This window comes from Candidatus Nitrotoga sp. BS, from assembly GCF_927797785.1.
Taxonomy (GTDB): domain Bacteria; phylum Pseudomonadota; class Gammaproteobacteria; order Burkholderiales; family Gallionellaceae; genus Nitrotoga.
This window is the reverse complement of record NZ_CAKMLL010000047.1, coordinates 1-49,124: the sequence shown is the minus strand read 5'-3', so window position 1 is coordinate 49,124 and position 49,124 is coordinate 1. Positions and strand designations below refer to the sequence as shown.

Here is a 49,124-nt window from a genome sequence, read left to right as displayed (position 1 = left end):
TATTCAAATCGCTTTGGCGGGTAAGGCTCTTGAGGGATGGGGTGAGTAGTTACAATATATTGATTGTTAATGTTATTTTGTAAAAATGGGGCGATATGACTGGCTTTTAATGAGGGTGTTATTAAAGGTGGGCTGACATTACAGGGTCGGGTCGCATTTACGTGCGATCTTAATTCAGAGAGTGAAATACATCGTAAAACTCGCTTTATTCATCGTGCTGTGTTTTTCAAGATTGCTGATAATCACTATGGTTAGTGGAGTAATAAATCATGGCAGAAGACAGCGATCTAGAAAAAACAGAACAACCCTCACAACGGCGATTGGATCAGGCTCGTGAAGAAGGTCAGGCAGCGCGTTCGCGCGAATTGACTACCTTCTCTGTGCTGTTTGCAGGGGGGGCTGGGTTATGGTTGATGGGTTCCGGGTTGTCTTCGCAACTAACCAAGCTGTTTCGTGATGGTCTTACACTTGATTCTACACTGGCTTTCAATACCGATCTGTTGTTGCCACGCTTGCACACGCTGTCGTTGGAAGTTCTAGTGGCATTTCTACCTTTTCTATTATTGCTGCTTGTTATTGCCGCGCTATCCCCGTTATTGCTTAACGGCTGGATATTCAGCTTGAAGCCACTACAACCCAACTTTTCAAAACTCAATCCGATCGCAGGAATAGGCCGCATGTTCTCGATAAATAGCCTAGTCGAACTTGGCAAGGCTATCGCCAAGTCACTGGTGGTAGGTGGGATAGGTGTGTGGGCTATCTGGCACCACAAGGACTCAGTGATGATGATGGCAGCGGAGCCGTTAATTGCTGCCTTTCCTCATCTGGGCTATCTGTTGTGGATGAGTTTCGTCGCTATTATGGGGGGCATGTTTCTGATTGCATCAGTGGATGTCCCCTTCCAATTGTGGGAACACAACAAAAAACTGAAGATGACCAAGGAAGAGGTTCGTAAAGAGGCCAGAGAATCTGAAGGTGATCCACAGGTCAAGGGACGTATTCGCAGCATGCAGCTCGAAATGGCGCGCCGCCGCATGATGTCGAACATTCCGACTGCCGACGTGGTGGTGACCAACCCGACACACTATGCCGTAGCATTGAGTTACAGCGAGAAAGGGTTGGGTGCGCCTGTCGTGGTGGCCAAAGGTTCCCACTTGCTTGCTGCACGCATCCGTGAAATTGCCATTGAAAATAATGTGCCTATTCTTGAGGCACCACCACTGGCGCGCGCTTTGCACAAGCATACCGAGTTGGGGCAGGCCATTCCTGAAGCTTTATACAACGCGGTAGCGGAAGTATTGGCCTATGTTTATCAATTACGTCGTTATCGTCAAGGTGGTGGCGTTATGCCGGATGCGCCTCATGACTTGCCGGTGCCACCACAACTTGATCCCGCATCTGATGGGGAAGGGGCTATATGATTAATTTGTTGACAATACAAAATTTTATTAAGCGTATTGGTTTGCGCGGCATGGCTGGGCCAGTGCTGATTGTGATGATTCTGGCGATGATGGTGTTGCCGTTGCCACCGCTTCTACTGGATATTTTGTTCACCTTCAATATTGCTCTGGCTGTTATGGTGTTGCTGGTAAGTATGCATACCACCAAGATTCTGGATTTTGCTGTATTCCCAACCGTCCTGTTGATTACCACACTGCTACGCCTTTCTTTAAATGTAGCTTCAACTCGTGTGGTGCTGCTGGAAGGGCATACTGGTCCGGGAGCGGCGGGTAAGGTGATTGAAGCGTTTGGCCATTTTCTGGTGGGTGGCAATTATGCTGTCGGCATAGTCGTGTTCATCATTCTGGTGGTGATTAACTTTGTCGTGATTACCAAAGGTGCAGGTCGTATCGCTGAGGTTGGAGCTCGCTTCACATTGGATGCAATGCCTGGCAAGCAGATGGCGATTGACGCGGACCTGAATGCCGGACTGATTGGTGAAGATGAGGCGCGGCGGCGGCGTGCCACTATTTCGCAGGAAGCGGATTTCTATGGCTCAATGGATGGGGCCAGCAAGTTCGTGCGTGGCGATGCGATAGCGGGCATTGTCATCATTTTTATCAATGTCATTGGCGGATTGATCATTGGTGTATTCCAACACAACCTGGACGTAGCGACTGCCGCCAACAACTATACCTTATTGGCCATCGGCGATGGTTTGGTGGGGCAAATTCCTGCGCTTGTTATTTCCACCGCAGCCGGCATGATGGTGAGCCGTGTCTCCACTGAAGAGAATATCAGCCAGCAAATCGTGGGGCAGTTATTTAGTCAACCGCAGGTACTGATTTTAACTGCTGGCATCATTGGCATGCTGGGGCTAATTCCTAACATGCCGCATTTTTCTTTCTTGCTGCTAGCGGGTACTTTGGGCGGCCTGGCTTATTTCATCATGAAGCGCGCCAAGACTATCGAGCAGAAGCCTGAAGCGGCAAGTATTGTTGCACCGCCATCGGAAACGAATGAGGCGAGTTGGGAAGATGTTTCGCAAGTGGACATACTGGGACTGGAAGTCGGGTATCGTCTTATCGCGCTGGTTGATAAAGCTCAGGATGGAGACCTTTTGCGTCGCATCAAAGGAATACGCAAAAAATTTACACATGACATTGGATTTTTGCCGCCAGCAGTACATATCCGCGACAATCTCGACCTGCGCCCAAATGCATATCGTATTACTCTGAAGGGAGTTGAAATTGGCACGGGTGATGCCTTTCCCAATATGCATCTGGCGATTAATCCAGGCAACGCCACTGGTGTGTTACCTGGTAATCAGACGCATGATCCGGCATTCGGCCTGCCTGCAACCTGGGTGGACACGGCGATGCGCGAGCAGGCACAGTCTATGGGTTATACGGTGGTTGATGCCAGTACGGTTATCGCCACTCATTTAAGTCATCTCGTCCAAACGCATTCCGCTGAACTGCTGGGTCGACAGGAATTACAGCAATTGTTCGATCATTTGAGCAAGCTGTCACCCAAGCTGACCGATGATCTTATTCCTAAGCTGCTGCCGCTTTCTACAGTTCAGAAGGTGATGCAGAATTTGCTCGACGAAGGAATGCATATCCGTGACATGCGCACCATATTGGAAACGTTGGCGGAGTCTGCCGCTCAGACACAGGACGCACACCAGCTGACCGCCTTAGTGCGAGTCGCGTTAGGCCCGGCCATTGTGCAACAGTTCTACCCCGCAGCACAGGAATTGCAGGTGATCGGCATGGATAAAGAGCTGGAATATATCTTGATGCAGGCCATGCAGACGGGAGGCAGCAATTTGGCTATCGAGCCAGGATTGGCCGATACTCTTTTGCGAGAGGCGCGAAATGCTGCAAAGCTACAAGAACAATTAGGGCTGCCCACGGTGTTATTGGTTCCCGGACAGTTACGCGATTTGCTGGCACATTTTCTGAAACGCGCATTGCCGCAACTCAAAGTTATTTCGCATGAGGAAGTGCCCGGCTTCAAGGCGGTAAGGGTAACTTCAATGGTAGGGGGAAGCGCATGAACGTGAAAAAATTTGTAGCAACAACGTCGCGTGAAGCATTGCGGTTGATACGCATTGAAATGGGTGCTGATGCAGTTATTCTATCCAATCGTAAGGTAGACGGTGGGGTCGAGATTATGGCATTGGCCAGCGCGGAATTTGCCCAGTTGACACATGAGTCCAGACAGCCAGTGCCCGCCCCAGTCCCAGTCCCAATCCGGGCAGCGATAGTGGCGCAGAAGCGTGCACCTGCCGCAGTTGTGGCGGAGCCTGCAAAATCTTCCATATCTACAATGCAGATGGAGCAGCAAGGTATCCTCAGCGAGCTTAAGTTCATGCGCAATATGATGCAGGAACAGATGGACTGCCAATCGTGGTCGGATAGGCAGCAGCGCGACCCTCAACGCACGCGCATATTGCGCGATTTGCTGAATGCAGGATTTAGCGCATCCCTATCGCGCCAGATGATAGGGAAAATGCCAGCTACGGCCAATATGGAATGGGTACGTCAGGTTCTGGGGAACAACTTGCGTATCGCCACGAAGCAAGAAGATATCATAGTGCGTGGTGGCGTGGTTGCACTGATAGGTCCCACTGGCGTTGGAAAAACCACCACTACAGCCAAGCTGGCGGCACGTGCAGTGGTTCGCTATGGTGCCGACAAGGTAGCATTACTCACCACCGACAGTTACCGAATTGGTGCGCACGAACAATTGCGTATCTATGGGAAAATACTCGGTGTAACAGTGCACCTAGTGCGAGATACAGAAGATTTACGTCAGACCTTGGCTGGCCTGAAGAATAAACATTTGGTGCTGATTGATACCATCGGTATGGGACAACATGATAGTCGCATGGCAGCGCAAGCCGAAATGTTCAATGCGACTGGAGTGAAGCGTCTGTTGTTGCTAAATGCTACCAGTAGCGGCGACACTCTAAATGATGTGGCGTGCATGTACAACGGTGCAGGGGTAATTGGTTGCATTCCCACAAAACTGGACGAAGCGGTAACCTTTGGTACGGTGCTGGATGTGGCAATGCGCCACAAATTGATATTGCACTACATTGCCAATGGACAACGCGTGCCGGAAGATTTACACGAAGTAAATATGGAATATCTGTTGCATCGCGCCTTCAAACAATCTGCTAAAGCAGCTCCATTTACGTTGCACGAACTGGAATTTCCTGCGCTGATGGCGGGAGTGGGTGCGGCACCTATAATGCGGGAAAAATATGCAACTTGAGCGCGTAACTGATCAAGCGGAGGGATTGCGTCGTCTGTTGGTTCGTGCTTCCACGCGCGTGATTACGGTGGCTGCTGCCCGCGCTGGCTTCGGGGCAACCAGTGTAGTGGTGAATTTGGCTGCGTCCTTGGCGCGCGCTGGCAAAGAGGTGCTCATACTAGACGAAAGTCAGTCGCTCGACAATGTAAGTAACATGCTTGCACTCAAGTCACGTCATGACTTGTTGCACGCTATACGGTGCGGAAAGTCGATGCGCGAAATTATGCTGCATGATGGCCCACAGAATATACGCATACTGCCTGTAGCACGTGCCATTCAAGCGCTACCAACATTGTGTGCGCAAGAGCGTGAGCACTTACTGGAAAGTTTGGCAGAAGTATCCTGCGATGTAGATGTTGTATTGGTGGATGCAACGACATATAGGGATACAGATATTACGGGTAGCTTGGCACCTAATCAGCCGCTAATGTTAGTAATGAACTCCACTCCCTCTGCTATCACTGAAAGTTACGCCTTGATCAAGCGCATGGCTATGCAGGATGGGCATCAGCACTTTGGGATTGTGGTTAATAAGGCGTGTAATGAGCAGGCGGCACGCCTTGTATTTGGTAACATGGCGCAAGTAGCACGCCAACATTTGCAGGTATGTGTGGAATATCTGGGTTATATTCCATTTGATGAAAAGCTTAAACGTGCGGCACAATTAGGGCGCCCAGTTCTTGATGTGTTCCCGGCTGCGCAGTCTACTCTGGCATTCGGTGATCTGGGCCGCAACCTGATGTTGCTGCCCACTGCTGTAAACAAGGAGTCAGGAGGTCTGGCCAATATTATGCAGCGATTGATTCGACAGGTAAGTACTCTGAATTAGAACGCGCGCAAGTTATTTAAATATATAATTCGTGTTTATATAAACAAATCAATGTATTGACATTTAATTTATTAAAAAATATTATCAGTAATCTTTAATCTAATTAATAGATGTTGCTAAATTTCATCATGCGACATGCTTTATTAACCCAGTCAATCCCGCAAAGACTGGGTCTTGAGAGCTTTAAAAATATTTTGAATTTTGGATTTACGATTCACCATAGCCAGCCTGTTTTGAGGTTATCGAAACGAGAATGATGGTTGCCATCAATGACACTTATTCATAATCAATGTAAATCTCAATAACACTTATTATGTACACAGCCAGTGGAAAATGTGACAAGGAGCAGTGCATCAAAGAATATGCGCCGCTAGTAAAGCGTATTGCACATCATTTGATGCTGCGATTGCCCAGCAGCGTAATGGTAGATGACCTCATACAGGCTGGCATGATGGGTCTTTTGGAGGCGGCTGGGCGCTATGATGATTTGCGTGGTGCGCAATTTGAAACGTATGCCTCGCAGCGTATCCGTGGTTCGATGCTAGACGAACTGCGCCAAGCCGATTGGATGCCGCGCAACTTGCGTCGCGATATGCGCCGCATTGAGACGGCAATTTGCAAACTACAGCAACGCCTGGGCAAACCGCCGAGTGAAACGGAGCTTGCTCAGGAGTTGGGCGTCCCGTTGACAGAATATCAACAAATGTTGTTCACGGCGCGTGGCGCGCAATTAGTATATTACGAAGATTTTCATGGCGAAGGTGAGGAGGATTTCTTCGAACGTTATGATTTTGATAGCGATGCTAATCCGCTCGATTTGTTGCAAGATGAACGTTTTCGCAGTGCGTTGATTAAGGCAATAGGGAATTTGCCAGAACGTGAGAGCAAATTGATGGGTATGCATTACGAGCAGGATATGAACTTGCGCGAAATCGGGGAGGTGATGGGCGTAAGCGAATCGCGAGTGTGCCAGTTGCACAGTCAGGCGGTAGCACGTTTACGCAGTTCGCTGAAAGGGCATTAATGGACAAGCTTAGCTTAGCGGGCCTATTGCTCGGCCTAGGCGGAGTTTTAGGCGGTCAGTTACTTGAAGGGGGTGAGCTATCTATCCTTTTTCAGGGAGCGGCTTTCCTTATTGTGTTCGGCGGCACTCTGGGCGCAGTGATGCTGCAAAGTCCACTAAATGTTTTTGTGGAAGGCATCAAAATGGGCCGCTGGGTGTTCGTTACACCAACGTTATCCCAGCAGAAATTAATCTATCAGATTGCCGCTTGGAGCAGGCAAGCGCGCAAGGATGGAGTGCTTGTTCTGGAACCACAAATTGCCAGGAGCAGCGATTTATTTGTAAAAAAAGGGCTTCAACTGCTGGTGGATGGCAACAGTGCGGAAAAAATTAGAGAAGTACTGGAGGTAGATAATAATACGTATGAACAATTGCGATTCCAATCTGCACGTGTATGGGAATCAGCAGCAGGGTATGCGCCAACTATCGGCATTCTAGGCGCTGTGCTTGGTTTAATTCATGTCATGCAGAGTCTTGGCGAACCGTCAAAGCTGGGAGCAGGGATTGCAGTTGCGTTTATTTCTACCATTTACGGTGTGGGGCTTGCGAATCTAGTATTTTTACCCATGGCCAATAAATTGAAAATGTTGATTCTGCAACAGGTAGTAATGCGTGAGATGTTGGTTGATGGACTGACAGCCATTGCTAGTGGCGAAAGTTCAAATTTCATCGAAAGCAAGTTGCAGGGATTCATTCCTTAGTCATGGCGCGTCGGGCAAGACATAGAGAGCATGAAAACCATGATCGCTGGCTAATTTCATACGCCGACTTCATCACTCTGCTATTTGCCTTCTTTGTGGTGATGTATGCAATGTCTTCGGTGAATGAAAGTAAATATCAAATATTCAGTGCCTCATTGACTTCCGCATTTGGTAAACAGATAGTCAAACCCGCTGCAATCGTTCCAGCAAGCGAGCAGGGCTTGTTGCTAAAATCCTTGGTGGACAGGAGGAATGCCAAGTTAGCCCAGCAACAGCAGGAAGCCATGCAGGACATCGCCAAAAAAATCAATCAAGTCATGAGCGCATTGGTTAAAAATGGCCAGGTAAGTGTGATGCAAACTAATCGTGGTGTAGCGGTGGAAATTAACGCTAGTGCGCTATTCAATCAAGGGAATGCAACATTACAAGGCGGTGCAATAAGCACTCTTGTCGATGTGGCGAAGGTACTAGAGCCAGTCGATTTGGCCATTGAGGTAGAAGGGCATACCGATGACATACCCATTGCCACTGAGCAGTTTCCATCCAATTGGGAGCTATCCTCGGCACGAGCCAGTAGCGTAGTGCGTTTATTTATCGAGCATGGGTTGATGCCAAAGAACCTTAAAGCGATAGGCTCTGCCGCCAACCATCCGGTGACATCCAATGATACTGCGGATGAGCGCGCGCAAAATCGCCGAATAACAGTGACAATATTATCACCTATCATAGAGCGAACAGAACAAGAACCTAAAGAGTCGGTCGTCAAATAGTACGGCTCGTCATTCCAACGAAGGCCGGAATCTACATGAATTTTGCTCCTACCGATAATACACAAAATGAGCAGTCACGTTATTTTCAATTGCGTTGCACTCATTTTATTTGTTGATTATGGATTTCTCAGCACCATCCTTAGTGTGTACATTTACTGAAATCTGGCTAGCGTGTGCCAAATCGTCCAGCGTATTAATGTTAGTAAATGCAATTGCATCATCTATTAATGCTTCACTTACATGTAAGGTTTCTAGCCAGGCATTTACTTTACGCCCACCCGAATTCAAATAGGCATCAAGTTTAGGAAGTACGTTTTTCCGATAGAGGGCAATAGTAGGCTGCCGCTTCCCAGCAACGACAGCTACAGCGGCATCCATCGTAGTTGTTGTGCTAACTGCTTTATATAAACGGGCAATCAAATCGTCTGGCAGGAATGGTGTGTCGCAAGGAACACTTGCAACCCAATCATGACGTGCAAGACGCAGAGCGGACTGCAATCCAGCGAGCGGTCCTGGCCAATCCGGGGTCTCATCGGCAATGACAGGATAGCCAAAGCATAAATAAGCATCTGGTACACCATTCGCATTAATCAAAACTTCTTCACTTTGGCGGCTGACAGAATCTAATACCCAGCCAATTAACGCTCGACCATGCAAGGGTTGCAAACCTTTTGCGCCGCCGATACGCGTGCCTAAACCCCCTGCCAGAATTACAGAGGTTATTGCAGGATGTGTCGCTTCTGGAGGCGTCTCAAATTTAACCTGAGACATTGTCATGACATATTACGTATTATTGCTAATGGCATAAACTGTAGTTTTTGAAAATTTAAGATATTCGGTTGAAGTGACAAGCCATTACAAATTGCTATTGCAAGATTTAATCTATAAAGAAACCTATTGCCCCGCTGAGAAATGGTGCGGGTGTCCTGATAATACCTTTTGGTTCTATTTGGGGATGAGGAAACAACTAATATCCATTTTTGGATGCGCTGATAGGCACATTACATCGTAATCTCTAGCTTGTGTAACTAAAAACTTAGCGCTGCTCCCGCCAACACCCGCTCAAAAATGGAACATCGGCTATTACCTCATTCCTTATTTATACGGATAGATTTAATATAATCTGCCAATCCGTCTTCTCTAGTATCATCTGTAGCCGTCTCTTCAGCAAGTAACCCATATTTATTTTTAATCATGATATCTACGCCATATTCAATTAAAATTTTGGCTGATTCTATATTATTAGTGCAATGTAAAGTGCTATTCCCCTTCTTATAAAGCCCCCCTCTGGACAATGTACCACCTCGTGAAAGCTGAATGTTTGGGTTGGCACCGGCAACCAATAAATGTTTGGCGACTGTTGGATGATTAACCCATAAATGCAAAGGCGTGAAACTATCTTTATCTTTCAAATTAACACTAGCACCGTTATCAATTAAAAACATGGCGATATTAGGATCGTCAACCTCGAATAATGGAGTACGATTGTTATTATCCATCGTGTTAATGTCAGCTCCACCACCAATTAACAGCTTAGCTGCGTCTAAGCTTGAGACATAATGCAAGGGCGATTTACCCAGAAAGTCACGAAAATTCAAATCTGCACCCTGTTTAATTAAGCTCGCTATCCCCGCTAGGTCGTTGCCCCATGTCGCCACCATCAGGGCGTCATTATCTTGCACCGCTAAGATAGCGTTATTGTTTTCAGAAGAAATAATGCTAGCTGCTTTCTTTGCAGCAATTGCGCCTTCATCGTCCTCTATTGCATATTTTTTTAATTTTCCACGAAGAGGGTTGGTTTCATCTGCCAATTTTAGTGATACTTCAGCAGCGTTTTCTATATGCCGCTTACGCAGTTTATCTATAGTAGTGGAGTCTTTACCGTCCGCAAACGGTTTAGGTTCGGTCGGCAATATTGGCGTCTCTGATTTTTTTCCAAATAATTTCGGCAGTAGCGCCATGAAAAACCTCCTGATGAAATTTTATTAAATAACAATGGCCGCTACCAAATAGCCTGTAGAACGAAAAAATCGTAGCGAAAATTAGCTGAGCAGGGATAAGCTTTGCGAGCTTTCACCTTACGGCGAAATGCCTGCTTACCCCATCTGACGATTTTACAGGGTAAAAGTTATTTTATTGCCACAAAAGCGGTAAGACATATACCTCTCAGCTAAATTTGCAGCCGATCTATTTTAAGTACGTCAGGCTGCTAGCGGGCAGCTCGTTTAGCGTAATTTTGGAACACGTATCCTTTAACATCCTGGCATCTGTAATGATTGATCAAGAGCTTAATTTTAAAGCTTTAGAAGAGCCATTATTTGTTATGAAACTCTTAACCATATGCCTTGCATTAGAGGTAATTTTATTATCATCTATTCTAATTTTTTAAGTCAATATCTGTCAGTAACTGTATCCAAATATATAGTAAGTTTCTTTATATAATTCCACAATTTAAAGAGTCATATTAGTAGCGGCCCAGCATATAAAAGAGCTTATGGTAGCACGCGCGTGCTTGATGAATAGCGTGGCTATTGCTTCCCCGTTGGAAAGGACTTCGCGAGACGTTTAATGTGTGAGAACAGCCTCAATGCATGAAACAAATGCCGCTTCAAAACCACAGCCAACGGACGCTAATCAGTGGGTAACTGATTTTTAAGCGTTAATCCAATATTTGTATGTGCATAATTGCAGTCCTGCTGGGGTTTGATGTATAAATATTAATTATTTAAATCAATGTATTGTTAGGTGGTGTGACAATTTGTCGCATGTTCACACTTATTGAACTGAGTTATTCTTTAGCCAAATCATTTCATAACGGCATCAATGCAGGCATTAGCTTATATCGCAATTTTAAAAATAAGAATTTTAAGAGTGCTGGTTCAATGGGTAATTGTCATTCCAACACTATAAATTACAAGGATTAGTTATGAGTCTTTCAAAAAAAGTTCCTCTGGTGATGTTTCTAACATCGACATTGGCTATTTACAGTAATACAACTAGGGCCGATCATGGCTCTATGGGCTTCGGCATAGGTACCGCATCACCAATTATCACTCAAACCGGTATAACACTCCCCGCCGGAATGTGGGCTAGCGGTGTGATCGCTCAGTTTACTAGTTTTGACAATCCCAGTCCGTCAGTCTTACATGATCTGAGCAAGGATTATGGTGAAGTTCACAGTGTGAAGTCTCAGTTAACCCCATCGGTATTTGCGGCCTATGGTGTGACCGACAACTTGACGCTGGGTGTCAGACTGCCTTATGTGCAGCGTTTCGGTGTCAGTGGTGGTGTGGATCATCACGGCGGTCATCACGATGTCAGTGACCAGGGCAATCCAGGCGGTTTTGGTGGCGTTTCCCTGTTTAGTCAATATCGTATTTTCAATTCCGTCGACAATCTCAACCATTTATCACTGGTCGCGGCTCTCACTACCCCAGGCGCAACCAATGTCCGCAGCGCCGGTGAGCGGCTTGAAACACATTTTCAGCCCAGCAGCGGCTCATGGAATCCTGCTGCCGGCCTTTCCTTTACTCGCGCAATGGGAAAGGTCTCGTTTGATAGCAGTATTCTATATACGGTTGCAACTGAAGGGGCGCAACGTACCAATCTAGGCGATACTTTTGACTATAATGTCGCACTTTCTTATGCTTTCGTTGGCACGGCCAGAAATAACCTTTTCGTCGGCAGCAACAATTCCCCGTGGACGGGTATTTTGGAGTTAAATGGTCAGTGGCAGGATCGCCAAAAAACCGCTGGTCTGACTGAGCCGAACTCGGGCAGCAATATCATTTATCTCTCACCTGGCATCAGATACTCCGGCGGCAAAAACTGGAATACTGCCTTATCAATAGGGACACCCATTGTCAAAAATATCAACGGTTATCAAACGCCACCAGATTATCGGGTAACTTACCGCTTCGTTGTCGCATTCTAGTGATTTTTTAGTAGCATTATATTTTTTGCAGATTCTGGACTTAACGATAAAATGACTTTGTCAGATTACCCGGTGACCGAGAGTGCTATTAAAATTAATCGTATAGCAATTGCAAATGAATTCTTCGAGTCATCACTATCACTGAGCAGTCGTAAACTGCTCAGTTACCTATTACTGTTCGGCGCAATAGCCTTTAGCACGGCTAGTTATGCCCATCATAATGATTCAAAGGCCGGAACAAGCGATTTATCGCGCTACCCTCAGGGAGGGAGCCTATACGTGACCGCGACTTTTGGTTCTGATAACCGTTTATGGCGAGTTGTCCCGGAAAAATGGCATATATATGTTGATTATTCAACCGACCTGGGCAAGACCTTCAGCGTGCCTTTACGTATCAATAAAGAATCACAGCGCATCAAAGCGAGCGGTGAAAACCGACCCGGCATCGCCGTTGATCGTGACGGAAAAATTTCTGTCATCTATTCAGCTGAAGGCACTCAACCTGCAACCCTGTTTTTCAGTGCATCTACCGATAATGGCCGCAGTTTTTCAACGCCAAAACCGTTGAGCGACAAAGCATCCGAAGCAAATTCATTTCAAGGCCGGCTGGTTTTAAACCCTTCCGGTCAGACTTATGTCTTTTGGCTTGACGAACGCGACCGTACCGACTGGAGGCAACCTGGAAACGCGGTTTATTACACCACCATTGACGGGCAGAACAGTCTTGATTTCATCAATCAAAAACTCTCTGACACCGTTTGTGAATGCTGCCGCATTGCCGCTGCTTTTGATAATGAGGGTCAGCCTGTTTTATTCGCGCGTTTCATTTATCCAGGCAGTATTCGCGATCATGGTCTTTCCAGGACGCGAACGAACGACAAAAAATCACTATCGTGGCGTGTCACTTTTGACGAATGGAAGATCAAGGGTTGTCCTGAAAATGGACCTGCAATTTCCATAGGTGACGATGATCACTACCATATTGCCTGGTTTACGCGAGGTAGCGCCCGCCAAGGTTTATTCTATGCTTATTCATCTGACCAGGGACAGAGTTTCTCAGCTCCGTTGCCGTTCGGCAAACCGAAAAAACTGCCAAGTCATCCTGACGTCTTGGCTCGGGGGAAGCATGTCGTCTTGACCTGGACCGAATATGATGGAACAAAAACACAACTTCTCGTGATGCAGTCAACCGATGGCGGGCAAACTTGGTCTCAGGCCAGATCAGTCGCAGAAAGTGCGGGTGGAACTGACCTCCCTTTTATATTAAGCAATACCCGGGGTGTTTTTGTATCGTGGAACAGCAAGAATGAAGGTTATCGGTTAATTTCGCTGGATTGAATATCCGAGTTTACGCCACAGAGCGTCTCAAAAAATTCCATTTTCAAAGCTGCACTTGCCTAAAGAAGTATTATCCGACCTCGCGCCTGCTTGCCACGATGTCACTTTATGGGAAAGGTCAGGGATGCTGTTCAGGCTAGTCTGAGCATAAGCATAGACTAATACACGTATAGTTAGCGTTCGTATTTATGGCAGCGGTCGTTACATTTTTGAGGAATGTTCCGCTGCCGCTCTTGATACATAGCATGCTGCTTCATCATGTCAGCTCGCAACCGGCTCGTACCGTATCGTCCGTACCTGATTCTAATCGGTGCCTGCCGGGAGCTACAGTTTTTATTGTTCGCTCGGCGGCTGCGTCGCCAGATTCCGGTCGAGCTTGTCTTCAATCTCGCCCATATATGCTAACTGGCTGCGGCTAGTTTCTCCAATAAGGTTGCGTAATGCTTCTTCCAACCCTTCTACCTGGGTACTAAATGAAACTCGGGATTTGTCTGCCTCTTCCCGCAATTGCGCAAACTCATGATCGAGTTGCTTGCGCAGTTCGCTCAGCCGCGAGGCCTCGGCCTTCTCAGCCAGTTGTTGTTGAGCTTTAAGTTCACGCGCATAACGGTGCGCATCCATCAGCATGGTAGTGCGAAGGATGAGGACATAAGCGACAAAAAACGCCGCAAATACTAGAATGATCCCCAGCAACACAAGGCCCAAAGGCGCCTCGAAACTGAATGCTATCAAGGAAAGTGTGGCCGGGGCTGTCAGCGCGATCCAATTGGCCAGGACAAATACACCAAAAAAGAAAAACCCTACGAGTATCAGTGGTCCAAGAATTTTCATATCGTTTCCCTAAAAAATGTCTATAGTTTTATATTGACCCATCGATTTGAAAGACAGGATCTGAATAGCGTATATTACTCGGAATTTTGGCGTTTATATTGAGTATGCGTCCATCCCACTGATTTATAGCAGGGAGAGCTCAACCTTTCGACATCTGCCTCAAGATCAACCGCGCTTAACCATTATTCATCTGCATCTCAAAATGCGCAATCGGTACCAGCTTACCAAATGTATATTCAAAAAAACGCATCGTTCTTGGCGTTGCATCACAAATGCGTAAACGTGGAATTCAATGGATTAAAAATAGGGCCGCGAGCCCAAGGAAAATAAAAAAGCCGCCGCTGTCGGTAATTGCGGTAAGCAATACACTGGAGCCGATGGCTGGGTCACGCCCCATACGCTGCATGGACAACGGTATCAACAAGCCAGCCAATGCGCCAAGGACTAGATTAAGCACCATGGCACCGGTCAAAATTACGCCAAGCAGTACGCTCTTATATAGGACGTAAGCGAACAGTCCGGCTATACCACCCCAAATCAGTCCATTTAGCCCACCGATGGTGAGTTCCTTACTAATTAACCGCCGTGTATTAGCTTGGTTAAGTTGCCCCAGCGCTAGCGAGCGGATGATAATTGTGGCGGTCTGGTTTGCAGAGTTGCCAGCAATGCCTGCCACAATAGGCATTAACGCCGCGAGCGCGACAAGTTTTTCGATGGTGTTTTCGAACTCCCCTATCACGCGTGAGGCAAAGAATGCCGTACACAGATTTAGCGCCAGCCACATCCAGCGGTTTTTTACGCTCTTCCATACCGAAGCAAAGATATCTTCTTCTTCACGTAAACCAGCTGTATTCAATATGTCGCTTTCCGATTCTGAACGGATATAGTCCATTGCCGTGTTCACGGTAACGCGACCAACTAGCTTCCCATCTTCTTCTAACACGGGTGCAGAAACTAAGTCATAACGCTCAAATGCCTGTGCTGCTTGCTCCGCCTTGTCATCTGAATGTAATTTGATGGTATCGGTTAACATCAGCTTACTAACGAGCACTTCAGGTTCGTTTACCAATAAGCGATTAAGTGGCAACACACCTTTAAAAATATCGTTTCTATCCACTACAAATAGCTGGTCAGTATGATCTGGCATATCGTCGAAACGGCGAAGATAACGTGACACTACTTCCAGAGTGACATCCTCGCGGATAGTTACCATATCGAAATCCATCAGCGCGCCTACCGCATCTTCTGGATAGGACATCGCCGCGCGCAATTGCTCGCGCTCTTCAATGGTGAGAGATTTAAATACATCGCGCATCACTGCATGTGGCAAATCATGCGCCAAATCGGCGATCTCATCAGTATCAAGCTGCTCCGCCGCCTCGCGCAGTTCCTCGCGACTCATGGTGGCAATCAATGATTCACGCACTGCATCGGAAACTTCGATCAAAATTTCGCCGTCACGATCAGCCTTGACCAGGTCCCATACCAGCAAGCGCTGCTCAATAGGTAGAGCCTCCAAAATAAATGCGATATCGGAAGAATGCAGGTTGCTAAGTTTATTTTGTAGTTCGGCTAGATGTTGCTTGTGCAGTATGCTGTCCAACAACTCATGACGTTCTTGGCGTGGCATTTCCTGCTTGCGCGCCAGCATTTCGACCAGAGTGTGCTTATCCAGCAGGTTTTGCACCTGGTGCAGATGTTCCTGCACATTTTCAGTGTAATGATGTTCGCGGTTTGGGGTCATGATGCGCTATATGAATGACTGCGGCTATTGTAAAGAGGTTGGATGACAGTCGTGAGAAAATTATCGACTGTACTGTGTAAGTGCTACAAATCTGAACTTGGTAAGCTTCCGCGAACATAACAGAAATAATAGCAGCTATGCGACGCACAAGCGGTTGGGCCAATACTGTTGTTTATAGCAATCGAGATGAGTTTGAACCAGAATATACTTCCCACAGAAGATGTTTCTCACACAGCTTTCGTGTTTTGTGAATGCCTCGTATATACTTATTTCGTGTGTATTTTTTACGTGCATTTTGAATCTCGGTATGGCTGTGTGTTTTATTTGTAATCAATATATTGAGTTGCATAATATATATTTCAGTTGTGGTTTATATTAAAATGTCAGAGATTATTAAAATTAAATCAATATGTTATATTTTAAAGTGAGCGATAATTAGGTAGTATGATGTCTTTAGGGCATCGCCTAGTTTGCGTACGAAATAGGGTACTGAGTCAAACATGAAAATTCACGAATATCAGGCCAAGAAAATCTTCCGTCAGTATGGCGTGCCGACTCCACGCGGATCGGTTTGCTTCAGCATGGATGAGGCCCTTGCCGTCGCACAGAAGTTGGGTGGCTCGGTGTGGGTGGTGAAGGCGCAGATTCATGCCGGTGGACGTGGCCAGGGTGGCGGGGTTAAGGTGGCGAATTCGGTGCAGGATGTGGGCACGCATGCTGCAAAAATTCTTGGTATGAAGTTGGTAACGCACCAGACTAATGTTGATGGGCAATTGGTCAGACGCTTGCTGATTGAGGAGGGCGTGCAGATTGCCAAAGAGTATTACGTAGGGATGGTAATTGACCGTAGCAAGCAGAGTGTCGTGCTTATGGCAAGTAGCGAGGGAGGAATGGAAATCGAGGCAGTCGCTGCGCATTCGCCCGAAAAAATTCACAAGGTATGGATAAACCCTTCGTCAGGACTACTTGATACTGAGGCAGACGCTGTGGCGCGGCTGATTGGCATCCCGAATGCAGTGTTTGCTCAGGCGCGAGCCTGTTTGCAAGGCCTGTACCGGGCATTCATGGAAAAGGATGCAATACTGGCGGAGATCAATCCGCTGGTGCTGACGGTGGATCAGAATTTACTGGCGCTGGATGCAAAAATTAATTTCGATAGTAATGCGCTATTTCGTCATCAAGAGATTGTGGCGTTACGCGACTTGGATGAAGAAGACCCAGCCGAAGTTGAAGCTTCAGAATTCGGCCTTAGCTATATTTCACTGGAAGGCAACATCGGTTGCTTGGTGAATGGTGCTGGGCTAGCTATGGCGACTATGGATATCATCAAGTTGTACGGCGGCCTGCCAGCGAATTTTCTTGACGTGGGTGGTGGTGCCAGCAAGGAAAAAGTAACTGAAGCGTTTAAATTGATGTTAAGAAATCCGAATTTGCGCGCAATATTGGTAAATATCTTCGGCGGAATTATGAAGTGTGATGTGATTGCCGAAGGCGTGGTGGCCGCGGCACGCGAAGTGCATTTGAAAGTACCATTAGTGGTTCGTCTGGAAGGCACTAACGTTGATCTCGGAAAAAAAATTCTGGCTGAATCTGGCTTGCCAATTATTTCTGCCGGTGATATGGCAGATGCGGCAGCAAAGGTTGTGGCTGCGGCAAAGGGGGCATAATGTCCATTCTTATTAACAAAGATACGAAAGTAATGACGCAAGGTATGACTGGTAAAGTCGGCCAGTTCCACACTTTGCATTGTAAGAATTATGCAAATGGAGCGAATTGTTTTGTCGCAGGCGTGACGCCCGGCAAGGCCGGACAAAGCTATGAGGGTATTCCAGTATTTAACAGTGTAATGGAAGCAAGCACGCAAACCGGAGCAACGGTCTCAGTGATTTATGTACCCCCCCCCTATGCTGCTGCAGCGATTGATGAGGCGGTGGAAGCGGGGCTAGAGTTGGTGATCTGCATCACAGAAGGTATACCTGAGCATGACATGCTGCGCACTCGTTACAAAATGCAGGGCAAGAAGACGCTGCTTATAGGTCCGAATTGTCCAGGACTAATTACACCGGACGAAATAAAAATTGGCATTATGCCTGGGCATATTCACCGTAAGGGACGTATCGGCGTGGTATCGCGTTCGGGCACGCTGACTTATGAGGCAGTTTGGCAACTGACTGAGTTGGGCTTCGGGCAATCTTCTTGTGTTGGAATAGGCGGCGATCCGATCAATGGCATGAAGCACTTGCAGATAATGAAATTGTTCAACGATGACCCAGAGACCGATGCTGTGGTGATGGTAGGCGAGATTGGTGGTAGTGATGAAGAAGAATGCGCACGCTGGATCAAGAGTAATATGCAAAAGCCCGTGGTTGGCTTCATTGCGGGGCTTACTGCGCCGTCTGGTAAGCGTATGGGACATGCTGGTGCAATTATTTCTGGAGGTCAGGGCGGAGCCGAGAACAAGTTAGCAGTAATGGAAGAATGTGGCATACACATCACGCGCAACCCAGCTGAAATGGGGAAAACGATGAAACATATTTTAAAAATGTAAGGTTATGATAATAAGTGTGTTATTAATTTATAATTGTTGATGAAAAGATAAAAAGCTTCACTTCGTATTGGTTATTTTTTTCTGGGTAGTATAAGAAGCAACTATATCCATGTGGCTTACCTCACAAACTAACTTACAAAACTCTCACTTCAAGCTGGAATCTGCTACTGACAAAAAGGAAGAAGAATGATTTTAGTAACAGGTGGAACCGGCTATATCGGCTCGCATACGGTTGTTGAGCTGATGCTGGCTGGCTTTGAAATTCTGATCGCTGACAATTTTAGTAACAGTAAGGCATCGGTTCTTGATCGTATTGAGCGTATTGTTAAACGTCGACCGAGATTTGTTGAGGTTGATATTCGTGATCGGCAAGCGATGCAGGCACTTTTTGCACGACATAACTATGATGCAGTAATTCATTTTGCTGGTTTGAAAGCGGTAGGTGAATCCGTGGAGCAGCCGTTACGCTACTATGACAATAACGTCTATGGTAGTTTGGTGTTGTTTGAGACGATGGCCGCGGCAAGGATAAAGACACTGGTTTTTTCTTCTTCTGCTACAGTTTACGGTGATCCTGCTACAGTTCCAATTGTGGAAAACTTTCCACTTGGTGCGACCAATCCATATGGTAGAAGTAAGCTGATGGTCGAGGAAATACTCCGTGATCTTGCGATAGCTGATCCTTCATGGCGAATTGCGTTGCTTCGTTATTTTAATCCTGTAGGCGCGCATGAAAGTGGTTTGATTGGCGAGGATCCCACTGATATTCCGAATAACCTGCTTCCTTACATTGCTCAAGTGGCGCAAGGCCGGCGCGAGATGTTGTCGATTTATGGAGATGACTATCCAACCATTGATGGCACTGGTATGAGAGATTATATTCATGTTGTTGATCTGGCTATTGGCCATGTCAAGACTCTTGAGAAGTTGGCTGATCAGACTGGAGTGGCTACCTATAATTTGGGCACAGGGCGGAGTAATAGCGTCTTGGAGATGGTGCGCGCCTTCGAGCAAGCCAGCGGACGGAACATTCCCTATAAAGTAGTGGGGCGTCGTCCAGGGGATATCGCTACTTGTTACGCAGACGCGACGCGGGCAGAGCGCGAGCTTGGCTGGAGAGCTGAGCGCAGTATAGTGCAGATGTGCGTTGACTCTTGGAGATGGCAGTCTTTAGGGAATATTGATGAATCCTAAAGCTACCATATAACTTCCGGTATATTTGGCTGCATTGGGCATCTCCGTTTAAGCTTCACAAAACGGAGATGCCCATTTTTTAAACTTAAAACAATATCGCGGGTTGCTTGGGTAAAAGATTACCTGGCGACTTGTTTTTCGCGGATCTCATCCAGCGTTTTGCAGTCTATGCACAACGTGGCGGTTGGTCGTGCTTCTAAGCGGTTCAGTCCAATTTCTACGCCACAATTTTCACAATATCCATAATCTCCGTTATTGATTTTGGCCAATATTTCGTTGATCTTTTTGATCAGTTTGCTTTCTCGATCACGATTACGTAGCTCTAAAGTCATGTCTGATTCTTGGCTTGCACGATCATTCGGATCGGCAAACACAGTGGCATCATCCTGCATGGAGTGAACCGTACGGTCAATTTCCTCACCTAACCCAGTCTTGATGCTGTTCAGAATGCTGCGAAAATGATCCAGTTGCTTAGGGTTCATATAAATTTCCCCCTTCTTGGTTTTGTACGGGGTAGTGGGCTTTGTGGGTTGTACCGACATCAAATATCTCCAGAAACTTCAAACAAAATTTAAAAAACGAGCTTTAATACCAGAAATGCAGCGCTAGTGCAACTAAATTCGCCACTCTCTCCATATGAATAAACGCCTAAAAGCCTAGTTAAATGACTATTAATAGTTTGCAAAGGGTAGCACTAAAGTGAGCCAGGTTGTACGAGTTATTGCTAAGCAATATATATGTTAGATCATTTCATGCAATGCATAAAATAATTTATTATTACAAGCGGTTATAATAAATTTAAGTCGGATTTTAAAGCCTAATGTTAAATAGGGTAATTACAATATTAAAACCCCCTGATTTCTAAGCATGGACACCAATGAAATAAGTGGTAGTCCGATTAGAGCGGTCGGGTCGTCACCCTCCATCCGACTAATGAGTGCGATGCCCAAACCTTCTGATTTCGCGCTACCTGCACAGTGATAAGGCTGCTCTTTGTGTAGATAGGATTCGATTTCGCTGTCGCTGAAATTGCGAAAGCTGACGCAATTTGTCGCAATGTCAGTTTGAGTTTCATCATTGCGCGCATTCAACAAGGTCAGTGCAGTGTAAAAATACACGCTGCGGCCACGCATAGTACGCAATTGGTGTACAGCATTCTCATGCGTGAGCGGTTTGCCTAGCTGTTGTTCACCCAATAATGCGACCTGATCTGAGCCTATAATCAGCGCATCTGGATATTGGGTCGCCACTGCACGTGCTTTTTCACGCGAAAGTCGCCATGCGACTTGTTTAGCACTTTCTCCGGGTAACGAAGTTTCGTCTATGTCAGGAGCAGTAATTTGAAATGGGATTTTAAGACGTCCCAATAGCTCACTGCGATAAATCGAAGTAGAAGCGAGAATAAGTGGCTGATAATTCAAAAAAATTCCTTGATTGAAAACTCGAAAAATTGAGAAATTCTTCTCTGCTAAAGTTAAATTGTGATCCGCGCCGCATGTTATCACCATCTGTTATGGTGTTGCATCGAGTGTCTGCCTCGTGTTTAACAGAAGACTTCAGAATTTCTGCAGCTGAGAGGTTTTTGAATAGTTTCGCAAAGTAGAGATTAGCGAGGAATCGGAGTGAAAGCGCAACTTTCTGAGAGTTTGTGGGGCAAGGTAGGCATTTGGAAAGAGCTGCTCGTGCCAAATTGCCATTGATTATAGAAAAAAGTTAGGGGCACGAAAACCGTGCCCCTATTTCTATACTATACGCCCACTCATAAAGGATAATCAGGAGACGTACATTTCACAACGCTTACATAAAAAACTAGAATTTCATTGATGCATACAACCAGAACTTATTAACATCAACAGCGGCATAAGATGCTTTTGCATTAAAGAAAGCAGCCCTGCTGCCGACGGAATAAGTCTTGTCGATTGCTTTCTCCGCGATTAGATCTATTTCCGTTGCATATTTTTGATTGCCACTATCTGCTCTGAAGTCATGATAGTCGGCTCCCAATACAACGCCGGAAACAATACCGTCTAAATTTGTCCTTGCAGACACGTAAACATCTTGAAGACCTTTGGTCGGTGTTACGAGAAACTGATCAGCCCATCCATTATGTGCAAATAAGGTAGCCAATGGTGTCTGGAGCGATTGCCGTCCATTGCTACTGAGCACTTCATAGCCTACTTTGAAAGTGGCAACCTTTAGGTCTGCGCCGCCCTCTAGCAAGGAGTAGTGAACACGGTAGTTATTCGGGTTGCTCTTATAATCGGACTGGGTTGCATACTCTGCAGTATATAGAGCTTTGTAGCCACCAATTGGAGCATGGCCTGTAAGTCGGATACCCACAGATGCGGTTGAATTATTCAAGCCAAAAGCTGCCGCTGAAGAATCGTAATCCAGGAAGTAACCATAACCGACTATATCAGCAAAGCCCAGCCCAGAGTATTTTACGTTAATGAGGGGGGATTGCATGTGATGGTTGCCGACAGGGGAAGCATCACTGAACACACGGTTGACATTGGTAACGTAAGCTGCCGAGATTGTAGTGTCAGGGAGTGTTTGATTGACGGCTGTATAACCATCATACGTTTGCCAGTTTTGACGCCAAACGACATTGCCAATCCAACGATGGTTGTCATACGTAATGACCTGACGACCAAGCTTTAATTTTGTTTGGGGCACGCCACTGTAACTGATATAGGCTTGATTGATTTCAGTGACTTCTGGATCGGCCACAATCGAATATTGAGTTTTGCCATTTGTCGTGCTGTTATAAGCACTGTTGCCTGTGATGTGTTCCATTTCAACAAAAGCACCGAATCCCATAAACTCTGCTGTCTCATAGCCCAAACGTAACCGAGCAGTTGAAGCATTTGCGGTCTTTAGCGCATTATCTTGGTTAACATTTTCATAGCGGTATTGCAAATTGGCAGAAACCTTGCCGCCAGTTATGGCCTCAGTGAAACTGTTTGCTGAATAGGCTGCAGGAGCCAGAGCAAGTAATGCCAGTGGAGTAATCACTAATGACATTTGTTGCAATAATGTTCTGTTTCTTAGCTTCATAAATTGTTACCTCCCTAAAATTTGTGGTGGTTTTTTATTAAGAAAACCCTTTAAGTTGTCACTGTTACAAGGTTTTGGACGTTAAACTTAGCTTATCTAATCAAATTTCACAAGCTTCAACTGAAGCTACCAAAATGATTAAAAGTACGTAACCATTTGAGTTTGATAGTAATTATTATATTACCAATAATCCACTTGTAGCTTAGCGTGCGTCAGTATATATCTTATAAGGCTATTTGTTATTAATTATTAAGAATAAAATAAAAAAATTAGAGGAGGTGGGTGTTTTTTAATTGCTTAAGGTATTTCCTGAATTACCTCAAAATCGTGCGTAATGTCCGCCGTCTTGTTTAGCATAATGGAGGCTGAGCAATATTTTTCCGCAGAGAGCTGGATGGCGCGGCCAACTTGTTCTGGTTTGAGATCTTTGCCGGTCACGATAAAGTGAAAATGGATCTTGGTAAATACCTTGGGGTCTTCCACAGCACGTTCTGCTTCTATTCTCACTTCACAATCAGTTACTTGATGGCGGCTTTTCTTAAGGATGTGCATAACGTCGTAAGTGGTGCAGCCACCCGTGCCGAGCAGGACGAGCTCCATTGGGCGCGGCCCAAGATTTTGACCGCCGCCTTCGGGAGGACCATCCATCAGGATGGCATGACCGCTTTCGGTTTCGCCTAAGAAGGAAACATGCTCTACCCATTTAATACATGCTTTCATATCGCTATTACCTTTTTATAAATTTTCAGTTCCATGTCACCATTTTCGTAAGTCAAAAATTAACGAGCATTATAGAATTTCCTTAAAATGCGTCATACATTTTTTAACCGATACCATAGCAGTCTTCTGCATGATATAAAATTGTTGGCGGTCCCGCGTTCGGAAGAGGACAGGCTAGTGTATTTTCAGTCGTTCGCAATACTTTAAAAGAGAACTTCTAAATTCAGGTTGTGGAGCAGGGTGATATTTTGGTAGAATCCTGCCCTTAATTTTTGTTGAGGGTGGTTTGTTTATGACGACTGTGCGTGTTAAGGAAAATGAGCCGTTTGAAGTGGCTATGCGCCGTTTCAAGCGATCAGTGGAAAAGACTGGTTTGTTAACTGAATTGCGCGCTCGCGAATTCTATGAGAAACCTACTGCGGAACGTAAACGCAAGCTGGCTGCTGCCGTGAAACGGCATTACAAGCGTCTGCGCAGCCAAATACTGCCTCCAAAGCTATATTAATTCTCAACTGTTAGCGGCTGCGCGTTGAAGCGGAGCCTGCTGTTAAATTTCCCGCGAGATTGAACTCAACATGAATTTGACGCAGCAAATCAGAGAAGATATGAAGACGGCCATGCGCGCCAAGGATTCTGTCCGCCTTGGCGCTATACGCTTGTTGCTGGCCGCAATCAAACAACGCGAGGTGGATGATCGCGTTGAGTTATCGGATTCTGACGTAATTGCAGTCATTAATAAAATGATTAAGCAACGGCGCGATTCCATTACCCAGTTCGAAGCAGCCGCTCGGCAAGAGTTGGCCGACATTGAGAAGTTTGAAATCAGTATATTGCAGATATACATGCCGCAGCCGATGACTGAAGCCGAAGTGGAAGCTGCGGTCAACGATGCTATAGCCAATAGTGGCGTTCAGAGCGCCCAAGAAATGGGTAAGGTGATAGCGTTGCTCAGGACGAAATTGGCGGGTCGAGTAGATATGAGCAAAGTTTCAACGCTGGTGAAGGCGCGTTTATCTCAAGGCATTTAAAGTAAGCGTTTTAAGTATTGCATTAAGCAATGCGAATGCATGCTGAATTCGCACCATAAAATCATACCCACTACCTGATAACTACAGTCATTTGCCTATTGTGAATAACGATAGCTGCAGTGCATATGTATCTGTCACGAATTACGTATCAATCTACAATTGATTACTTCTCAGTGTACATAACGCATTGGTAAAATGTGAAGCGGAGCTAGGATGATTCCAAGAAACTTCATTCATGATTTGCTCAGCCGTCTCGACATTGTGGATGTCATTGAGCGTTACGTTCCGCTTAAAAAAGCAGGCGCTAATTATATTGCTTGCTGTCCTTTCCATAACGAAAAATCTCCCTCATTTACCGTCAGCCAAAGTAAGCAGTTTTATCACTGTTTTGGCTGCAGCGCGCATGGTACGGCTATAGGGTTTGTCATGGAGCATGGCGGGTTGGGTTTTGTTGATGCGGTGGACGAATTGGCGCGCGGTGTTGGCATGACTGTGCCGAACGAAGCGCCTACGCCGGAACAAGCGCATCCGCATAAGTGTTCACCTGATTTGTACGAAATAATGAAGTCGGCAACGCGTTACTATCGCGATCAGCTTAAACTGTTGCGTTATTACCCCGATCAGCTTGAGCCGTCGTCACCCGCTATCGATTATCTCAAGCGGCGCGGCTTAAGTGGCGAAATAGCGTTACGATTTGGCATTGGCTATGCACCGGAGGGCTGGCAAAATTTAGGTAGTGTCTTTGCTAATTATCACGATAGCAGCCTCTTGGATACGGGTCTCGTAATAGAAAACGAGGATGGCAAACGGTATGACCGTTTTCGCGACCGCATCATGTTTCCTATTGTGAATATGCGCGGCCAAGTGATTGGTTTTGGTGGGCGAGTGCTGGACTCGGGTGATCCCAAATACCTGAACTCGCCGGAGACCGTCCTATTTGAAAAAGGACGCGAGTTATATGGCTTGTTCCAAGCGCTGAAAGCAATACGCACCAAACGACAGGTATTGGTAGTAGAAGGCTATATGGACGTGGTAGCACTTGCGCAGCATGGCATTGAATACGCCGTCGCTACTTTGGGAACGGCGACTACGCCCTATCATGTGCAGAAGATGCTGCGCTTGACCGATAAAGTGATGTTCTGTTTTGACGGTGACGCAGCTGGACAGCGCGCGGCGTGGCGCGCGATGGAGAATGCACTGCCTCAACTAGTAGATGGTAAGCACATAGGATTCCTGTTTTTGCCTTCGCGACATGATCCAGATAGTTTTGTGCGAGAGCATGGAGCATTGGCATTTGAGCAGCTACTGCAAGAGGCTTTGCCTCTGTCCAGTTATGTGTTGCGTGAATTATCTGAGAAAGTTGACCTGCGTACCCAAGAAGGGCGCACTGCGTTACTGCAGCACGCCAAACCTTTGCTGACAGTGATTTCTGCGCCCACTACTGCGCTTTTGCTGCGTAAAGAAATAGCAGCACTAGCTGGAATAACCCAGGCAGAATTGGAAGCACTGTATGCGATCAAGCCGATAGGTGCTTCGCCACGTCGCGCGCCACAAAAAGAGGCGCGTCCTGTGACATCAAACTTGCGCGTGTTATTACGCTGTTTATTATTTCAACCCGATCTGGCGCGAGAGTTACCAGAGAATTGGATGGCCGTGGGGGCGGAAGCTGCCGCGATTAATGCGTTAGCCGAGTGGGCGCGATCACAAGAAGGCACTATAAGCAGTGCAGCTATGATCCAGAATTTTCAAGGCACAGAGCATGAGTTATTATTGGCAGCAGAGCAAGCTGAAATTATGCAATGGGGTGAAACTTTTGATGTAGTGGCAGAGTTTCAAGACGTATTAATCAGGTTTCGCAATGAACAGCGCAAACAGCAATTGCAGGCTTTACATGTGAAAATGCATAACACAGGAATGAAGGGTTTAGACGAACAAGAACGATCGCTTTATTTGCAACTGTTACAACGCAGTGAACTCAAATGACAAAATTGCGGCATTGGAGTGCGGAAAATTTTTGCAAAATCGGGTATAATTCGCCCCCTTTTCAAACGCATTGTTTAACCTGCAATGTTTGAACTCATTTAAATAAATGGGAATCCATCGAATATGGCAACTCAGCAAGACAAAAAAACACCTAATTCAGCCAAACAGGCATCAGTTGGGAAGCAAATTGCTGACCCTGTAATGCTGTTACAGGATATTGAGGCTCGGCGCACACGCCTGAAGGCGTTAATCATCCTAGGTAAGGAGCGCGGCTACCTGACTTTTGGCGAAATCAATGATCATCTGCCAGAAATGTTGGAAGCTGAGCAGATTGAAGGCGTTGTCAGCATGATCAACGACATGGGCATCACCGTGTGTGACGAGGCTCCCGATGCTGAAAATCAGATTATGTCGGACGCGCCGCCTGTGGTGGCCGACGAAGATGCGGTGGAAGCTGCGGAGGCAGCGCTTTCTACAGTAGACTCAGAATTTGGCCGTACCACTGACCCGGTGCGCATGTATATGCGCGAAATGGGTATAGTGGGCTTACTCACGCGCGAAGATGAAATCGTCATCGCCAAACGCATTGAGGAAGGCCTGAAGCACATGATACAGGCGATTTCTTCCTGTCCAACCACCATTGCAGAAATTCTCGTGCTAGTTGATAAAGTAACACGCGAAGAATTACGTATTGACGAAATTGTCGATGGGTTCATTGAGTCTGAAGATGAAACCATGATTGCTACAGAGGAGTCTAGTGATGAAGTCATGGAGGATGAGGAAGACGAGGACGAAGAGGATGTGGATGGCAGCGAAGAAGATGCTGAGGCTGTTGCCGCAGCCAATCTGGCCAAACTTAAGATAGATGCACTGGAACGTTTCGCAATCATTCGAGAGCTCTTTATCAAGATCGGCAAAGCTTATGAGAAGCATGGTTACCGAAGCGCACAATACAACAAGCTGCAGGAGCAGATTACCAATGAGCTCACGCAATTCCGTTTTTCTGCCAAGCAGGTAGATGCGCTTTGCGACACTATGCGCCGTTTGGTGGAAGAAGTGCGTAGCCATGAGCGTATTATTCAGGTGTTATGCGTTACTAAGGCGCGCATGCCCCGCCCACATTTTATTGCGACCTTTCCAGGCAACGAAGAGCGGCTAGATTGGGTCGCGCGCGAAGTGGCTGCAAAAAAACCTTACAGTGAAACACTGTCGCGTTTCGAAGCTGCCATCGTAGAGCAACAACAAAAGCTGCTTGATTTGCAGCAAAGCGTGGGTATTCCCATTCGCGATTTGAAAGAAATCAATAAGCAAATGACCAACGGTGAAGCCAAAGCACGTCGCGCCAAGCGCGACATGATTGAAGCTAACCTGCGTCTGGTGATTTCCATCGCTAAAAAATATACAAACCGTGGCTTGCAGTTTTTAGATCTGATTCAGGAAGGCAACATCGGACTGATGAAAGCGGTAGATAAATTTGAATACCGTCGTGGTTACAAGTTTTCAACTTATGCCACGTGGTGGATACGTCAAGCCATTACGCGTTCCATCGCAGATCAGGCTCGCACGATACGTATCCCGGTGCACATGATTGAAACAATAAACAAGATGAATCGAATATCGCGCCAAATTTTGCAGGAAACCGGGCTGGAAGCGGATGCTGCAACTATGGCGGTTAAGATGGAAATGCCCGAAGACAAGATTCGCAAGATATTGAAGATTGCCAAGGAACCGATTTCCATGGAAACCCCAGTAGGTGATGATGATGATTCGCATCTTGGTGATTTTATTGAAGATTCAAATACTTTGGCACCTATTGAGGCGGCGGTATATGACAGCTTGCGCAATGTCACTAAAGATATTCTCGATTCACTTACGCCGCGCGAAGCCAAGGTGCTGCGTATGCGCTTCGGTATAGAAATGAATACTGACCACACCCTTGAGGAGGTAGGTAAGCAATTTGATGTGACACGCGAACGTATCCGTCAGATCGAGGCTAAGGCGTTGCGCAAGCTCCGTCACCCATCTCGTTCAGACAAGTTGAAAAGCTTTCTCGACGGCGAGAGTTAATTATTTATAATAGAGTACTTTTGAAAGGTACTCTAAACAGTATCGGGTCGTTAGCTCAGTTGGTTAGAGCAGAGGACTCATAATCCTTTGGTCCGGGGTTCAAGTCCCTGACGACCCACCATATAGAATAAGGCTTGCAGCGATGCAGGCCTTTTTTATTTCCCCTGATTTTTGCGCCATGTCACCAATATGTCACCTTTATTAAATCAAGTCAGCTTTGGGGACATCACATCAGTACGCCCGACTAAACAAATCGCACAAAATAGATTGGCTGGGCGACCAGAAAAGCAAAGGGTTGTACGTTTACACACAGCCTGATAAAGACAGCACGCCGGATTGCAATCTTCAGGGCATAGCGGCCATTTTATAACGTGAAAGCTCACGATTTTTCTTGCGAGCGAAAGGCTGGCTATCGAATTTAAAGTATGCTGATCAAACCAGTTTTTGAATGTAACCGAATCAAATTAGAGTCTTGATCCAGCGTGGTGCGTTACGTTGAGCGGAAAACGCTTCATAGTTAGCGGCGGAATCCCGGCTGCGGACATAAAGGTTTCTTTTTTTCGGTCATCTCAAGATTTATGCTGGCCTGCCGATTCATTATTGCCGGGACAGATTTGCACTCAGGAGACAGCCGGTCGGCACTGCCGAAGGCTTTCATATCGGTGCCGACAGCGGGGCATCTCTGGAAAAAAATGCACACTGGCAGGTCCGATACTGATAGTAAAGCGTAATTCAATAAAACAGATGACGAAGGGAGAGAAAGTTATTTCTACTCTCAGGCGAGGGGGTATTTCTATACTGCGTTGACAGAGTTTTGAATATGGTATAAAGCAAGCCGCAAAGATGAGTGATAATTACCTCGCCTTGGAGTTTAAGAATAGCAAGATGAAAGCCATTTAAATTTATCGGTAAGGCAAGAAAAAACCGGCTTAAATAAATTTGGAATGGCAAATCGGGGAGATATTTACCAAGTCGATGGAAGCAGGAAGAAATCCAATTACCCAGGTTCAATATCCTCTGTTTAACTTTAACCTGTATTGGAAAATACAGAGCTCGTTTGGAGACAGCCATGTTGCATTTATTTTGCCCCTTGCGCTACGTTATAGCACTCGTCTTAGGTCTACAGCTTGTCAATCCTGCCGCTGCGGCAGAACCGGAGTGGTTGTACGCGGTACAACCCGGCGATACTTTGATCGGTATTGCGACGGACTATTTGGCTAATCCAAACGACTGGTACTATATCCAAAAACTCAATGACGTGACTGAAGCTAAGCGGCTCAGTCCTGGAACCAAGCTGCGTTTGCCGGTGGCTCTGCTGAAGCGTGAAGCTGCCATCGCTGAAGTCATTCATGTCCAAGGCAAGGTCACGCGTACCCCGAAGAATGGCCCCCCTCAAAATCTTATCGCAGGCGCACGGCTAGAGGTGGGTGACATGATCGAAACCAGCGCTGATGCTAGTGTGTCCATGCGTTTTGTGGACGGATCGCGTCTCCTGCTTACCCAGAGCACGCAAGTGAACCTGGTGGAAATGATTCTTTTTGGAAAAACTGGCATGGCTAAAACGATTATCGAGTTGAATCGAGGTAGCCTGGACAACCACATATCGGAACAGCAGAAACCAGCCGCAGGTTATGAAATCAAATCACGCGCGCTCAATTTGGTTGTGCGAGGAACCAAATTTCGCGCACATGTGAGCGCCATCGATCACGTCTCACGCAGCGAAGTGCTCGATGGCGCCATACAGGCCAGTGGTACTCGCGGTGATACAGTTACCGTTTTAGCCGGTTTCGGCACGCTGGCCGCGCCGGGGGAGTCACCTCGTGCCCCGCGAGCGCTATCGTTGGCACCTGATTTGAGCTTGGTGCCCAGCGTGTTGCAACGTGTTCCGCTGCGCTTTGAATGGCCCGCTGTAATAGGTGCTGAACGCTACCATGCACAGGTATTTTCGGATCTCTCGTTCGAGCGATTACTTTTGGATGATGTATTCCAGGGCAACGTCGCGAATTGGCCTGATCTACCGGATGGTCGCTATGTACTGCGCGTGAGATCGATCGATGGCAATGGTCTGGAAGGTGCTAATGCAAACCGGGAATTCATGCTTAAGGCACGTCCGATCCCGCCTTTTATCAGCGCGCCACAAGACGGTCAGAAAGTTTATGGCTCTCAGACTACGTTGCGCTGGAACGCCTCTAACACAGCCCAGTCCTACCACGTGCAATTGGCCGCGAAACCGGATTTCTCCGAACTGCTGGTCGATTTGCCGGAACAGGTGAGCAACGAATACGTGGTGTCACTCGCACCGGGGCAATATTACTGGCGTATTGCCGCAGTCGCTGCGGAACAGAATCAGGGTCCTTTCAGCAATGTGCAATCCTTCACACAGCATAAGGCCCCGCCGACCCCCCCTTCTATCAGCGCGCCACAAGACGGTCAGAAAGTTTATGGCTCTCAGACTACGTTGCGCTGGAACGCCTCTAACACAGCCCAGTCCTACCACGTGCAATTGGCCGCGAAACCGGATTTCTCCGAACTGCTGGTCGATTTGCCGGAACAGGTGAGCAACGAATACGTGGTGTCACTCGCACCGGGGCAATATTACTGGCGTATTGCCGCAGTCGCTGCGGAACAGAATCAGGGTCCTTTCAGCAATGTGCAATCCTTCACACAGCATAAGGCCCCGCCGACCCCCCCTTCTATCAGCGCGCCACAAGACGGTCAGAAAGTTTATGGCTCTCAGACTACGTTGCGCTGGAACGCCTCTAACACAGCCCAGTCCTACCACGTGCAATTGGCCGCGAAACCGGATTTCTCCGAACTGCTGGTCGATTTGCCGGAACAGGTGAGCAACGAATACGTGGTGTCACTCGCACCGGGGCAATATTACTGGCGTATTGCCGCAGTCGCTGCGGAACAGAATCAGGGTCCTTTCAGCAATGTGCAATCCTTCACACAGCATAAGGCCCCGCCGACCCCCCCTTCTATCAGCGCGCCACAAGACGGTCAGAAAGTTTATGGCTCTCAGACTACGTTGCGCTGGAACGCCTCTAACACAGCCCAGTCCTACCACGTGCAATTGGCCGCGAAACCGGATTTCTCCGAACTGCTGGTCGATTTGCCGGAACAGGTGAGCAACGAATACGTGGTGTCACTCGCACCGGGGCAATATTACTGGCGTATTGCCGCAGTCGCTGCGGAACAGAATCAGGGTCCTTTCAGCAATGTGCAATCCTTCACACAGCATAAGGCCCCGCCGACCCCCCCTTCTATCAGCGCGCCACAAGACGGTCAGAAAGTTTATGGCTCTCAGACTACGTTGCGCTGGAACGCCTCTAACACAGCCCAGTCCTACCACGTGCAATTGGCCGCGAAACCGGATTTCTCCGAACTGCTGGTCGATTTGCCGGAACAGGTGAGCAACGAATACGTGGTGTCACTCGCACCGGGGCAATATTACTGGCGTATTGCCGCAGTCGCTGCGGAACAGAATCAGGGTCCTTTCAGCAATGTGCAATCCTTCACACAGCATAAGGCCCCGCCGACCCCCCCTTCTATCAGCGCGCCACAAGACGGTCAGAAAGTTTATGGCTCTCAGACTACGTTGCGCTGGAACGCCTCTAACACAGCCCAGTCCTACCACGTGCAATTGGCCGCGAAACCGGATTTCTCCGAACTGCTGGTCGATTTGCCGGAACAGGTGAGCAACGAATACGTGGTGTCACTCGCACCGGGGCAATATTACTGGCGTATTGCCGCAGTCGCTGCGGAACAGAATCAGGGTCCTTTCAGCAATGTGCAATCCTTCACACAGCGCAAGATTCCCGAAGGCCCGCAACTAGAGCTGCCTCAGATGGAGGATAAGCGACTGCTGCTTCACTGGCGCAGTGGTGAAGCAGGTGAGAAATTCCAGATTCAAGTGGCGCGCGATCCTGATTTTGCCCAACCGATCATGGACAGTGTGGTGAATATCAGCCAGAGCCAGATAGAAAACTTGAAGCCCGGCACTTACTATCTGCGCGTTAAAACCATTGATGCCGATGGTTTCGCTGGCTCTTTCGGGCCTGTGCAGAAAATTGAAGTACCGACTGAAACCTACTGGCAGCTACTTTTTTTGCTCGTGCCATTCGTTTTGTAAATGGTTCATACCATGTCTAGCCTGGCTGCAAAATTGGTTCATCCCTTGTGGATTCCGCTGACAGCCTTGGTACTAGCGTGGGCACTGAGTTTTACCTCGCTGTATCAGCATCTGGATGTGTTGTCTTTAGATAAACAGACACGCCTGGCTGCGCAGCAGCATTTCTTTCAGGATGCGCTGGTCATTGATATCGACGATGCTTCCCTGCGCGCCATGCAACCGTATTTCGGGCCTTGGCCATACAAGCGTGACACCTTTGCTCTGCTCCTTGACTATCTGGGCGAGATGGGCGCACGTGCCGTGGTGTTCGATATCACTTTCGCCGATCAGCGGGAAAATGATGGGCGACTGCGGGAAGCGATTGCACGCAATCCGAATGTGGTACTTGCCGCTACCATGCGCATTGAAACTGAGAGCGACGAACATGCACCCACCGATCTGCACGGTTTGACTTGGGATGTCCCGTCTGGATTGCCGTCTTACTCCTGGTCAGCAATCCAATTACCGTTGGCATCATTTACTCAACCTGCGCCTGGTTATGCAGATATCGGCGTGGTGACTGTGCAGGCGGATCGAGATGGCGTTTTACGTCGCTTTCCATTATTCCACCGTATTGACGGCCAGGTTATTCCAAGCTTGCCGCTCGCTGCGCATTTTTCTGGGGTACCGCATCCACCGGTGCGAGCCATCCCGGGTAATAGCATACAAGTCGACCCCTTTAACTGGTCTACGGATAATGAGAGTGCTGTCCATCTTTTCTACCCCAGCAATCCGAACTCGGTGCTGTCCATACCCTTTTCACGTATCGCGATGGCAGTGCTGGGGTCGCCCAATCAAGAATTGTCCCCAGCTATGATTCGCGGTAAGACCGTTTTCATCGGCAGTACCGCTATCTTTGCTGACCGAGTTCACACTCCGGTGGGTGAAATAAGTGGTCTTTATCTACTGGCCATTACCCATCAATTATTAGCGCAAAATCTCGTGCTTACTCCCCCCCGTTGGTATTGGACGGCGGGATTGCTGCTCATCGCAGTTGTCCCTGCGCTACTGTTGATATGGCAACCCCGCCGGTCTTTACTTACAGGTACGGCAATCGGCATCGGTGCGGCACTGATTGTTTATGTAATCCATTTAAGCTTGCTCCACTGGTTAAAACAGGAAAGCTCTTTGCTGCTGCCTCTGCTGGTGGTGCTGTTCGTCAATATGCTGGAAGCCATGCGTTCGCATCGCCTTCTGAATAAGGAGCAGAAGGCAAAAATCCACGTCCTTGCCAACGTTGACCCGCTTACACAGCTGCCCAATCGCTGCGCCCTGCACGCTCTGATCGCACATGCCATCGAAGGCGCGCACATGAATAAAAGCAGCCTTGCCATTCTGCTGGTCGATCTTGACGACTTCAATACTATCAACGATACCCTTGGACTTGAAACGGGAGATCAAATGCTGTTGGACGTAACCGCCCGTTTGAAGTTGAGCGTTCGAACCAACGATATCGTGGCCCGTCTGGGCGGCGACGAATTTGGTATTGTCGTCCACGGTGTGGAAACGGCATCAGCCGTGCTCTGTGCAGAAAAAATACTTAGCGCGCTCGCACAGCCCTATCACCTTACGGGTCAAGCGTTGCACATCACTTCAAGCATCGGCATCAGCCTTTACCCTGATGATGGCAGCGATGCCGCCTCGCTTCTGAAAAATGCGGGTGCTGCCATGTATCACGCCAAGGCACAGGCCCGCAACAGCTACTGCCAGTTCACATCGGACCTGAGTCGGGATGCCATGGATCGGCTGCTGCTGGAGAATCAGTTGCACCAGGCACTGGCACGGAATGAATTTGTGTTGTTCTATCAACCCCAGATTAACGTGCGGTCTGGGCGCATGATTGCTGTAGAAGCATTGGTGCGCTGGAATCATCCGGTGCATGGCTTGCTTTTCCCCGACTCGTTCATCCCCATGGCGGAAAAATCAGGTCTGATCCTGCCCTTGGGAGAATGGGTGTTGCGTACCGCTTGTAGGCAAATGCAGGTATGGCATGCGGCGGGACTTACACACATTAATCGCGTGGCAATCAATCTGTCGGCCCGCCAATTCGAGCAACCCACGTTGCCAGCAGTTGTGGCAAGCGTTCTCAAAGAAACCCAACTCGATGCAGCCCACTTGGAGCTGGAAATCACCGAGTCTGCTGCCATGAAAAACCCTCAGCACAGCATAGAAATTCTCAACACGCTCAGAAGCATGGGCATCACCCTGTCACTGGATGACTTCGGCACCGGCCACTCATCTTTGACTTACCTCAAACTATTCCCGATCACCAGTCTGAAAATTGACAAATCTTTCGTGCGCGATATTGAGACCGATCACCTCGACGCGGAAATCTGTGCCTCGACCATCGCCCTCGCCCATAAACTTGGTCTGAATGTAGTGGCCGAGGGCGTAGAGAATGCAGGGCAACTTCTCTTCCTTCGCAATATAAAATGTGGCGACGCGCAAGGTTACTTTTTCAGCCATCCACTCTCAGCTACAGATTTAGAGAGCTTCAAATTGGTACAGTAAGCAAAATAAAAGTTAGCAGGGCCTTGTTAAATGTGCACCGCGTTCATGGGTTGGAAAAGCATTGAGGACTTCAATCTTTTTCGAGTAACGCAGTATTGTGACAAAAATTAGATTTTTAGAGGTGTCCTAAATGGAAGAGCGAGGTTAAGTTTCAGGGTGCCCTCTAGCTGTTATCATTAGATTCGGCTCTAATCAGCATATTTTGTTTGTTGGGTTATACCTAATGGAAAAATACAAGAAGAATCTGCGCTTCGAAAAATCTGCAACCAGTTCTGCTAAATATAAGGACTATGTATGAACAGTAGTACCAAGTCAGTAGCTCTGGTTGTCGTCGTAGTTGCCCTGATAGCCATACTTGCTTTTATCTTCAAGGACAATCTCGCGCCTGCAGTGCAGTGTAATGATGGTATGCGCAAACCTATAAATATCGATAATTTCACCACCCAGTATTGGGCTTACTCTGCCGAGTTTGAAGCCAACATTGCGGAAAAGGGAAAATTGTTTGGAAAACTGAACCCGACGCAACGTCAAGCATTATCAGATGCCTCGCAGCAGGCGAACGAGTTCAGGAAATTCGTAGTGGCTGGGTTTAATCGCTGCGCGATAACGAAGCTGCAATACGGCGAATTCGGTAGCCGTTTTCAAAAATTGGATAACTTGTCGCGGCGGATCGACGATCTCGCCGCTGTTCCGAACCCGACCGAAAGCGGCAAAGCCGGGCTAAGCCAGCTGATTGACGAATATGTCGCGTTTAGCCAGCAGCTAGCAAAGAATTCCAATAGCGAATAGATAAACATCCGGCCGGACACTTATTGACAACGCATTTGCCTATTTCAAGTCTATTGGTTCAAGTCTATTGATCTTGTAGCGCAGTTGGGCTTCATTTTATTCAGCTCAGCTAAGCATGAAAAATAAATGTTGTATCATTTTTCATGAGTGGGGAGTATATGGATAGTGATTGCATTTGCGCTTGGCTGGTCAGCACAGCATGGATGTTACTGCATTCCTTACGCTCGACCATGGTTAGTTAAAATTGCACATTATTCTAAAATTTACCTACAAAGTAACCTGTGAACATGCTGAATTTCATACCTAAAGGAGGAGATTTCCATGCGTAAAAAAACCGTATCTTTACTTACCGCTTTGGTGGTAAGTGTGACACCGGTAGTGACATCAAGCGTTGCTAATGCTCAGGGTAAGCCGATGTCGAACCAATTCTGGTGGCCTGAAAAGCTGGATCTGAAACCACTTCGCCAGCATGCAGCTGAGTCCAATCCAATGGGGCCCGAGTATAACTATGCTAAAGAGTTTAAGACGCTCGATCTTAAGGCCGTGAAGAAGGACATTGAGACGTTGATGACTCAGTCACAGGCATGGTGGCCAGCAGACTATGGTCACTATGGACCATTTTTTATCCGGATGGCTTGGCACAGCGCGGGCACGTACCGTGTCTCTGACGGACGCGGCGGTGCTGGTGGCGGTCAACAGCGATTTGAGCCGCTCAACAGCTGGCCTGACAATGTGAGCCTGGATAAGGCGCGGCGATTACTTTGGCCGATCAAGCAGAAATACGGTCGGAAGATTTCTTGGGCGGACCTGATGACCCTGACGGGGAATGTAGCGCTAGAATCCATGGGCTTCAAGACCTTCGGTTTTGTCGGCGGGCGCGAGGACGACTGGGAGCCCGATCTGGTCAACTGGGGACCTGAAACCAAGTTTCTCGCAGATGAGCGTTATAGTGGCGATAGAAAACTGGAAAATCCTCTCGCCGCTGTTCAGATGGGTCTAATCTATGTCAATCCGGAAGGACCGAACGGCAACCCGGATCCACTCGCGGCGGCTCGGGATATTCGCGAGACGTTCGGTCGCATGGCAATGAACGATGAAGAGACCGTTGCACTTATTGCCGGCGGGCATACGTTCGGTAAAGCCCATGGCGCCTACGACCCGTCCAAATGCCTGGGCCCGGAGCCCGCAGCTGCCGGCATTGAGCAGCAAGGTTTCGGCTGGGAAAACAAGTGCGGCAGGGGTAATGCCGGTGACACCATCAGCAGCGGTTTGGAAGGCGCATGGTCCGCCAACCCTATTGCCTGGACTACACAGTATTTAGGCAACCTGTTCGGTTTTGATTGGGTGCAGACAAAGAGCCCCGCAGGTGCGATCCAATGGGTTCCCGATAATAAGAATGAATCAAACATCGTCGTGCCGGATGCTCACGATCCGTCAAAACGGCATGCGCCTATCATGTTCACGACGGACCTTTCGCTTAAGTTCGACCCGATCTATCGCAAGATTGCCCAGCGCTTCCATGAGAACCCAAAGGAATTTGAACATGCTTTTTCCAAGGCATGGTTTAAGTTGACGCACCGCGACATGGGTCCGCGTGCTCTTTACCTTGGCGCTGAGGTTCCTGGCGAAGTATTGCTGTGGCAAGATCCGGTTCCAGCTGTCGATCATGACCTGATTAATGCAGAGGATATCGCTAAGCTGAAGTCGCAGATTCTTGCTTCGGGGTTAAGCGTTCCCGAACTTGTCAGAACCGCCTGGGCGTCTGCCGCTAGCTTCCGTGGCACCGACATGCGCGGCGGAGCTAACGGGGCACGCATACGCCTCGAACCGCAGAGGAATTGGGAGGTCAATAACCCGGATGAACTGGCGAGGGTGCTGAAACATCTGGAAGGCATTCAAAAAGATTTTAACCGTGCGCAATCGGGCGGTAAGAAGGTATCGCTCGCCGATCTGATCGTTCTGGGCGGAGCCGCAGCCATTGAGCAAGCCGCAAAGAAGGCCGGTCATAACGTACAGGTTCCTTTCACGCCGGGACGCACGGATGCATCGCAAGATCAGACTGATGTAAATTCTTTTGCTGTGCTTGAACCGACTACAGACGGGTTTCGAAACTACTACAGTACGGATAAACGTAGATCGCCGGTAGAAATGCTGGTTGATCGGGCGAGCCTCCTTACCCTGACTGTTCCTGAAATGACCGTTTTAGTAGGCGGAATGCGGGCCCTGAATGCAAATGCCGGACAATCTGCACTTGGCGTGTTCACTGATCGACCCGGGACGTTGAGCAATGACTTCTTCGTTAACCTGCTGGATATGTCGACAAAATGGACAAAATCATCCAAAGCCGATGGAGTTTATGAGGGGCGTGATCGCGGGACGGGTAACCTCAAATGGACGGCTACCTCCGTTGACCTTGTTTTCGGGTCGAACTCCGAGTTACGCGCTGTAGCAGAAGTCTATGCAGCTGACGACGCACGAGAGAAATTTGTGCGAGATTTTGTTGAGGCGTGGACTAAGGTGATGTCCCTTGACCGCTCTAAACTGTAATTTCGGCGGCAAAAGGGGTTCGAAAGCCCATGGAATAGATAAAGAGATGCTACCTTTTCAAGCGCAATTGGATATACGAAAGAGAATTCGTGACCATGCTGCAAGAAAAAGGTAGCTTTCTCTTTTCTCTTTCGTTTTGAAAATTGCTATCGTTCATTCATCGTGGTCGTTTTTTCTCTTTGCATAAGCACGCGTCATCAATCTGAGCGTCTCCATCTGATCTTTGAAGTTCTGGCAACCGCTGCACATAATCACGTGCAGCTTTAATGACATTCGCTCGGTGATCGAGAGGGGGCGTTCTTGCGCCTCGGACAACAGACGCGTAGCGTTACGGCAATTGATCATTTCGCTCTCCTTGCAGATACCATTTGTTTTCAATGCACTCGCGCAAGCGTAGGCGCGAGCGGTGCAACAGCACATGTAGATTGCTAGTTGTTAAATTCATGGTGGCACAAATCTCGTCGGCATCAAGTTCGAGAAATTCGCGCATCATAAATACCCGTGCCTGCTTGGGTGGCAAGCGTTCCAGGCATGCTTCAAACATGCTCCAGAAATATTTTTCGCGCAGAGACGCTTCTGGATTGCCCCATGCCACTGGCCGTTCATCCCGCTGCCAGTGTCCTTTCCGGTCGAACAATTCGGAAAGTGCCTCGTCGTCTTCATCCTCGCGCAACAAGCTGCTGGCATTCACCACCCGTTGTTTGTATCGCAACGTATCCGCGATCTTGTTCTTCAAAATAGCAAATATCCAAGTTTTGAGTGCGGCACGCCCTCCAAAAGAGGATGCATTCTTCAACGCGCCGATCAATGCTTCCTGTACCGCATCTTCGGCCAAGTGACCGTCTCCGAGCTGAAGTGTGGCGAATTTGATCATTTGCCTGCGTACATCTTCCAGAAATGGCGCATCAGCCAGCAGATTGCTGGTCTGCTGGGTGTCTTCTTTTTGGTCTCGATTGGCAGTCATTATTCCCTTAGTTCGGTCTCGTTCTTCACCGCGCTGTAGCTTGCCACACAATACGGCACCAGGTAATTTAATATCAGTTGAAACCATGAGATCGTAACGCCATGCAGCATATCCCCCCCCTGATTTACCAGATTTAGCAGGCTGCCGACCACAAGTGCAATCTTGAGTGCATTGATAACGATATGCCGCGACGTCGCGGTTTTTAAAAAACGAGTCATGCTGTTTCCTTATGCACGTGATTCAATGTGCCATATTTGTGCATGAAGCGGCGATCAATCCAGTTCTTCCAGACCCACACCCAACGGCCTTTGGCGCTGAACGCACCCCAGGATGCGATGGCGTGTTTCGGGCCGGTCGCGAGCAAGTACAAGGATTTTTTGCGCGGTCGGTAGCTTTCAAGTGCGTGCCCGTTGATGGCTGCGATCAGGTTGTGCGCCAATACTGGCCCGGCGAGTACCGCGTGTACGCCGGAATGTGCAAGCTGAATGTCACTGCGCATACATACATCTCCGGCGGCAAATACATTGGGGTGAGAGGTGCTTCGGTGTTGCGCATCCACGAGGACGCAGCCCTGTTCGTCCAGCGCGAGATCGGAGTTGCGCAGCCAGGCGGGCGGACGTGCACCGGTCGCCGCAATGATGCAATCTGCAAACAGAGATTGCCCGTTGGAAAGTGCGACCCCTTCCGGGGTAGCCACTGCTTGCGCCTGAAGCAGCTTGATTCCGTGCTGTTTCAGCAGTGCATGGGCGCAATGCTTCACTCTTCCCGCATGGCCCGGCAAAATGCCGCCTTCCGAAGCGACCAACGTTACTGAAGCTTGCTGGCATTGCTGCGTGGCAAAAGCATGTTGTGCGGCAAATGCCAGCTCGACGCCAGCCGCACCGCCACCGACCACGATGAGCTGGTAATGATTCTGTTGCGATGCAGCGTTAAGTATGGTCGGCCAGCGTCGTACAAAAATACCCAGCGGCTTGATTGGCAGTAGACGCTCTCCCGCCGCTTGCAGCAATGATAAATTGGTCTCACTGCCCACGTCGAGCGACAAGCCATCGTAATCAAGATGCGTACCATCTGAGAGCAAGACTCGGCACCGCTTGGCATCGATTTCAACAACTTGGGCAAAGATCAGGCGTACTCCGGCGGATTTTGCCAGCGGGCGCAGATCGATCCGGCAATCCGACAGGCTGTAATGTCCGGCTATCCATCCCGGCAACATGCCGGAATAGATTTGGTAAGGACTCGGAGTGATCAGCACTGCATCAATGTCCAAAGGTTTTTGGGCAAGTGCTTTGAGCACGCTAAGTTGCGCATGTCCGCCGCCCGCCATAATCAAACAATACATTGCAATGCCTTGCTCAACGGAAATGGTGCTCAAGGTTGAGCATTAGCGGGATTATGTTGGCCATGGTGTTTTCCATAAAAATTGGTCACGCTCGTACTGTCGTACACTGAGCAACATTCCTTACAGCATCGGGTGTGAGAATTCAGTTTAGAGGGCGTCTCTAAAAATTTGTCATTCCCGCGAAGGCGGGAATCCAGAATTTATAAACAGGTGATAAATCAGTTGCTTCTGGATTCCCGCCTTCGCGGGAATGACGTAAATTTGAATTTTTAGAGGTGCCCTAAAAACATTCCAGTACCGGGTACTTAAACCGCATATGTTTCATGCGGCCTGCGGGCTTAATGGCAGAACAGATAAACAACATGTCGCTACCATATTTTTGATTGACACTATGCACAGCCTTAAGCAACTTAAGGCGTTTATCTTCAAGCTGTTGTTCTGCTTGCTGAAACATATCGAAATTTCCACTCTGCCGAATAGCAATATCGGTGGCAACCAACCCGCAGGCTCGGACCATCTGGCTTGAGTCAAACAGATGCTCCACCATTTTGCTTATCTCTTCCATCAGTAAAAAATAATCTGCCGTCGGATAAGGCAGATGGACGGTAGTAGCCTGTCTGTCGAACGACTTCAGCGTCAGAAAAACGGTAAGCCGCTTGGCAGCCAAGCGTTTTTCAATCAACTCCTTCGAAAGCCGCATGGCGTGCCGGGTAAGGTGTGCAAAGATGATCGCTTTATCTTGTGTTATCTGCCCTATTGATGCTGTACGCGCTACGCTCTTGGGCAATTTAAGTTCAGTTTCAACCCGGTAGATGGCTGTACCATTGAGTTCATGCCATAGATCGGTCCCTGCTTTCCCCAGCAGCTGTTTGATGTAAGGCTCTTTGCCATTGGCAAAGTCAAGCGCCGTATGGAGGCCAAATTTATTCAGCAACGCCTCGCGGTTGCGTCCGACCCCCGGAATGTCACGCACACTGACGTGCTGCAAGAAATCTTTTATGCGCCTGCCCGCCACAATGGTGGTTCCGTTTGGCTTATTGTATTCAGATGCCATCTTGGCGAGGGTACGTGTGACAGAGATGCCGACGGAAACGGTTATGCCTACTTCCTGATGGATGGTCTCACGGATATCGTCGGCAATTTTCTGATACGGTTTGCGATACAGGCTACGCAGCCCCAGCATGTCGATGAAGGCTTCATCAATGGAATATTCTTCAATAACCGGGCTAAAGCGCCGCAAAATGGAAAATAACTTATCGGAAATCTGACCATAGTAACGAAAATCGGCAGACAGAAAAATAGCGTTGGGCAGTAGCTTCCTGGCATCCCAGGCAGTCATGCCGGTGGTGATGCCTGCTGCCTTGGCATCGTAGGTTTTGGCAACGACGCAGGCGTCTTGGCTGGAGAGGACGCAGAGTGGCTTGCCTTTTAAATCGGGTCTGCGTAATTGCTCGCAGGAAGCGTAGAAACAGTCCGCATCCACATGCGCAATGACATTGGGCCAGTTCGAAACAAGCATATGGGCACCTCTAAAAATCCAGATTTCATCCCAACTGCTGCGTTGCGGAAAAAATTTTTTGCTAACATATCAATCATATGCGGCGCTGCGAAGTGGGGTAAGCAGGCAATCCGCGAAGCGGATGTTCGCAAATTTTTTTCGCGCCTTGCATTTAGGCGAACTCTGGATTTTTAGAGGCGCCCATTTTAATGATGTTATTTGTATTTGCGAAATTGCCCGACAACAACGCCGAAAATTTCCAGATCGCCCCTGGGACGAATAATGGGATACGCTGGATTGGCGGGAATCAGAATGAATTTACCTTTCTCCAGGCCCAGGGTTTTAAGGGTGAATTCGTTATCCACGATGGCAATGACCATGTCGCCCGCATTTGCCATGGCACGTTTTTCTACTATCACGGTATCGCCTGGCATGATGCCAGCATCAATCATTGAATCACCCTTAACCGTCACCAGTACAGTGCTGGACGGGTGGCTAACAAGATATTCATCAATACTGAGGGTGTCATGGCTCATATCCCCTGCCGGACTGGGAAATCCTGCACGCACACTGTCAAAGATGGGGCGTTCGAAGAAACGTTTGCCGGGCTTGAGGCGTTTTTCAGGTGTCGCCTCAAGGAAACCTGCCAATTTCAATTTGGCCACCAGAGCGGCCACAGGCGATTTCGATTTAAATCCCATTAACAACATAATGGTAGAGTAGGGCGGTAGTACGCCATTTTCAGCATAATAGTCCTGAAGTTTGGCAAGGTAATTAGCATTGTTATCCATAGTTAGGTCATCTTATGGAACGAACGTTCCAATGTCAATTCTTTCGTGAATTAAGCCATACTCGATCAGGTGCAGCTCGGTTAGGCTGAATGAAAAGAAGCCCAATCTACTACGCTTAAATTTTTTACTTGTACCTTGCCTAGCCTGGAAACTTTTTTTAAAGGCACCCTAAAGCCAGAATATTCGGGAATTTTTCGAAATAACGTATTACTTTTTATGTTTCATCATCCACTCACTGGCCCGTCGCTGAGCTTCGGTAATTTGAGCTGGCGTCATAAATGATTCCACAATCCCCAAGCCGCTACCTATATCTGCGTCATCACCCAGGCCCGCAATATTGTTGACCCATTCACCCGCAACTTTAAACCACTTGCCGCCTGCGCCAGCAATATTGAACCATTTATGTGCTTCAACGTAGTCTTGGGGAACGCCCAAACCCATGTCGTACATGACTCCAAGATTATTTTGGGCCTCCACATCGCCCTGTTCTGCAGCCTTGTTCCACCAAAAAACGGCTTGCTGAGTATCCTGAGGAACGCCTATGCCGTTGTCGTACATGAACCCCAGTTTAAATTGCGCATGTACGACCTCTTGCTCTGCGGCCTTGCCATACCAGAGTGCAGCAAGCTCGTCATCCTGAACAACGCCGTTGCCTTCTTCGTACATAACGCCCAGTTTGTATTGTGCCTGCGCAATTCCCTGCTCTGCGGCTTTGTTAAACCATGACACAGCCTGCTTGTAATCTTGCGTAACGCCTTGACCTTTTTCGTACATGATGCCCAACGTGTACTGTGCTAATGCATCTCCTTTCTCCACAGCCTTGTTATACCAATGCACAGCCTGCTCGTAGTCTTGTTCAACGCCCTGGCCTTTGTAATACATAACGCCCAAGTTGAATTGAGCCTCCGCAAAACCCTTGTCGGCGACCTTACGATACCAATGCATAGCCTGTTGGTGGTCTTTTCTAACCCCTTGGCCATCGGCATACATACCTGCCAGATAAAATTGCGCTTCCACATGTCCATGTTCCGCCGCTTTTTTTAATGATTCAGCAGCTTTGATATAGTCTTTGCGGTCGATAAATTTCATCCCGTTTTCATAATCCTTAGCAAAAGCTTGAGGTGTCAGTGCTGCCATGAAATCCTCCTTTCCATTGATAGCCACATAATTTTTCTCCTGGAATTCAAGTTGTAGCAAAATGAACAATCACAATGTATTGTAGCGCACCTTTCTTCCCGAAGATTATGGCTTCATGTATGCAATTTTCCAACTTTGCGTTCGGCCATTTGCGGTTCGTGCGAATTGATATGCGGTATCCCGAGCGCCTTACGGTGCACATCTTCGAAACATAGGAGTATCAGTTGAGCGTTAATTATGATGAGTCGTCCTTTAAGGTTCTGCGCGGGTTAGAACCCGTGCGTCAGCGTCCCGGTATGTATACGACACTGGACAATCCCAACCACATTATCACCGAAGTAGTCGATAATGCCTGCGACGAGGCTTTGGCCGGATTCGCCAAAAATATCACCGTAACAGCATTTGCCGATGGTTCAGTATCCGTTCAGGACGATGGCAGGGGAATCCCGGTTGGCATCCACCCGGAGGAGGGTGTTTCGGTCGTCGAGGTGGCATTTACCGTGTTGCACTCCGGAGGCAAGTTCGACAAGGATGCCGGTGGCGCATACCAGTTTTCAGGCGGATTGCACGGTGTCGGCGTCGCGGTAACCAACGCCCTTTCAACGGCTGTTGAAATCATCGTGCAGCGCGATGGCGGCGAGTACCGTATACGCTTCGATGATGGGGTCGCGCTTAAACCGCTTTTTAAACAGGGAGACTGCCCGAAGCGCAAGACCGGCACCACCGTAAGAGTGTGGCCAGATGCCAAGTATTTCGATGCGCCAACTATTAATATGGTGCAGCTGGAGCGTGTCCTACGTTCGAAAGCGGTATTGCTATCAGGCGTGAATATTACTTTTAGTATCGAAAGTACCGGCGAAACCAAGTCTTGGTCTTACCCTGACGGGCTGCGTGGCTATCTTACCGAGACATTGTCTTCTCAGGAAGAAGATAACATGCTTGCCGCACCCATTTTTTCAGGGGAACGGTTTATCCCCAGGGGAGGGGACGATAACTTCGCCGAGGGCGAAGGCGCGTCATGGGCAGTTGCCTGGACTGAGGAAGGTGCCATTACCAGAGAGTCTTACGTAAATCTTATTCCAACCTGGTCTGGAGGAACGCACGATTCCGGTTTGCGCGACGGTGTGTTCAACGCTGTTAAGGGCTTCATCGAACTGCACGGCATGATGCCAAAAGGGGTAAAGCTGACTTCTGACGACGTGTTCAATCGCGCCAGTTTTGTTTTATCCGCCAAGGTACTCGACCCTTCATTCCAAGGGCAAACAAAAGAAAAGCTGATATCGCGCAGTGCATTGAAGCTGGTGTCGACGATGGTTAGTGACCCGCTTTTGCTGTGGCTGAACGAAAACATCGCGTATGGCAAACGCATCGCGGAGATTGCAATCAGGCAGGCGCAGAGCCGAATGAAATCGGCACAGAAAGTGGAGAAAAAAAAGGGGTCTTCTCTGGCCGTGCTTCCAGGCAAGCTCACCGATGCGGCAGATTTCAATCCGGAGCGGAACGAACTATTTCTTGTTGAGGGGGATTCCGCTGGCGGATCCGCCAAGCAAGGGCGGAATAAAGAGTTTCAGGCCATCCTTCCTTTGCGCGGAAAGGTGCTCAACACTTTCGAGGTCGACCGTAACAGGCTGTTCGCCAATGCGGAAGTGCATGACATCGCCGTGGCGATCGGGGTGGACCCACACGGAATGAATGATAAAGTTGACCTGTCTGGTCTGCGCTACAAAGGCATCTACATTATGTCCGATGCCGACGTGGACGGCTCCCATATTACAACCTTGCTATTGACGATGTTCTTCCGGCATTTCCCGCGTGTAGTCGAGAACGGACATATCTTTCTCGCACAGCCGCCTCTGTTCCGCGTTGATGTTCCTGCTCAAGGTAAAAAGCCGATGCGCAAGATATACGCACTGAATGAAGACGAACTCGTGTCGATAGAAGACCGCTTGAGAAAAGACAAGATACGTGAAGGAGCCTGGTCAATCTCACGCTTCAAAGGATTGGGCGAAATGAATCCTGATCAGCTGTGGGACACAACTATGAACCCGGATACGCGTCGAGCGTTATGCGTCGAGCTGGACAACGCTTCTTTTACAGCGACGGAGCAAATTATGACCATGCTCATGGCTAAACAGGAGTCAGGCTCAAGGAGAGCTTGGCTCGAATATCACGGGAACGAAGTAAATGTCGATGTCTGATCTTAAACAAATCCAACTATTTGACATGACTGATGAAGAACAGCGATTGGGCAAAGTGAAGATCACGGACGGACAACACATTGCTGAGCCAGCTGCGACCAATGGCGGCGGCGGAAATATTCGCCAGTTCTCTCCGCTTCCCCCTGTGCCCGATGGTGATTCTGTGCCACTTGCACAGTATGCCGAGCGTGCCTATTTGGAATACGCCGTTTCGGTCGTCAAGGGGCGTGCCCTGCCGGACGTATGCGACGGGCAAAAGCCTGTTCAAAGACGTATTCTTTACGCGATGCGTGAAATGGGATTGGCTCACAACAGCAATTACGTGAAATCTGCGCGCGTCGTGGGCGAAGTTCTGGGTAAATTCCATCCGCACGGTGATTCATCTGCCTATGAGGCGATGGTGCGCTTGGCTCAAGGCTTTTCCCTGCGTTATCCGCTGGTTGATGGCCAAGGTAACTTCGGCTCACGCGATGGTGACAACGCGGCGGCAATGCGTTACACGGAAACACGTCTGACACCCATAGCAGATCTGCTGCTGTCCGAGCTGAACATGGGTACGGTCGATATGAAAACCAACTATGACGGCCATTTCCAAGAGCCAGCCATGCTGCCTGCGCGACTACCCATGGTGCTGCTCAACGGCGCATCCGGTATCGCCGTGGGCATGGCTACGGAAATACCGTCACACAACCTGCGGGAAGTTGGCGCGGCGGCCGCACTGTGCGTCAAAAACCCGGATTGCTCCGATGAAGAACTGCTAGCCTTGATTGCCGGCCCGGACTTGCCCAGCGGGGGGCAAATTATTTCCTCGGCACAGGACATAAGAGAGTGCTACAGAACCGGGCGCGGCTCGCTGAAGATGCGCGCCCGCTGGATGATTGAGGATATGGCCCGTGGTCAGTGGCGTGTGGCTATCTACGAGCTACCGCATGGCACTTCCACCAAAAAAATATTGGAAGAAATCGAGGAGCTGACGAATCCAAAGATCAAGCCCAACAAGAAAACTTTGACGCAGGAACAGGCACAGAACAAGCAGCTTCTCTTGTCTGTGCTGGACAGGGTGGCCGACGAGTCAGACAAAGACCATGCAGTTCGCCTGGTATTCGAACCAAAATCGAGCCGACAATCAGTTGATGAGCTGATGACCATACTGCTGGCTCACACCAGTTTAGAAAGCTCTCTTCAGCTTAACATGGTGATGATAGGCATCGACGGGCGACCGAAGCAAAAGCCACTCACCGAAATCATCCGTGAATGGGCGCAGTTCCGCGTAGCCACGGTACGTCGCCGGTGCGGGCATCGTCTTGCCCAGGTCAATGACCGTATCCACATTTTGGATGGGCGCATGATTGTCTATCTCAATCTGGATGAGGTGATCGCTTTGATCCGTGCGTCTGATGAGCCAAAAGCGGCACTGATAGCGCGATTCTCGCTGTCCGAGCGGCAAGCCGATGACATCCTTGAAATCAGGCTGCGCCAATTGGCCAAGATGGAAGGCATCAAGATTGAGCGCGAGCTGCAACAGTTGAAGAACGAGGGCGAGGAACTGAACAAGCTTCTTGGTTCTAGTTTATTAATGCACAAACTTGTGGCAAAAGAGATCAATGAGGATATAAAGACTTTCGGTGACGATCGCCGCACGCTTATCAAGCAGGCAGAACGTGTTGCACTGACGACCCAGATTGTAGACGAGCCGGTAACGGTGATGATTTCCAAGAAGCATTGGGGGCGAACACGACAGGGGCATGGTCTCGATCTGTCTGGTGTTTCGTTCAAGGATGGCGATGGATTGCTCGGCGTCTTCGAGTGCCGCACAACAGAGCATTGCGTTGTGATTTGCAGTAACGGCAGGGTGTGCAGCATCCCCGTGCACCAACTTCCGACCGGTCGTGGTGATGGCGTGCCACTGAACTCGCTAATCGACGTGGCAACTGGCGCGAAAATTGTTCATGTGATATGTGGTGCTGCCGAGCAACACATACTTTGGTCCACTTCTGCCGGTTACGGTTTTACTTGCTCGATCGGGAATATGCTTGGACGCAACAAGGCTGGAAAGCAATTCATCAATGTTGCCGATGCGCAAATTCTTCCACCCGCTATATTCACCCCATCTGAACAATCACTGGTCATCGCATCAAGCCGTTCGGGTCGGTTGCTCGCTTTCGCTCTGGCTGAAATGAAGCAGCTTTCAGGTGGCGGCAAGGGGGTCGTAGTAATGGGTATCGCGGATGGTGATGAGATGGCTGCGGCAATCATAGTAGCGGCCAAGCCAAAAGTTACTGTCATTACCAGTAACGGGAACCGCGAGCAGTCTATTGATCTATCAGATACTGATCTGCAAACTCATTTTGGCAAACGAGCCAGAATGGGCAAGGCGCTTCAAATGAAGGTAAAGTCATCTGTGGTTTTTCTGAAACCATAGAAAACCGAGTAATTATTTCCTCTGTTAAGGGCTGCTGCACGAGCAGCCAGTCAGACTTAAAGAGTCGTAGTGAAAGCTTAACCGAGCGAGGGTAAATTGTCAGCCGCTTTCCTTTAAGTCCGACAAGTTGCTAGTGTAGTGCGCCATTCTGTTTGGAACTTAATCGACTGTTGGCACGAATGA

Annotated in this window: 37 protein-coding genes, 1 tRNA gene and 1 pseudogene; 23 read left to right on the top strand and 16 right to left on the bottom strand. The window is 48.3% G+C overall.

Annotated features, from left to right (window positions below):
- Window positions 1–269 precede the first annotated feature (269 nt).
- The 7 genes from flhB to motD all read left to right on the top strand — a co-directional run bounded on the left by flhB (window position 270) and on the right by motD (window position 8,127).
- Window positions 270–1,421 (top strand): flagellar biosynthesis protein FlhB, encoded by a 1,152-nt coding sequence (gene flhB, locus MJ769_RS05050; RefSeq protein ID WP_239234861.1) that lies wholly within the window; start codon window positions 270–272, stop codon window positions 1,419–1,421.
- The gene (gene flhA, locus MJ769_RS05045; RefSeq protein ID WP_239234859.1) at window positions 1,418–3,502 is read left to right on the top strand and encodes a flagellar biosynthesis protein FlhA; all 2,085 of its coding nucleotides are present in this window, start codon (window positions 1,418–1,420) and stop codon (window positions 3,500–3,502) included. Before flhB ends, flhA begins: the two co-directional genes overlap by 4 nt.
- Window positions 3,499–4,725, top strand: a complete 1,227-nt coding sequence (gene flhF, locus MJ769_RS05040; RefSeq protein WP_239234858.1) for a flagellar biosynthesis protein FlhF — start codon at window positions 3,499–3,501, stop codon at window positions 4,723–4,725. Before flhA ends, flhF begins: the two co-directional genes overlap by 4 nt.
- Window positions 4,715–5,593, top strand: a complete 879-nt coding sequence (locus MJ769_RS05035; protein ID WP_239234856.1) for a MinD/ParA family ATP-binding protein — start codon at window positions 4,715–4,717, stop codon at window positions 5,591–5,593. The genes flhF and MJ769_RS05035 overlap by 11 nt, the downstream gene beginning before the upstream one ends.
- A gap of 313 nt (window positions 5,594–5,906) precedes the next feature.
- Complete coding sequence (locus tag MJ769_RS05030) at window positions 5,907–6,617, top strand: RNA polymerase sigma factor FliA (RefSeq protein ID WP_239234854.1); 711 nt, start codon at window positions 5,907–5,909, stop codon at window positions 6,615–6,617.
- Window positions 6,617–7,357, top strand: a complete 741-nt coding sequence (locus MJ769_RS05025; protein ID WP_239234852.1) for a flagellar motor protein — start codon at window positions 6,617–6,619, stop codon at window positions 7,355–7,357. Before MJ769_RS05030 ends, MJ769_RS05025 begins: the two co-directional genes overlap by 1 nt.
- A gap of 2 nt (window positions 7,358–7,359) precedes the next feature.
- Window positions 7,360–8,127 carry a flagellar motor protein MotD gene (gene motD / locus MJ769_RS05020; protein ID WP_239234850.1) on the top strand — a complete coding sequence of 256 codons (768 nt, stop codon included), beginning with the start codon at window positions 7,360–7,362 and terminating at the stop codon, window positions 8,125–8,127.
- 105 nt (window positions 8,128–8,232) lie between these two features.
- Here the strand turns inward: motD and mobA are convergent, their stop codons facing one another.
- Entirely contained in the window at window positions 8,233–8,904 is a 672-nt protein-coding gene (mobA, locus tag MJ769_RS05015; RefSeq protein WP_239234848.1) for a molybdenum cofactor guanylyltransferase MobA, read from the bottom strand.
- A 311-nt stretch (window positions 8,905–9,215) separates the two neighbouring features.
- Complete coding sequence (locus tag MJ769_RS05010; RefSeq protein ID WP_239234846.1) at window positions 9,216–10,088, bottom strand: ankyrin repeat domain-containing protein; 873 nt, start codon at window positions 10,086–10,088, stop codon at window positions 9,216–9,218.
- 965 nt (window positions 10,089–11,053) lie between these two features.
- On the opposite strand from MJ769_RS05010, the gene MJ769_RS05005 reads away from it, so the two are divergent.
- Together MJ769_RS05005 and MJ769_RS05000 are read left to right on the top strand one after the other, a co-directional pair.
- Window positions 11,054–12,061: a transporter gene (locus tag MJ769_RS05005; protein ID WP_239234844.1), complete on the top strand. Its 1,008-nt coding sequence runs from the start codon at window positions 11,054–11,056 to the stop codon at window positions 12,059–12,061.
- A gap of 57 nt (window positions 12,062–12,118) precedes the next feature.
- Window positions 12,119–13,399 (top strand): sialidase family protein, encoded by a 1,281-nt coding sequence (locus MJ769_RS05000; RefSeq protein WP_239234842.1) that lies wholly within the window; start codon window positions 12,119–12,121, stop codon window positions 13,397–13,399.
- Between the two features lie 333 nt (window positions 13,400–13,732).
- Here MJ769_RS05000 and MJ769_RS04995 read toward each other — a convergent pair whose 3' ends face one another.
- Entirely contained in the window at window positions 13,733–14,230 is a 498-nt protein-coding gene (locus MJ769_RS04995) for a hypothetical protein (protein WP_239234840.1), read from the bottom strand.
- Between the two features lie 289 nt (window positions 14,231–14,519).
- Window positions 14,520–15,974 (bottom strand): magnesium transporter, encoded by a 1,455-nt coding sequence (mgtE, locus tag MJ769_RS04990; protein WP_239234838.1) that lies wholly within the window; start codon window positions 15,972–15,974, stop codon window positions 14,520–14,522.
- A 500-nt stretch (window positions 15,975–16,474) separates the two neighbouring features.
- On the opposite strand from mgtE, the gene sucC reads away from it, so the two are divergent.
- The 3 genes from sucC (at window position 16,475) to galE (ending at window position 19,716) form a co-directional block, all read left to right on the top strand.
- Entirely contained in the window at window positions 16,475–17,641 is a 1,167-nt protein-coding gene (gene sucC / locus MJ769_RS04985; RefSeq protein WP_239234836.1) for an ADP-forming succinate--CoA ligase subunit beta, read from the top strand.
- A complete protein-coding gene (gene sucD / locus MJ769_RS04980) occupies window positions 17,641–18,522 on the top strand; it encodes a succinate--CoA ligase subunit alpha (RefSeq protein ID WP_239234834.1) in 882 nt (293 codons plus the stop codon). Before sucC ends, sucD begins: the two co-directional genes overlap by 1 nt.
- 186 nt (window positions 18,523–18,708) lie before the next feature.
- Window positions 18,709–19,716, top strand: coding sequence for a UDP-glucose 4-epimerase GalE (galE, locus tag MJ769_RS04975; RefSeq protein WP_239234832.1), 1,008 nt, complete (start codon window positions 18,709–18,711; stop codon window positions 19,714–19,716).
- Window positions 19,717–19,835: 119 nt separating this feature from the next.
- On the opposite strand, the gene dksA is transcribed toward galE, so the two are convergent.
- The 4 genes from dksA to MJ769_RS04955 all read right to left on the bottom strand — a co-directional run bounded on the left by dksA (window position 19,836) and on the right by MJ769_RS04955 (window position 23,493).
- The gene (gene dksA, locus MJ769_RS04970; RefSeq protein WP_239234830.1) at window positions 19,836–20,258 is read right to left on the bottom strand and encodes an RNA polymerase-binding protein DksA; all 423 of its coding nucleotides are present in this window, start codon (window positions 20,256–20,258) and stop codon (window positions 19,836–19,838) included.
- Between the two features lie 294 nt (window positions 20,259–20,552).
- Window positions 20,553–21,137 (bottom strand): Maf family nucleotide pyrophosphatase, encoded by a 585-nt coding sequence (locus MJ769_RS04965; RefSeq protein ID WP_239234828.1) that lies wholly within the window; start codon window positions 21,135–21,137, stop codon window positions 20,553–20,555.
- Window positions 21,138–21,525: 388 nt separating this feature from the next.
- Window positions 21,526–22,773 (bottom strand): alginate export family protein, encoded by a 1,248-nt coding sequence (locus MJ769_RS04960; protein WP_239234826.1) that lies wholly within the window; start codon window positions 22,771–22,773, stop codon window positions 21,526–21,528.
- Window positions 22,774–23,070: 297 nt separating this feature from the next.
- Window positions 23,071–23,493 carry an OsmC family protein gene (locus MJ769_RS04955; protein WP_239234824.1) on the bottom strand — a complete coding sequence of 141 codons (423 nt, stop codon included), beginning with the start codon at window positions 23,491–23,493 and terminating at the stop codon, window positions 23,071–23,073.
- Window positions 23,494–23,785: 292 nt separating this feature from the next.
- Here MJ769_RS04955 and rpsU point away from each other — a divergent pair, with 292 nt between their 5' ends.
- The 5 genes from rpsU (at window position 23,786) to MJ769_RS04930 (ending at window position 28,692) form a co-directional block, all read left to right on the top strand.
- Window positions 23,786–23,998 carry a 30S ribosomal protein S21 gene (gene rpsU / locus MJ769_RS04950; RefSeq protein ID WP_239234823.1) on the top strand — a complete coding sequence of 71 codons (213 nt, stop codon included), beginning with the start codon at window positions 23,786–23,788 and terminating at the stop codon, window positions 23,996–23,998.
- 70 nt (window positions 23,999–24,068) lie between these two features.
- A complete protein-coding gene (locus MJ769_RS04945; RefSeq protein WP_239234821.1) occupies window positions 24,069–24,521 on the top strand; it encodes a GatB/YqeY domain-containing protein in 453 nt (150 codons plus the stop codon).
- Between the two features lie 213 nt (window positions 24,522–24,734).
- Entirely contained in the window at window positions 24,735–26,504 is a 1,770-nt protein-coding gene (gene dnaG / locus MJ769_RS04940) for a DNA primase (protein ID WP_239234819.1), read from the top strand.
- Window positions 26,505–26,627: 123 nt separating this feature from the next.
- Window positions 26,628–28,571 (top strand): RNA polymerase sigma factor RpoD, encoded by a 1,944-nt coding sequence (rpoD, locus tag MJ769_RS04935; RefSeq protein ID WP_445083068.1) that lies wholly within the window; start codon window positions 26,628–26,630, stop codon window positions 28,569–28,571.
- 44 nt (window positions 28,572–28,615) lie between these two features.
- A tRNA-Ile gene (locus MJ769_RS04930) sits at window positions 28,616–28,692 on the top strand.
- A gap of 338 nt (window positions 28,693–29,030) precedes the next feature.
- Here the strand turns inward: MJ769_RS04930 and MJ769_RS14700 are convergent.
- Window positions 29,031–29,241: pseudogene (locus tag MJ769_RS14700) on the bottom strand (IS110 family transposase); the annotation flags it as partial.
- 399 nt (window positions 29,242–29,640) lie between these two features.
- Between MJ769_RS14700 and MJ769_RS04925 the strand changes: the two are divergent.
- From MJ769_RS04925 to katG, 4 genes are all read left to right on the top strand, one after another.
- The gene (locus tag MJ769_RS04925; RefSeq protein WP_239234817.1) at window positions 29,641–32,703 is read left to right on the top strand and encodes a FecR domain-containing protein; all 3,063 of its coding nucleotides are present in this window, start codon (window positions 29,641–29,643) and stop codon (window positions 32,701–32,703) included.
- Between the two features lie 12 nt (window positions 32,704–32,715).
- Window positions 32,716–35,253, top strand: a complete 2,538-nt coding sequence (locus MJ769_RS04920; RefSeq protein ID WP_239234815.1) for an EAL domain-containing protein — start codon at window positions 32,716–32,718, stop codon at window positions 35,251–35,253.
- Between the two features lie 294 nt (window positions 35,254–35,547).
- On the top strand, window positions 35,548–36,042 hold the full coding sequence (locus tag MJ769_RS04915) for a hypothetical protein (protein ID WP_239234813.1): 495 nt from the start codon (window positions 35,548–35,550) through the stop codon (window positions 36,040–36,042).
- A gap of 321 nt (window positions 36,043–36,363) precedes the next feature.
- Window positions 36,364–38,589 (top strand): catalase/peroxidase HPI, encoded by a 2,226-nt coding sequence (katG, locus tag MJ769_RS04910; protein WP_239234811.1) that lies wholly within the window; start codon window positions 36,364–36,366, stop codon window positions 38,587–38,589.
- 153 nt (window positions 38,590–38,742) lie between these two features.
- Here katG and MJ769_RS14560 read toward each other — a convergent pair whose 3' ends face one another.
- The 7 genes from MJ769_RS14560 to MJ769_RS04880 all read right to left on the bottom strand — a co-directional run bounded on the left by MJ769_RS14560 (window position 38,743) and on the right by MJ769_RS04880 (window position 44,321).
- The gene (locus MJ769_RS14560) at window positions 38,743–38,934 is read right to left on the bottom strand and encodes a zf-HC2 domain-containing protein (protein ID WP_338140735.1); all 192 of its coding nucleotides are present in this window, start codon (window positions 38,932–38,934) and stop codon (window positions 38,743–38,745) included.
- Window positions 38,918–39,553: an RNA polymerase factor sigma-70 gene (locus MJ769_RS04905; RefSeq protein WP_239234809.1), complete on the bottom strand. Its 636-nt coding sequence runs from the start codon at window positions 39,551–39,553 to the stop codon at window positions 38,918–38,920. Before MJ769_RS04905 ends, MJ769_RS14560 begins: the two co-directional genes overlap by 17 nt.
- Window positions 39,553–39,771, bottom strand: a complete 219-nt coding sequence (gene nrtS / locus MJ769_RS04900; protein ID WP_239234807.1) for a nitrate/nitrite transporter NrtS — start codon at window positions 39,769–39,771, stop codon at window positions 39,553–39,555. Before nrtS ends, MJ769_RS04905 begins: the two co-directional genes overlap by 1 nt.
- The gene (locus tag MJ769_RS04895; protein ID WP_239234805.1) at window positions 39,768–40,895 is read right to left on the bottom strand and encodes an FAD-dependent oxidoreductase; all 1,128 of its coding nucleotides are present in this window, start codon (window positions 40,893–40,895) and stop codon (window positions 39,768–39,770) included. The genes nrtS and MJ769_RS04895 overlap by 4 nt, the downstream gene beginning before the upstream one ends.
- A gap of 280 nt (window positions 40,896–41,175) precedes the next feature.
- A complete protein-coding gene (locus MJ769_RS04890) occupies window positions 41,176–42,414 on the bottom strand; it encodes a DNA polymerase Y family protein (protein ID WP_239234803.1) in 1,239 nt (412 codons plus the stop codon).
- 194 nt (window positions 42,415–42,608) lie between these two features.
- Window positions 42,609–43,184, bottom strand: coding sequence for a LexA family protein (locus MJ769_RS04885; protein ID WP_239234801.1), 576 nt, complete (start codon window positions 43,182–43,184; stop codon window positions 42,609–42,611).
- Window positions 43,185–43,391: 207 nt separating this feature from the next.
- Window positions 43,392–44,321 carry an SEL1-like repeat protein gene (locus MJ769_RS04880; protein WP_239234799.1) on the bottom strand — a complete coding sequence of 310 codons (930 nt, stop codon included), beginning with the start codon at window positions 44,319–44,321 and terminating at the stop codon, window positions 43,392–43,394.
- 224 nt (window positions 44,322–44,545) lie between these two features.
- On the opposite strand from MJ769_RS04880, the gene MJ769_RS04875 reads away from it, so the two are divergent.
- Together MJ769_RS04875 and parC are read left to right on the top strand one after the other, a co-directional pair.
- Window positions 44,546–46,519 (top strand): DNA topoisomerase IV subunit B, encoded by a 1,974-nt coding sequence (locus MJ769_RS04875; protein ID WP_239234798.1) that lies wholly within the window; start codon window positions 44,546–44,548, stop codon window positions 46,517–46,519.
- Window positions 46,506–48,941: a DNA topoisomerase IV subunit A gene (gene parC, locus MJ769_RS04870; protein ID WP_239234796.1), complete on the top strand. Its 2,436-nt coding sequence runs from the start codon at window positions 46,506–46,508 to the stop codon at window positions 48,939–48,941. The genes MJ769_RS04875 and parC overlap by 14 nt, the downstream gene beginning before the upstream one ends.
- Window positions 48,942–49,124 lie beyond the last annotated feature (183 nt).

What these genes read in the sequence shown, in the direction of transcription:
- flhB (WP_239234861.1), top strand. Translation starts at nt 270, where the DNA reads ATGGCAGAAGACAGCGATCTAGAAAAAACAGAACAACCCTCACAACGG.
- flhA (WP_239234859.1), top strand. Translation starts at nt 1,418, where the DNA reads ATGATTAATTTGTTGACAATACAAAATTTTATTAAGCGTATTGGTTTG.
- flhF (WP_239234858.1), top strand. Translation starts at nt 3,499, where the DNA reads ATGAACGTGAAAAAATTTGTAGCAACAACGTCGCGTGAAGCATTGCGG.
- MJ769_RS05035 (WP_239234856.1), top strand. Translation starts at nt 4,715, where the DNA reads ATGCAACTTGAGCGCGTAACTGATCAAGCGGAGGGATTGCGTCGTCTG.
- MJ769_RS05030 (WP_239234854.1), top strand. Translation starts at nt 5,907, where the DNA reads ATGTACACAGCCAGTGGAAAATGTGACAAGGAGCAGTGCATCAAAGAA.
- MJ769_RS05025 (WP_239234852.1), top strand. Translation starts at nt 6,617, where the DNA reads ATGGACAAGCTTAGCTTAGCGGGCCTATTGCTCGGCCTAGGCGGAGTT.
- motD (WP_239234850.1), top strand. Translation starts at nt 7,360, where the DNA reads ATGGCGCGTCGGGCAAGACATAGAGAGCATGAAAACCATGATCGCTGG.
- mobA (WP_239234848.1), bottom strand. Translation starts at nt 8,904, where the DNA reads ATGACAATGTCTCAGGTTAAATTTGAGACGCCTCCAGAAGCGACACAT.
- MJ769_RS05010 (WP_239234846.1), bottom strand. Translation starts at nt 10,088, where the DNA reads ATGGCGCTACTGCCGAAATTATTTGGAAAAAAATCAGAGACGCCAATA.
- MJ769_RS05005 (WP_239234844.1), top strand. Translation starts at nt 11,054, where the DNA reads ATGAGTCTTTCAAAAAAAGTTCCTCTGGTGATGTTTCTAACATCGACA.
- MJ769_RS04995 (WP_239234840.1), bottom strand. Translation starts at nt 14,230, where the DNA reads ATGAAAATTCTTGGACCACTGATACTCGTAGGGTTTTTCTTTTTTGGT.
- mgtE (WP_239234838.1), bottom strand. Translation starts at nt 15,974, where the DNA reads ATGACCCCAAACCGCGAACATCATTACACTGAAAATGTGCAGGAACAT.
- sucC (WP_239234836.1), top strand. Translation starts at nt 16,475, where the DNA reads ATGAAAATTCACGAATATCAGGCCAAGAAAATCTTCCGTCAGTATGGC.
- sucD (WP_239234834.1), top strand. Translation starts at nt 17,641, where the DNA reads ATGTCCATTCTTATTAACAAAGATACGAAAGTAATGACGCAAGGTATG.
- galE (WP_239234832.1), top strand. Translation starts at nt 18,709, where the DNA reads ATGATTTTAGTAACAGGTGGAACCGGCTATATCGGCTCGCATACGGTT.
- dksA (WP_239234830.1), bottom strand. Translation starts at nt 20,258, where the DNA reads ATGTCGGTACAACCCACAAAGCCCACTACCCCGTACAAAACCAAGAAG.
- MJ769_RS04960 (WP_239234826.1), bottom strand. Translation starts at nt 22,773, where the DNA reads ATGAAGCTAAGAAACAGAACATTATTGCAACAAATGTCATTAGTGATT.
- MJ769_RS04955 (WP_239234824.1), bottom strand. Translation starts at nt 23,493, where the DNA reads ATGAAAGCATGTATTAAATGGGTAGAGCATGTTTCCTTCTTAGGCGAA.
- rpsU (WP_239234823.1), top strand. Translation starts at nt 23,786, where the DNA reads ATGACGACTGTGCGTGTTAAGGAAAATGAGCCGTTTGAAGTGGCTATG.
- MJ769_RS04945 (WP_239234821.1), top strand. Translation starts at nt 24,069, where the DNA reads ATGAATTTGACGCAGCAAATCAGAGAAGATATGAAGACGGCCATGCGC.
- dnaG (WP_239234819.1), top strand. Translation starts at nt 24,735, where the DNA reads ATGATTCCAAGAAACTTCATTCATGATTTGCTCAGCCGTCTCGACATT.
- rpoD (WP_445083068.1), top strand. Translation starts at nt 26,628, where the DNA reads ATGGCAACTCAGCAAGACAAAAAAACACCTAATTCAGCCAAACAGGCA.
- MJ769_RS04925 (WP_239234817.1), top strand. Translation starts at nt 29,641, where the DNA reads ATGTTGCATTTATTTTGCCCCTTGCGCTACGTTATAGCACTCGTCTTA.
- MJ769_RS04920 (WP_239234815.1), top strand. Translation starts at nt 32,716, where the DNA reads ATGTCTAGCCTGGCTGCAAAATTGGTTCATCCCTTGTGGATTCCGCTG.
- MJ769_RS04915 (WP_239234813.1), top strand. Translation starts at nt 35,548, where the DNA reads ATGAACAGTAGTACCAAGTCAGTAGCTCTGGTTGTCGTCGTAGTTGCC.
- katG (WP_239234811.1), top strand. Translation starts at nt 36,364, where the DNA reads ATGCGTAAAAAAACCGTATCTTTACTTACCGCTTTGGTGGTAAGTGTG.
- MJ769_RS14560 (WP_338140735.1), bottom strand. Translation starts at nt 38,934, where the DNA reads ATGATCAATTGCCGTAACGCTACGCGTCTGTTGTCCGAGGCGCAAGAA.
- MJ769_RS04905 (WP_239234809.1), bottom strand. Translation starts at nt 39,553, where the DNA reads ATGACTGCCAATCGAGACCAAAAAGAAGACACCCAGCAGACCAGCAAT.
- nrtS (WP_239234807.1), bottom strand. Translation starts at nt 39,771, where the DNA reads ATGACTCGTTTTTTAAAAACCGCGACGTCGCGGCATATCGTTATCAAT.
- MJ769_RS04895 (WP_239234805.1), bottom strand. Translation starts at nt 40,895, where the DNA reads ATGTATTGTTTGATTATGGCGGGCGGCGGACATGCGCAACTTAGCGTG.
- MJ769_RS04890 (WP_239234803.1), bottom strand. Translation starts at nt 42,414, where the DNA reads ATGCTTGTTTCGAACTGGCCCAATGTCATTGCGCATGTGGATGCGGAC.
- MJ769_RS04885 (WP_239234801.1), bottom strand. Translation starts at nt 43,184, where the DNA reads ATGGATAACAATGCTAATTACCTTGCCAAACTTCAGGACTATTATGCT.
- MJ769_RS04880 (WP_239234799.1), bottom strand. Translation starts at nt 44,321, where the DNA reads ATGGCAGCACTGACACCTCAAGCTTTTGCTAAGGATTATGAAAACGGG.
- parC (WP_239234796.1), top strand. Translation starts at nt 46,506, where the DNA reads ATGTCGATGTCTGATCTTAAACAAATCCAACTATTTGACATGACTGAT.